General features: G+C 59.3%; 56 protein-coding genes and 1 tRNA gene. 37 read left to right on the top strand and 20 right to left on the bottom strand.

Going from position 1 to position 56,658, the window contains the following annotated elements; genetic code table 11:
• The first annotated feature begins 293 nt into the window (after positions 1-293).
• On the top strand, positions 294-485 hold the full coding sequence (locus tag EOE18_RS04175; protein WP_127706501.1) for a hypothetical protein: 192 nt from the start codon (positions 294-296) through the stop codon (positions 483-485).
• Between the two features lie 185 nt (positions 486-670).
• Here EOE18_RS04175 and EOE18_RS04170 read toward each other — a convergent pair whose 3' ends face one another.
• Together EOE18_RS04170 and EOE18_RS04165 are read right to left on the bottom strand one after the other, a co-directional pair.
• The gene (locus tag EOE18_RS04170) at positions 671-1,240 is read right to left on the bottom strand and encodes a hypothetical protein (RefSeq protein ID WP_127706499.1); all 570 of its coding nucleotides are present in this window, start codon (positions 1,238-1,240) and stop codon (positions 671-673) included.
• 638 nt (positions 1,241-1,878) lie between these two features.
• Positions 1,879-2,997 carry a helix-turn-helix domain-containing protein gene (locus EOE18_RS04165; RefSeq protein WP_127706497.1) on the bottom strand — a complete coding sequence of 373 codons (1,119 nt, stop codon included), beginning with the start codon at positions 2,995-2,997 and terminating at the stop codon, positions 1,879-1,881.
• A gap of 233 nt (positions 2,998-3,230) precedes the next feature.
• Here EOE18_RS04165 and EOE18_RS18915 point away from each other — a divergent pair, with 233 nt between their 5' ends.
• The 5 genes from EOE18_RS18915 (at position 3,231) to EOE18_RS04125 (ending at position 12,441) form a co-directional block, all read left to right on the top strand.
• A complete protein-coding gene (locus tag EOE18_RS18915; protein WP_281278037.1) occupies positions 3,231-5,918 on the top strand; it encodes a calcium-binding protein in 2,688 nt (895 codons plus the stop codon).
• Positions 5,919-6,352: 434 nt separating this feature from the next.
• Positions 6,353-7,360, top strand: coding sequence for a hypothetical protein (locus EOE18_RS04155; RefSeq protein ID WP_127706495.1), 1,008 nt, complete (start codon positions 6,353-6,355; stop codon positions 7,358-7,360).
• Between the two features lie 93 nt (positions 7,361-7,453).
• Positions 7,454-9,991: a cadherin domain-containing protein gene (locus EOE18_RS18650; RefSeq protein WP_220445964.1), complete on the top strand. Its 2,538-nt coding sequence runs from the start codon at positions 7,454-7,456 to the stop codon at positions 9,989-9,991.
• A gap of 238 nt (positions 9,992-10,229) precedes the next feature.
• On the top strand, positions 10,230-10,592 hold the full coding sequence (locus EOE18_RS04130) for an adenosine deaminase (RefSeq protein WP_127706493.1): 363 nt from the start codon (positions 10,230-10,232) through the stop codon (positions 10,590-10,592).
• Positions 10,593-10,599: 7 nt separating this feature from the next.
• Entirely contained in the window at positions 10,600-12,441 is a 1,842-nt protein-coding gene (locus EOE18_RS04125) for a lipoprotein N-acyltransferase Lnb domain-containing protein (RefSeq protein WP_164852655.1), read from the top strand.
• A 132-nt stretch (positions 12,442-12,573) separates the two neighbouring features.
• Here the strand turns inward: EOE18_RS04125 and EOE18_RS04120 are convergent, their stop codons facing one another.
• Together EOE18_RS04120 and EOE18_RS04115 are read right to left on the bottom strand one after the other, a co-directional pair.
• A complete protein-coding gene (locus EOE18_RS04120) occupies positions 12,574-12,870 on the bottom strand; it encodes a HigA family addiction module antitoxin (RefSeq protein ID WP_127706489.1) in 297 nt (98 codons plus the stop codon).
• On the bottom strand, positions 12,860-13,150 hold the full coding sequence (locus EOE18_RS04115; RefSeq protein WP_127706487.1) for a type II toxin-antitoxin system RelE/ParE family toxin: 291 nt from the start codon (positions 13,148-13,150) through the stop codon (positions 12,860-12,862). The genes EOE18_RS04120 and EOE18_RS04115 overlap by 11 nt, the downstream gene beginning before the upstream one ends.
• Before the next feature lie 147 nt (positions 13,151-13,297).
• On the opposite strand from EOE18_RS04115, the gene EOE18_RS04110 reads away from it, so the two are divergent.
• The 4 genes from EOE18_RS04110 to EOE18_RS04095 are packed head-to-tail and all read left to right on the top strand — an operon-like array spanning position 13,298 to position 17,911.
• On the top strand, positions 13,298-15,118 hold the full coding sequence (locus tag EOE18_RS04110; protein ID WP_127706485.1) for a type I restriction-modification system subunit M: 1,821 nt from the start codon (positions 13,298-13,300) through the stop codon (positions 15,116-15,118).
• Positions 15,115-16,452 carry a restriction endonuclease subunit S gene (locus tag EOE18_RS04105; protein ID WP_127706483.1) on the top strand — a complete coding sequence of 446 codons (1,338 nt, stop codon included), beginning with the start codon at positions 15,115-15,117 and terminating at the stop codon, positions 16,450-16,452. Before EOE18_RS04110 ends, EOE18_RS04105 begins: the two co-directional genes overlap by 4 nt.
• Positions 16,449-16,997 carry a hypothetical protein gene (locus tag EOE18_RS04100; RefSeq protein WP_127706481.1) on the top strand — a complete coding sequence of 183 codons (549 nt, stop codon included), beginning with the start codon at positions 16,449-16,451 and terminating at the stop codon, positions 16,995-16,997. The genes EOE18_RS04105 and EOE18_RS04100 overlap by 4 nt, the downstream gene beginning before the upstream one ends.
• A complete protein-coding gene (locus EOE18_RS04095) occupies positions 16,994-17,911 on the top strand; it encodes a GIY-YIG nuclease family protein (protein ID WP_127706479.1) in 918 nt (305 codons plus the stop codon). Before EOE18_RS04100 ends, EOE18_RS04095 begins: the two co-directional genes overlap by 4 nt.
• Positions 17,912-17,973: 62 nt before the next feature.
• Here the strand turns inward: EOE18_RS04095 and EOE18_RS04090 are convergent, their stop codons facing one another.
• A complete protein-coding gene (locus tag EOE18_RS04090) occupies positions 17,974-19,008 on the bottom strand; it encodes a hypothetical protein (protein WP_127706477.1) in 1,035 nt (344 codons plus the stop codon).
• Positions 19,009-19,108: 100 nt separating this feature from the next.
• Between EOE18_RS04090 and EOE18_RS04085 the strand changes: the two genes are divergently transcribed.
• Positions 19,109-22,192, top strand: a complete 3,084-nt coding sequence (locus EOE18_RS04085; protein ID WP_127706475.1) for a type I restriction endonuclease subunit R — start codon at positions 19,109-19,111, stop codon at positions 22,190-22,192.
• Positions 22,193-22,389: 197 nt separating this feature from the next.
• Positions 22,390-22,465: transfer RNA gene (locus EOE18_RS04080), tRNA-Val, on the top strand.
• A 34-nt stretch (positions 22,466-22,499) separates the two neighbouring features.
• Here the strand turns inward: EOE18_RS04080 and EOE18_RS18745 are convergent.
• A complete protein-coding gene (locus EOE18_RS18745) occupies positions 22,500-22,685 on the bottom strand; it encodes a Flp family type IVb pilin (protein WP_246027246.1) in 186 nt (61 codons plus the stop codon).
• Between the two features lie 94 nt (positions 22,686-22,779).
• Positions 22,780-23,271: a TlpA family protein disulfide reductase gene (locus tag EOE18_RS04070; RefSeq protein ID WP_246027245.1), complete on the bottom strand. Its 492-nt coding sequence runs from the start codon at positions 23,269-23,271 to the stop codon at positions 22,780-22,782.
• Positions 23,272-23,401: 130 nt separating this feature from the next.
• Between EOE18_RS04070 and argH the strand changes: the two genes are divergently transcribed.
• From argH to EOE18_RS04050, 4 genes are read left to right on the top strand one after another with little or no spacing between them, the layout of a single operon-like run.
• The gene (gene argH / locus EOE18_RS04065; protein WP_127706469.1) at positions 23,402-24,778 is read left to right on the top strand and encodes an argininosuccinate lyase; all 1,377 of its coding nucleotides are present in this window, start codon (positions 23,402-23,404) and stop codon (positions 24,776-24,778) included.
• Positions 24,779-24,783: 5 nt separating this feature from the next.
• Positions 24,784-25,035 (top strand): hypothetical protein, encoded by a 252-nt coding sequence (locus tag EOE18_RS04060; protein ID WP_127706467.1) that lies wholly within the window; start codon positions 24,784-24,786, stop codon positions 25,033-25,035.
• 43 nt (positions 25,036-25,078) lie between these two features.
• A complete protein-coding gene (lysA, locus tag EOE18_RS04055; RefSeq protein ID WP_127706465.1) occupies positions 25,079-26,338 on the top strand; it encodes a diaminopimelate decarboxylase in 1,260 nt (419 codons plus the stop codon).
• Positions 26,339-26,394: 56 nt separating this feature from the next.
• Positions 26,395-27,171 (top strand): precorrin-2 dehydrogenase/sirohydrochlorin ferrochelatase family protein, encoded by a 777-nt coding sequence (locus EOE18_RS04050; RefSeq protein ID WP_181953004.1) that lies wholly within the window; start codon positions 26,395-26,397, stop codon positions 27,169-27,171.
• Positions 27,172-27,325: 154 nt separating this feature from the next.
• On the opposite strand, the gene ruvX is transcribed toward EOE18_RS04050, so the two are convergent.
• From ruvX to pyrE, 7 genes are read right to left on the bottom strand one after another with little or no spacing between them, the layout of a single operon-like run.
• Entirely contained in the window at positions 27,326-27,817 is a 492-nt protein-coding gene (gene ruvX / locus EOE18_RS04045; protein WP_181953003.1) for a Holliday junction resolvase RuvX, read from the bottom strand.
• Positions 27,796-29,010 (bottom strand): DUF3089 domain-containing protein, encoded by a 1,215-nt coding sequence (locus EOE18_RS04040; protein ID WP_342772632.1) that lies wholly within the window; start codon positions 29,008-29,010, stop codon positions 27,796-27,798. The genes ruvX and EOE18_RS04040 overlap by 22 nt, the downstream gene beginning before the upstream one ends.
• Before the next feature lie 24 nt (positions 29,011-29,034).
• Positions 29,035-30,171 carry an AI-2E family transporter gene (locus tag EOE18_RS04035; RefSeq protein WP_127706459.1) on the bottom strand — a complete coding sequence of 379 codons (1,137 nt, stop codon included), beginning with the start codon at positions 30,169-30,171 and terminating at the stop codon, positions 29,035-29,037.
• A 3-nt stretch (positions 30,172-30,174) separates the two neighbouring features.
• Positions 30,175-31,059: a signal peptidase I gene (lepB, locus tag EOE18_RS04030; protein ID WP_425464282.1), complete on the bottom strand. Its 885-nt coding sequence runs from the start codon at positions 31,057-31,059 to the stop codon at positions 30,175-30,177.
• A 2-nt stretch (positions 31,060-31,061) separates the two neighbouring features.
• The gene (gene acpS, locus EOE18_RS04025) at positions 31,062-31,466 is read right to left on the bottom strand and encodes a holo-ACP synthase (protein ID WP_127706457.1); all 405 of its coding nucleotides are present in this window, start codon (positions 31,464-31,466) and stop codon (positions 31,062-31,064) included.
• Positions 31,467-31,480: 14 nt separating this feature from the next.
• Positions 31,481-32,227, bottom strand: coding sequence for a pyridoxine 5'-phosphate synthase (locus EOE18_RS04020; RefSeq protein ID WP_127706455.1), 747 nt, complete (start codon positions 32,225-32,227; stop codon positions 31,481-31,483).
• An 8-nt stretch (positions 32,228-32,235) separates the two neighbouring features.
• The gene (gene pyrE, locus EOE18_RS04015) at positions 32,236-32,820 is read right to left on the bottom strand and encodes an orotate phosphoribosyltransferase (RefSeq protein ID WP_127706453.1); all 585 of its coding nucleotides are present in this window, start codon (positions 32,818-32,820) and stop codon (positions 32,236-32,238) included.
• A 242-nt stretch (positions 32,821-33,062) separates the two neighbouring features.
• Here pyrE and coxB point away from each other — a divergent pair, with 242 nt between their 5' ends.
• The 15 genes from coxB (at position 33,063) to EOE18_RS03945 (ending at position 44,322) form a co-directional block, all read left to right on the top strand.
• On the top strand, positions 33,063-34,055 hold the full coding sequence (coxB, locus tag EOE18_RS04010) for a cytochrome c oxidase subunit II (protein ID WP_127706451.1): 993 nt from the start codon (positions 33,063-33,065) through the stop codon (positions 34,053-34,055).
• Positions 34,056-34,082: 27 nt separating this feature from the next.
• Positions 34,083-35,768, top strand: a complete 1,686-nt coding sequence (ctaD, locus tag EOE18_RS04005) for a cytochrome c oxidase subunit I (RefSeq protein WP_127706449.1) — start codon at positions 34,083-34,085, stop codon at positions 35,766-35,768.
• Between the two features lie 124 nt (positions 35,769-35,892).
• Positions 35,893-36,837 carry a heme o synthase gene (locus EOE18_RS04000; protein ID WP_127706447.1) on the top strand — a complete coding sequence of 315 codons (945 nt, stop codon included), beginning with the start codon at positions 35,893-35,895 and terminating at the stop codon, positions 36,835-36,837.
• Positions 36,834-36,965 carry a hypothetical protein gene (locus EOE18_RS18910; protein ID WP_281278036.1) on the top strand — a complete coding sequence of 44 codons (132 nt, stop codon included), beginning with the start codon at positions 36,834-36,836 and terminating at the stop codon, positions 36,963-36,965. Before EOE18_RS04000 ends, EOE18_RS18910 begins: the two co-directional genes overlap by 4 nt.
• Before the next feature lie 3 nt (positions 36,966-36,968).
• Entirely contained in the window at positions 36,969-37,526 is a 558-nt protein-coding gene (locus EOE18_RS03995) for a cytochrome c oxidase assembly protein (protein ID WP_127706445.1), read from the top strand.
• A gap of 117 nt (positions 37,527-37,643) precedes the next feature.
• Positions 37,644-38,477: a cytochrome c oxidase subunit 3 gene (locus EOE18_RS03990; protein WP_127706443.1), complete on the top strand. Its 834-nt coding sequence runs from the start codon at positions 37,644-37,646 to the stop codon at positions 38,475-38,477.
• Between the two features lie 10 nt (positions 38,478-38,487).
• Complete coding sequence (locus EOE18_RS03985; RefSeq protein WP_127706441.1) at positions 38,488-38,871, top strand: DUF983 domain-containing protein; 384 nt, start codon at positions 38,488-38,490, stop codon at positions 38,869-38,871.
• Positions 38,868-39,494, top strand: a complete 627-nt coding sequence (locus EOE18_RS03980) for an SURF1 family cytochrome oxidase biogenesis protein (protein ID WP_127706439.1) — start codon at positions 38,868-38,870, stop codon at positions 39,492-39,494. Before EOE18_RS03985 ends, EOE18_RS03980 begins: the two co-directional genes overlap by 4 nt.
• Before the next feature lie 94 nt (positions 39,495-39,588).
• Positions 39,589-41,001, top strand: coding sequence for a threonine synthase (thrC, locus tag EOE18_RS03975; protein WP_127706437.1), 1,413 nt, complete (start codon positions 39,589-39,591; stop codon positions 40,999-41,001).
• Positions 41,002-41,931, top strand: coding sequence for an RsmD family RNA methyltransferase (locus EOE18_RS03970; RefSeq protein WP_127706435.1), 930 nt, complete (start codon positions 41,002-41,004; stop codon positions 41,929-41,931). It abuts the gene before it with no gap.
• Positions 41,931-42,305 (top strand): dihydroneopterin aldolase, encoded by a 375-nt coding sequence (locus EOE18_RS03965; protein ID WP_127706653.1) that lies wholly within the window; start codon positions 41,931-41,933, stop codon positions 42,303-42,305. The genes EOE18_RS03970 and EOE18_RS03965 overlap by 1 nt, the downstream gene beginning before the upstream one ends.
• Positions 42,302-42,634, top strand: a complete 333-nt coding sequence (locus tag EOE18_RS03960; protein ID WP_127706433.1) for a Rossmann fold domain-containing protein — start codon at positions 42,302-42,304, stop codon at positions 42,632-42,634. Before EOE18_RS03965 ends, EOE18_RS03960 begins: the two co-directional genes overlap by 4 nt.
• Positions 42,631-43,629 carry a GTP 3',8-cyclase MoaA gene (gene moaA / locus EOE18_RS03955; RefSeq protein WP_127706431.1) on the top strand — a complete coding sequence of 333 codons (999 nt, stop codon included), beginning with the start codon at positions 42,631-42,633 and terminating at the stop codon, positions 43,627-43,629. Before EOE18_RS03960 ends, moaA begins: the two co-directional genes overlap by 4 nt.
• A 1-nt stretch (position 43,630) precedes the next feature.
• Positions 43,631-43,873, top strand: a complete 243-nt coding sequence (locus tag EOE18_RS03950; protein ID WP_127706429.1) for a MoaD/ThiS family protein — start codon at positions 43,631-43,633, stop codon at positions 43,871-43,873.
• Between the two features lie 2 nt (positions 43,874-43,875).
• Entirely contained in the window at positions 43,876-44,322 is a 447-nt protein-coding gene (locus tag EOE18_RS03945; protein WP_127706427.1) for a molybdenum cofactor biosynthesis protein MoaE, read from the top strand.
• A gap of 7 nt (positions 44,323-44,329) precedes the next feature.
• Here EOE18_RS03945 and EOE18_RS03940 read toward each other — a convergent pair whose 3' ends face one another.
• On the bottom strand, positions 44,330-44,821 hold the full coding sequence (locus EOE18_RS03940; protein WP_127706425.1) for a hypothetical protein: 492 nt from the start codon (positions 44,819-44,821) through the stop codon (positions 44,330-44,332).
• 357 nt (positions 44,822-45,178) lie between these two features.
• Here EOE18_RS03940 and rplU point away from each other — a divergent pair, with 357 nt between their 5' ends.
• The 3 genes from rplU (at position 45,179) to EOE18_RS03925 (ending at position 46,644) form a co-directional block, all read left to right on the top strand.
• Positions 45,179-45,481, top strand: coding sequence for a 50S ribosomal protein L21 (gene rplU, locus EOE18_RS03935; protein ID WP_127706423.1), 303 nt, complete (start codon positions 45,179-45,181; stop codon positions 45,479-45,481).
• An 18-nt stretch (positions 45,482-45,499) separates the two neighbouring features.
• A complete protein-coding gene (gene rpmA, locus EOE18_RS03930; RefSeq protein WP_127706421.1) occupies positions 45,500-45,769 on the top strand; it encodes a 50S ribosomal protein L27 in 270 nt (89 codons plus the stop codon).
• 284 nt (positions 45,770-46,053) lie between these two features.
• On the top strand, positions 46,054-46,644 hold the full coding sequence (locus EOE18_RS03925; protein WP_127706419.1) for a GNAT family N-acetyltransferase: 591 nt from the start codon (positions 46,054-46,056) through the stop codon (positions 46,642-46,644).
• Positions 46,645-46,653: 9 nt separating this feature from the next.
• Here the strand turns inward: EOE18_RS03925 and EOE18_RS03920 are convergent, their stop codons facing one another.
• The gene (locus tag EOE18_RS03920) at positions 46,654-47,502 is read right to left on the bottom strand and encodes a metal-dependent hydrolase (RefSeq protein ID WP_164852654.1); all 849 of its coding nucleotides are present in this window, start codon (positions 47,500-47,502) and stop codon (positions 46,654-46,656) included.
• Between the two features lie 80 nt (positions 47,503-47,582).
• Here EOE18_RS03920 and EOE18_RS03915 point away from each other — a divergent pair, with 80 nt between their 5' ends.
• A complete protein-coding gene (locus tag EOE18_RS03915; protein ID WP_127706415.1) occupies positions 47,583-48,188 on the top strand; it encodes a TetR/AcrR family transcriptional regulator in 606 nt (201 codons plus the stop codon).
• 4 nt (positions 48,189-48,192) lie between these two features.
• On the opposite strand, the gene ygfZ is transcribed toward EOE18_RS03915, so the two are convergent.
• Positions 48,193-48,900 carry a CAF17-like 4Fe-4S cluster assembly/insertion protein YgfZ gene (ygfZ, locus tag EOE18_RS03910; RefSeq protein WP_181953002.1) on the bottom strand — a complete coding sequence of 236 codons (708 nt, stop codon included), beginning with the start codon at positions 48,898-48,900 and terminating at the stop codon, positions 48,193-48,195.
• A gap of 65 nt (positions 48,901-48,965) precedes the next feature.
• Between ygfZ and EOE18_RS03905 the strand changes: the two genes are divergently transcribed.
• Positions 48,966-50,288: a dihydroorotase gene (locus tag EOE18_RS03905; RefSeq protein WP_127706413.1), complete on the top strand. Its 1,323-nt coding sequence runs from the start codon at positions 48,966-48,968 to the stop codon at positions 50,286-50,288.
• Positions 50,289-50,353: 65 nt separating this feature from the next.
• On the opposite strand, the gene EOE18_RS03900 is transcribed toward EOE18_RS03905, so the two are convergent.
• On the bottom strand, positions 50,354-51,313 hold the full coding sequence (locus EOE18_RS03900; RefSeq protein ID WP_127706411.1) for a cation diffusion facilitator family transporter: 960 nt from the start codon (positions 51,311-51,313) through the stop codon (positions 50,354-50,356).
• A 331-nt stretch (positions 51,314-51,644) separates the two neighbouring features.
• Here EOE18_RS03900 and EOE18_RS03895 point away from each other — a divergent pair, with 331 nt between their 5' ends.
• Positions 51,645-54,230 carry a TonB-dependent receptor gene (locus EOE18_RS03895; RefSeq protein WP_127706409.1) on the top strand — a complete coding sequence of 862 codons (2,586 nt, stop codon included), beginning with the start codon at positions 51,645-51,647 and terminating at the stop codon, positions 54,228-54,230.
• An 82-nt stretch (positions 54,231-54,312) separates the two neighbouring features.
• On the opposite strand, the gene mtgA is transcribed toward EOE18_RS03895, so the two are convergent.
• Complete coding sequence (gene mtgA / locus EOE18_RS03890) at positions 54,313-55,038, bottom strand: monofunctional biosynthetic peptidoglycan transglycosylase (protein ID WP_127706407.1); 726 nt, start codon at positions 55,036-55,038, stop codon at positions 54,313-54,315.
• A gap of 28 nt (positions 55,039-55,066) precedes the next feature.
• Positions 55,067-56,335 carry a hypothetical protein gene (locus tag EOE18_RS03885; protein ID WP_127706405.1) on the bottom strand — a complete coding sequence of 423 codons (1,269 nt, stop codon included), beginning with the start codon at positions 56,333-56,335 and terminating at the stop codon, positions 55,067-55,069.
• Positions 56,336-56,658 lie beyond the last annotated feature (323 nt).

The following is a 56,658-nucleotide window of genomic DNA, read 5'->3' as shown; positions in this document are numbered from 1 at the left end:
AGATCAGGAGTTGCAGAAGTTGCGGGGCCTGCCGTTGGACGACGCGGCATCACCGGTAGGGAAGACTCTAGAGCGGTGCCATTTCCAAGCGCTGGTCGATCAGGCCCAACACCATCAGGCATCATGAAGGCGGCAAAGCCGGCCGTGCTTCAAGAACTCGGGCGGCGTGATGTTCAGCGGGCCATCGATGCGTTGGGTGCAGATGCCTGTGTGGAAACCGCTCTGGCCTCCATTGATGCATCAAATCACACCTAGACCGACCTTTCTTGGTTTCCAACCAGGGGAACGCCCCGGTGGTTCAGGAACTTGGCATTGCTAAATTGCGGTTGCGGCGCATCAAAGGTTTTCCTTGGCTGATCATCGATACCAAAGGTGCTGAGGTGGTCGGCGTGTGGCGTATATTGCACGCGAAACAGGATAGGCCGGCGTTGCTGGGCGAAGATGGGGCAGGTGCGGTGGCTGTAGGTAAGGTTCCGCTGCGATAGCCGGAAAGTGCGAAAATTCGCACGCAGCGTCTGCATTCGCAACAAAATCACTTTAACCAATCCAAAAAGTCCACCCAAAAATCACCATACCCACGCGCAAAACCGTCAAGTTACCGGCGTTCGGATTGAAGGCGGGGCCGCTTATGCTCAAACCCCGCCACAGCCATTTTTAGGCCCCTACAGCGTCAAACCCGCTCTGGCGGACATATGCGCCAGTCACCCTCGTCATCTTGCTCTGCGATGCCTTTGCGGCCCTCATCCATGTCTTCGAGCAGCATGCTTTTCTCCATCGGGATCTTGTGAGGCAGCAGCGGCGTGATTTTGTCCCATTCTGCAGGGCAGCCCCATGTGTCGCGGTGCCAGATGTCATAGATGGCGTGTGCCTCCGCCACATCTTCTGCAAAGACCCAGAGAGCGCTTTCCTTACCATGGTGGAAGGCAAAGGCCTTGATCCTGACGGGGCGCTCCAGCGGGCCTTTGGCCGGCATATGCGGGGGTGCAATGGTCCATACTTCAGGCTCTTCCAGCCAGTAGCACACGCCGGTATACCCAGCTTCCATCAGATCGCGCATTTCGGGCTGGGCATAGACATGTCTGTCGGTGAAGACCCGAAAGTCCATGAACTGGCTGATGATATGCCCGCGGTGGTTGCGCAGCCATTCGGCAAAGATGAGGCTGGCATGTTCCATGTCATGGGCGATGATGGTGACGGCGGTATCATCGCCGCGACAGCGGGCTTGAAAAGCAAAGCTCATAGATTGACCTCGTTGTTGGTGACGAGATCTTTCTGACAGCTTCTGCGCTGGAATGCGGGTGGGAAATGGTCCGAGAATGCGGGAATTTGTGCCTACTGAATGACGGCAGCGGCGCCATGAATGGACGGGTCGGCGCGCGGTAAATTAGCTCTACAACCCGTCCATTTGATAATCTATTTAGCCGGGCGAACGAAAGCGTCGACTGCTCCCTGCTGGCCGTGCATCATAGAACCATTCTCCAGTAGCTTTGAAACTGCTCCAACTCCACGTCTGCCCAGGACGTACGCCCCAATTAACACCGCAGTTCCAACCCGTATCCCGCTCAAGGCAGAATCGGATATCGACGGCATGATTGCAGTTGTTTCGTACGTATGCCGCCGTGTTTCCCGCAAAGTTAACATTATAGCGTACATCTGGTCGGCTGATGCAGCCAGTTGAATCCTGATCATCATCATAAGCTGCGTGTGCTGTTGGGGGCAGCACCGGCAAACCGCTCACGAAGATGCCCAAGGCCACAAAAAGGGTAATTCCACATCTAAAGCTTTGCATCGTCGCACTCCTTTTGTGTGACGATCAACAGCACGAAACGCTTTTGGGCTCATCCCCTGCCTTGGGTATGGGCGAAAAAATTCCGCTCGTCAGAGCATATCGCGCAGGAAGGCGATCAGTTCGCCAGCATTGTGCATGCCGGTCTTTCGGTAGATATGTTTCATCTGCGTATGGACCGTCTCAGGGGATACCTGCCGAGAACTCGCTATTCCCTCGCGGTCCATGCCCTTCGCCAATTGCAATGCCACTTCAGCCTCGCTGGGCGAGAAGCCGATGGCCTCACGCAGCACGGCGACGTGGCGCTCGTCAAATTGAGCCGGTTGCTTGAGGTTGATCAGCAAATGGGGCCTTTCGCCAAGGCTCCAATCCTGACGCGGCAGGCCAAATATTTCGCAGATAACCCCTGCAGCCAAGTCATCCGTTGCAGTTTCCAGCCAAACCAGCTGCGGTGTGGGAAAATCTCCCCGTTCAACAGCTTTATGTACCCGCGCAATAGCTGCCTGCAGCTTACGGTCGGATCGGGGGGATGTGGCAAATATCTTGCCGTTGGCGCTGCGTAAATGTGACTGGCTGGAAAGGGCGGCCTGAGCACAACGGGTATGCCCCATCATTCGACCATATCGATTGAGCAGGATGACCGATGCATCCATGGCTTCCAGCGCACCGGCCAGAAGCAGGGAACCTTGATGGGCCAGATTCCTTTGTAAGCGCACGGCCGTTTGCGCCGCTGTCAAAATTCCGCCGAATATAGCCCGATCATCTTCGCTGCTGGGGCCATCCTCGCGTGTACGAAGCGTGGCCAGACCAAAGAAGCTGCCGCGCTCCTGCTGCAACACAGCCTGCATGCCAAAGCTCATGTCTGCGTCATGTGCAAAATCATCATAGAGGTCAAAGCGCTGCCTCTTGTGCGCCTCGTCGTAATGATGTTCGTAAATCAATTCCAACGGTTCACCGGAACAATGTACTCGCCAATTTACGTTGGGATTTCCGCCATTTATTTCGACAAACTTCCGCTGGAAGTCATTACCATCCAAATTGGTAATGATATCAAGGGTAAAAATCGGCCCGCCGTCAAAGGCAATCAGTTGTCCCCGCGCAGAATTGGTTAGGCGAGCCATGTCGCGCAGAGCCAACTCCCAGCCGCCTTGGGTCAAGGGTGCTGCGAGAAACGTCTCGCGCAAATCCTGAACGGTTGTGGCTCGTCCCATTGCCCCCTCATCAATTCCAAGCGCGAGCCATCAATCGTCGCACTGCAGCATTCAATCGGGATTGACCGGAAATATCAACAATCCTGAGGGGCATGTTTCAAAATTGGTCGGCATACCCTGATCTGGGGATGCCTAGGGAATGTTCCTGCTGCAAACTGGTACTATCGGCGACAGGAGCATTTTCATGTCCCTGCGCCAATCTAGATGATCTAAATTCAAAATGCAGGTGCGACATGACCGTTTATAACAATACAGCCTCGTATACCGTTAACCTTAATGCTGATAGGCAGCAAACCTCACCATACATTACTCCAATCAGCAATGGCCGACTATTGTATACTTGGTCGGAGAGGTTGTCTCCAGAATTTGGCGTTTTCAAAGGGAATATTGATGTAAAAGGGCGAATTTTTTCTTACAGTGGAGAAACTCTTGGAGGCGACTTTACCATTAATGATGGGAAACAGGATCGACAGTTCAATGGCCAAGCCATCTCGCTGTCGAATGGGGGCTTCATGGCCTTATGGGAGGATAAAAATGAATACGGAGATGGTTATTTGTATGCTCGAATTTTTAATTCTTCAGGGATTCCCGCATCTAATCCATTTCTGATAAGCAATTTTCCATCTTACACCTCACCTTCGTCGATCTCGCTTACTACGTTAAGTGATGGAAGGATTGTGGCGACTTGGGAGCAAAACCATCAGGCGCCTGGGGCTGGCGCTGGTGGCATTGTTGGGCAGATTTTTACATCAGATGGTCAGATTTCTGGCGAAAATTTCCGCATCAATCAATTTTTCGGTGACGGTTATTCTCAAGGGGCTGCTGAAGTTACCGCTCTGAGCAATGGCAATTTTGTTGTTGCGTGGGAAACTATCGGCACCAATAGCGATGGCGACCATTATGCAGTCCTCGCAAAAATCTTCAATGTGAACGGCCAGGCAATTTCAGGGGAATTCTTTGCCAATACCACCACGCAGGGGATGCAGCGATTCCCCGAAATCACATCAACCAGCAATGGCGGCTTCCTTGTAACATGGACTGGAACTGCTCCTGACGGCTATACAGTTAACTATCAGTTGTTTGATGGATCTGGTAATAAGGTTGGCACAGAAAAGTTTCTCAGCCTTGGATGGTATAGCAATGCCGCAAGCCTGACGAATGGCGACTTTGTTATCACATACACGCATGGCACTGTCCTTTATTATCAAATTATCGATAGCAATGGAAATTTGAACGGAGTTCCTACGAAGATTTCTGAATATTACTTTAGTGGGCAAGGCGGTCATACTGTTACGCCGATTGTCGGTGGAGGTTTCGTTGTAACATATGAAATCGCGGCAGAGGTCTACAGCAAGACATTTACGCCAGAAGGTGGGCCAATTCTCGATGGCGCTGTCATTATTGGTACCGACGGGGCTGACACCATAAGCCAAACCAAATCAACTGCAGGATTGCCACTAGCAACCTCCAAATCTGACATGCTCAGCACTGGTGCGGGCAATGACAGGTTGGATGGCGGTCAAGGCGCGGATTTCATGCAAGGCGGCTCTGGCAATGACACATACATCGTGGACAATGCCGGTGACATCGCCATGGAAAAGATCGGTGAAGGTACAGATCTTGTGATGTCATCGGTAAATTTCTCGCTTGGTGCCAACGTCGAAAACCTTACCTTGACGGGAACATCTTCTATCAACGGAAGTGGCAATAGCCTCGACAACGTTATCACCGGAAATTCAGCAAACAATGTCCTTTCCGGCGGCGATGGCAATGACAGCCTCAACGGCGGTGCGGGCAATGACACGCTGATTGGTGGCGCAGGCAATGATAGGTTGGTAGGCGGACTGGGCGCGGACACCATGTCGGGCGGTCTGGGTGATGACAGCTACACCGTGGATGATGTTGGCGATGTGGTCACCGAAAATGCCGACGAAGGCACCGACACCGTGTCTGCCTCAATCAGCTATACTCTGGGCGCCAATCTGGAGAAACTGACGCTGACCGGCGCCAACGATCTTACCGGAACCGGTAATAATCTGGCCAACACCATCACCGGCAATACGGGAAACAACCAACTCTACGGTTTGGGTGGCAACGACGTCCTGACCGGCGCTGAAGGCAATGACACGCTCGACGGTGGCGATGGCAATGACACCCTCAACGGCGACAATGGGCAAGACACGCTGATCGGCGGGGCGGGCAATGACAAACTCGTCGGCGGCCTGGGTGCGGACAGCATGTCAGGCGGTTTGGGGGATGACGGCTATACCGTCGATGACATCGGCGATGTAGTGATCGAGAATGCCAATGAAGGCACCGACACGGTGTCAGCTTCGGTCGGCTATACTCTGGGCGCCAATCTGGAAAAGCTGACGCTGACCGGTACGGATAACCTCACCGGAACGGGCAATGATTTGGCCAACACCATCACCGGCAATGCAGGCAGCAACCAACTCTACGGTCTGGGCGGGAATGACGTGCTGACCGGTGGGGATGGTAATGACTTCCTTTATGGCGGCACTGGAAATGACACGCTCTCTGCAGGTAATGGCGTGGATTGGCTGTCGGGTGGCCTGGGGGCGGACACCCTGAGCGGGGGCACTGGTGCAGACACTTTTTCGTTCGATCTGTTCGATCCGACAACAAAAGACACGATCAAAGACTTCGAACACGGCATTGACCACATTGCGCTGGATCGAACCGCCTTCTCTGCCTTTTCGGGCAGCGCTGCGGGGACTTTGAATGCGTCCAACTTTGTACTGGGCACTAAGGCCAATACGGCAGATCAACGCCTGATCTACAACCAAGCCACCGGCGCGTTGTATTATGATGCCGATGGATCAGGCAGCGGTGTAGCTATCCAGATCGCAACGCTGACTACCAAGCCAACCTTGGATGCGGGTGATTTTGTTCTGATTTAATCGAGAGTTATAACGGGAACACGCAGGGCAAAGGCCATTTTTTCCTGCCCTGCGTGTTCAATTTTCTGCCACGGCTGGGTTTGCATATAGCACATTGCTTCACCTCCAAGGGTACAAGCCTAGAAAAACACCGAAGTCCTAGAAATTGCCGCGCCTGTTGACTGGGGTGCTGCCTATCAGGCGGTGTGGAAATCGCGCTGATCCTACCAAAATCTCCGACTGAAAGCTCATAGATTGACCTCTTTGTTGGTGGCGAGATCTTTCTGGCAGCTTTTGCCCTGGAATGCGGGTGGGGAATGGACCGAGAATGTGGGAGTTTGTTCCGATAAAATAAAAATATCTGAAATGTGCACAGGATGTTTGTGCTCAAATCTTGCGGATGAATGCCGCCCTTGCAACATTGGGGTTAATTTAGTGCGACATGGAGTTATTTTGTGGCAGCTGCAGACAATACCCCCGGCACCTTGCTTGGGTTGACCATCCCATCCACAATCAACGTGAGCAATGGAACCTACGCTAACTTCACGGCAAGCGCTAGCGATGCGGGTTTGGGCATAGACTATGTGTATGTCAGCCTAGATAAGAGTTTTCAGAATTCGTACGGTCGCCAAAGTGCTCTTTATTTTTACAATTCCACTGACAGTTTTTCGGATTTGTCATCGACACTTAATCAGTATTTTTCATCAGCCACTTCTTCTGGTGCTTATAACATTGAGTATGTCTATGTGTGGGATAAGGCTGGGAATTACAATTATTACAGCTCATCCCAATTGAAATCAATGGGAATTAACACAAGCTTCACTGTAAGCGGTGGAGCGGCCACAGACAATACCCCCGGCACCTTGCTTGGGTTGACCATCCCATCCACAATCAACGTGAGCAATGGGACCTACGTCAACTTCACGGCAAGCGCTAGCGATGCGGGTTCGGGCATAGACTATGTGTATGTCAGCCTAGATAAGAGTTTTCAGAATTCGTACGGTCGCCAAAGTGCTCTTTATTTTTACAATTCCACTGACAGTTTTTCGGATTTGTCATCGACACTTAATCAGTATTTTTCATCAGCCACTTCTTCTGGTGCTTATAACATTGAGTATGTCTATGTGTGGGATAAAGCTGGGAATTACAATTATTACAGCTCATCCCAATTGAAATCAATGGGAATTAACACAAGCTTCACTGTAAGCGGTGGAGCGGCCACAGACAATACCCCCGGCACCTTGCTTGGGTTGACCATCCCATCCACAATCAACGTGAGCAATGGGACCTACGTCAACTTCACGGCAAGCGCTAGCGATGCGGGTTCGGGCATAGACTATGTGTATGTCAGCCTAGATAAGAGTTTTCAGAATTCGTACGGTCGCCAAAGTGCTCTTTATTTTTACAATTCCACTGACAGTTTTTCGGATTTGTCATCGACACTTAATCAGTATTTTTCATAAGCCACTTCTTCTGGTGCTTATAACATTGAGTATGTCTATGTGTGGGATAAAGCTGGGAATTACAATTATTACAGCTCATCCCAATTGAAATCAATGGGAATTAACACAATCTTCACTGTGTACGATAATCTCACTCAAAACGCCCCGATAATCACTTCTAGCGGTGGCCTAGCGACTGCAGCAGTCAGCATTGCGGAAAACACCACCACTGTTACCACTGTTGCGGCGACGGACGCTGATGCGGGCTCAACACTTGCTTATTCCATTACTGGCGGCGCCGACTCGTGGCTGTTCCAAATTAACTCTGTCACCGGCGCACTGACCTTCAAGAATGCCCCGAATTTTGAGGCTCCTTCAGACGCGGGCGGCAATAATGTGTATGACGTGACGGTGACGGTCAGCGATGGAAACCTCACGGATAGTCAGGCCATTGCCGTCTCGGTTACCAATACCAATGAAGCGCCGACAATTACGTCAAGCGGAGGCGCTGCAACTGCGTCCGTCAGTATCCAAGAAAACGCCAAGGCTGTGACCACAATTACAGCGACCGACGCCGACGCCTCGACAACGATCACCTACGCCATCACGGGCGGCGCTGACGCTGGCAAGTTCCAGATCGACGCCAGCACGGGCGCGCTCAGCTTTAAGGCTGCGCCCAACTTTGAGGCGCCGACGGATGTAGGGGGTAACAACATATATGATGTAACTGTCACGGCCAGCGATCGCGCACTGAGTGACAGTCAGGACATCGCGGTGAGCGTCACCAATGTGAACGAAGCACCCATTTTTACATCCAGTTTCCGCATTGCCGAAAACGGCAATGTCGTCACAACATTGGCGGCAGAAGATGCAGACGCAAATAGCTCCATCACCTACGCCATTACCGGCGGGCCAGACGCCGCACTGTTCCAAATTGACCCGGCCAGTGGTGCATTGAGCTTCATCACTGCGCCTGATTATGAAATGCCCCTCGATGGCGGCAGCAACAACACCTATGACATCATTGTTACCGCCAGCGATGGGTTGATGTCAGGAAGCCAACGCGTGCTGGTGTCTGTCTCGAACGTCAACGAGGCCCCCATTATCACCACGCCCGGCGCCACGGTCAGCGCTGCGGAAAATGGCTTGTCGGTTGCCACTGTTGCTGCTTCCGACGTCGATGCGGGGAGCGTGATTACCTACTCAATCACTGGAGGCGCAGATGCGTCGTTGTTCCAGATTGATTCTGCGACCGGCGCGCTTAGCTTCAAATCTGCTCCAGACTTCGAGGCCGCTGGCGACGTGGGCGCTGACAATGTCTATGATGTAATCGTCACTGCCAGCGACGGTAGCCTGGATGATACGCGGGCGTTTGCAGTAAATGTCACCAATGTGAACGAAGCGCCTGACATTACGTCTAACGGCGCAGGCGCAGCAGCGGCGATCAATGTGCTAGAAAATACTTCAGCAGTAACCACGGTTTCTGCACGCGATTTGGATGGGGCCTCGGTGATCACCTATTCGATCACCGGGGGTGCCGATGCAGATCGTTTCCAGATCGATGCCTCGACTGGCGCTCTAAGCTTCAAGGCAGCCCCCAATTACGAAGTGCCTACCGATGCTGGCAGCGACAACGTGTATGACGTGATCGTAACCGCCAGCGATGGCTCATTAAGTGATAGCCAGAGCCTCGCGGTCACCGTTGGCAACGTCGCGGAGGCCATCACGCGCGTTGGCACTGCCGCTGCCGAAACCATGAACGGCAGCGATGAAGCCGACAAGCTGAACGGCATGGCCGGAAACGACACGTTGAATGGCGATCTGGGCAATGACACGCTTTATGGTGGTGATGGTCTGGACACTTTGAACGGCGGCGCAGGTGACGACCTGATCTATGGCCAGAATGACGCCGACACGCTCAACGGCGGTTCAGGCAACGACTATCTGGACGGCGGTGCCGGTGCGGATACGATGAAGGGTGGCGAAGGTGATGACACGTACATTGTCGATGCCAGCGGCGATCGTGTCACAGAACTTGCAGGCGAAGGCATAGACTGGGTGAAAGCCTCGATCAGCTACACTCTTGGCGCCAATGTCGAGAAATTGTCATTGAGTGGCACTGGCGCCCTGTCTGGAACTGGCAACGGGCTAGATAATGCCATTACGGGCAATGCCGGCATCAATATTCTTCGCGGGTTGGATGGCAATGATGCTCTGCGCGGCGAAGGCGGCAATGATGTGCTTTATGGCGGCAGTGGGGCAGACGCACTTTACGGCGGTGATGGGGCGGACCGACTGATTGGCGGTGCTGGCGCGGATACGCTAACCGGCGATACTGGGCCTGACACCTATGTGCTGAATGTTTTGGACGGCACATCGGACCGCATTTACGGGTTTGAGACTGGCGTTGATACGCTGGCATTTGATCTGGATGTGTTTACCAGCCTAGCTTTGGGTGATGATGGTAAGATCGCTGCCTCGCAAATTACCTTTGGCGCTACGTCGACCAATGCGGAGCAATATCTGATCTACAATCAGACCACCGGTAGCCTTTTCTATGACGCCGACGCCAATGGGGCGGGGGCGGCAGTTCTGCTCGCAACCTTCAACACCAAGCCGACCTTGAGCGTGGGCGATTTTGTAATGATGTAATCGCGTCGCGATTTGCAAGCCCCGCCATCAGTGCAAGTTGGTGGCGGGGTTTCCATTGGGTGCGGCTGGGTTCGCATGTAGTTTAATGGCCCAAGCCCGCAGGCATAAACGCTCGATGTCGCAAATTGCCCAAACTTTGCAGGAATGCTTCATAAAAATCTAATTTATGACTTGCGCCAGGCACTTTATCCGCTAGTTGCGGAAAAGTTACGGGGCTTATTAACATAACGGGGAAAACATGCGCTTTCGTGTTGCCATCATTTTGTCTTCTGCAGTTGCATTGTCGGGCTGCGCCACGATCCTTAACAAGCCGACCCAGCAGGTCAATGTGTCCACTTCGAATGGGCAACAGGTAAAGGGCACTGTAAATGGCGCCGCCTTCGCCGCTCCTGGTGTGGTGCAAGTGAAGCGTGAAAATAAGAACAAGACGTTTACCACTGAGGACGGCAACTGCACCAAAGAAACAGTTGCAGCCAAGCAAGTTGACTCTGTTTTCTTTATCAACATCCTTTCGGGCGGCCTCTTGGGGTCCAGCACCGACTTCGGCAGCGAGAAGATGTGGAAGTACAACGATAACGTTGTGATCAATTGCAAAGGCTAACGCAACAGTGACGGATTTTTTCCGACTGTGGGGAAAAGCGGCGCTTGCGCCGCTTTTTTTTGCGGCAGGCCTTATCTCATGCCCATCTGCTTGTGCAGGCGCCCCTACTTCGCCAGATCTTGAGCAACTCCAATCCTCAGCTCAAGCCCATCACCTTGAAGATGATCAGGTTTGGCTGAGTTTGCTGCACGTTGAACATGGTAAGCGACACATTGTCGACAATGCCTTCTTCCTCAGTGATGGCAAATTTTCTGTTCGCGAAGAACTGCGCGCAACAATCGCAGCCCTGTGGGGTAAGCATAGCCAGGAGGCACTCTGCCGTTTCCCGGCACGCGCCCTTTGGCTTCAAGAGAAACTTCGGGCCCCTGCATTGCCAATTGAACAATGCCCTGATGTAAATGAATTTCTTCAGAATGCTTCAGATGATCACATTGACTTGGTGTTTGCGGCGGACAGCCTTTCTAGCCCATCCAGCTTTTTGGGCCATTCTTTTCTAAAATTCAGCGGCACAAATCTCAAGGGCGATGAAACAAGTCACGCCGTCTCGTTTTATACTGACACCAGAACAAAAAATTACCCGAAATTAATCGTCGAAAGCTTTGTCACTGGGCGAAAGGGCTATTTCGCTCTTACGCCTTACAACTCGAATCTGGAGTTGTATCTCCGTGGCGAGCAGCGCAAAGTTTGGGAATACCACCTGAAACTCGATGCGTTCCAGCGCCGCTTGATGGTGCTCCACACCCTAGAATTGAAGAATGTCCAGCAAACCTATCTGTATGTCGGCTATAACTGCGCGACAGTTGTTCGCTTTCTGATCCAATTATCAGGAATCAAAGGGCAATCACCACCTTTGTGGACAACGCCCAAAGATGTCCTACGCACAGCAGAACGGGCAGGTCTGATTGATAAAGTTCAAGTCCATTATCCCGATCGCGCTCTCGTAAGGGCGTTATCAGAGGGAATGTCAAAGCGAAATCAAACGCTTGTATTGAATTCTGTGTTAACCGGCAATGTGGAGATGCTGGGCGATGACCCGCGGTTACTGCAATCGGCGCTGGCAGAAAACAGTTACGTGCAAGAATCAAAAAGACTCGACCCGCTGCGAGCACAGCAAAACTTGGAACGGCTGAATGCGCGGCTTAACGCCACAGGAAGCGACAGTTCCCTCTCGCTTAACCCCGCGATTGACCCACGAAAAGGCGATGGCGAGCGGCAGATATCCTTACAAGCAGGTATAGATGGCGGACTGCCCGCATTGCGATTGGCGTGGCTTCCGGCCTCTCACCTGATTACCGACAACAACGGAAGTTCATCCCACGAAACCGAGTTGAAGTTGCTGTCGGGCGTCATTGAGAAAAGAGGGTCAGGCCGCCCTGCATTGCGACAATTAACCATCTTTGGAATGACAACACTCTTGCCACAGAACGCCCTTACCGGTGGTCTGTCTGGCCGCTTCAGCTTTGGCATGGACACTCAAATGGATGCCGCTATGCATCGGCGTCACCCTTTTGTCGTTGATGGCGGTGTTGGCCTGACAAAAAGAATTATGCCTGACATCGACATCTACTCAATGATCGGTGGTGGCGGAGGCTTGCTGAATTTTAAGCCTTACGTGCATGCCAACGTCCAAATCGGCGCCGTAATTCGTGAAATTTGGGGTATGAAGACAGTAGCCCTGTGGACTTCGAGCTTGAGTACGATGGCGTCAGGCGTGCGCAGCAACTCGTTCGAAATCGTTCAATCAAAACGGATAGGGAAAAATATTTCGATGGAGTTGAACTATAAAAACACGTTCAATGCCAATGCAAAAAATGAATGCGCATTCCTATCTGTCAAGCGTCGCTTTTGATTTTTTGAATTCCGATTGCATAATGAAAAGCGCCGAAGTCCTAGAAATTGCTGCGCCTATTGACCGGGTTGCTGCCAATCAGGCGGTGTGGAAATCGCCCTGATCCTACCAAAATTCAAAAAAAGGCCAAAGTCAGGCAGCCAGGGGCGCAACCTTAATGTCGTCCGCCCGCGCTCTTGCCTGCGCTAGGTCATAGCGAGCCTGCATCCGCATCAGCGTATCAGCCTGTACCCCAAAGCTCTTTTCAAACCGAATGGCCATATCGGCGGTCAGGCTCGATTTGCCATTCAGCAACATGCTCAGTGCCTGCCGCGAAACGCCCATATGCTCGGCCAGTGCCTTCACCGTAATGCCATGCGGATGCACAATTTCGGTGCGCAGCCAATCACCGGCATGAACGGCTAACGAGGCGTGCATCTTAATCGCCATGATAATCCTCCAGATCCAAATCGATCAGCGCGCCATCCTCATTCACGGCAAAAGTAAGCCGCCAATTCCGGGTTACCGTCATGGCCCAAGTCCCGTCTCGATCGCCCGTCAGGCGATGCAAGCCATAATTGGGCGGGATAGAAAGTTCATCCAAACTCGCCGCAGCATCGATGAAAGCCAGCATCTTGCGCAAACGACTGACGTCACCGACCAGTCCCTTGGCATTTCCGCTTTCAAAGAATCGCCGCAAGGCTTTGTCCCGGATGCTTTCCACGTCCATGTGTCAAGTGATACGCGACACGCGCCCCAGCGTCAAGTGACGCTTGACGCGGCGCCCCTATGCAAAATAATCACGCCCTTTACTTACCCTCCCCGTTGCCGCCCATTCCCTGATGAGGCAAAAGCCTCCTCAACGGAGGCCAATACCTTGAACCATCAATCGCTTTCCAATTTCATCTGGTCCGTGGCGGACCTCCTGCGCGGTGACTACAAGCAGTCGGAATATGGCCGCGTCATCCTGCCCTTTACGGTTCTGCGCCGCCTCGATTGCGTTCTGGCGCCCACCAAGGACGCTGTGCTGAAAGAAGCCGAGGCAGGCCGCCCCGATCCCTTCTTGATCCGCGCCGCTGGCATGCAGTTCTTCAACCGCAGCCCGCTGGACCTCGCCAAACTCATCGGCGATCAGGACAATATCGGCACCAACCTCCTGTCCTATATCCAAGGCTTCTCTGCCGAGGTGCGCGACATCTTCGAGCAGTTCGAGTTCGCCGCCCAGATCGACCGCCTTGCCAAGAACGGCCTGCTCTATCAGGTCACCGAACGCTTTGCCCGCATCGACCTCCACCCCAACCGCGTCGACAATGCCCAGATGGGCCTCGCCTTCGAAGAACTGATCCGCAAATTCGCCGAAATCAGCAACGAAACGGCCGGTGAACACTTCACCCCGCGCGAGGTGATCCGCCTCATGGTCAACCTGCTCTTCGTCGAGGATGACGAGGTGCTGACCAAGCCCAGCGTCGTGCGCTCCATCTACGACCCCACGGCGGGCACCGGCGGCATGCTCTCCATCGCCGAGGAATACCTGCGCGAGCACAACCCCACCGCCCAACTCACCATGTGGGGACAGGAACTCAACCCCGAGTCCTACGCCATCTGCAAGGCCGACATGCTGATCAAAGGGCAGGACATCACCAAGATCGTGCAGGGCAACACCCTGTCCGACGACGGCCACCCCGCCGCCCGCTTTGACTATATGCTCTCCAACCCGCCCTTTGGCGTGGAATGGAAGAAGGTGCAGAAAGAGGTGCAGGATGAGCACCAGCGCCAAGGCCATGCCGGTCGCTTTGGCCCCGGCCTGCCGCGCGTGTCGGATGGCTCGCTTCTGTTCCTCATGCACCTGCTGTCCAAGATGCGCCCTTGGACCGAGGGCGGTTGCCGCTTTGGCATCGTCCTCAACGGCTCGCCCCTCTTCACCGGCGGCGCGGGCAGCGGCGAGAGCGAGATCCGTCGCTATGTGCTGGAAAACGATCTGGTCGAGGCGATCATCGCCCTGCCCACCGACATGTTCTACAACACCGGCATCGCCACCTATGTCTGGATCCTGTCGAACAAGAAGCCGCAGGCCCGCACCGGCAAGGTGCAACTGATCGACGCCAGCAGCTTCTGGCAGAAGATGCGCAAGTCCCTCGGCTCCAAGCGCAAGGAGATGGGCGAGGCCCATATCGAGGACGTGACGCGCCTGTTCGGCAGCTTTGTCGAGGCGCAATTGGCCACTTTGATCGACGCCAGCGGCAAGGAAGTCTCGCGCCAGATCGTCATCGCGGGCGAGGCTGCTCCGCAAGCGCCTGAGGGTGGCAAGGTGAAGCTCGCGCCCCTCTCGCGCATCTTCCCTACGCAAGCCTTTGGCTATCGCACTATCACTGTTGAGCGCCCCTTGCGCGACGAGGCGGGCAAGGTGGTGCTGGGCCTGAAGGGCAAGGCCAAGGGCAAGATGCAGCCCGACAGCGCCCTGCGCGATACCGAGAATGTGCCTTTGTCCGAGGACGTCGAGGCCTATTTTGCGCGCGAGGTAAAGCCCCATGCCCCCGATGCGTGGATCGACGAGACCAAGACCAAGGTCGGCTATGAGATCCCCTTCAACCGCCATTTCTATGTCTTTGAGCCGCCCCGTCCGCTCTCCGAGATCGACGCTGAGCTGGCGGGCGTGACCGCGCGCATTCAGGCCATGCTGGAGGAGTTGGCCGCGTGAGCTTCCCCCCTTATGCTCAATACAAGGACAGCGGCGTGGCGTGGCTGGGCGCGGTGCCGGGGCATTGGGAAGTGACGCGTTTACGCTTCGTCACTCAATGTTGTGATGGGCAACGGATTCCCTTAAACGGTGAACAGCGTGCCGATAGGATTGGTGACGTGCCGTACTGGGGCGCGAATGCCATCATGGACTATATCGATCAGGCACTTTTTGACGAAGATCTCGTTCTGCTTGGAGAAGATGGCGCTCCATTTTTCGACCGTAGCAAGCCGGTTGCATTTTTTTCACAGGGGCCAGTTTGGCCCAACAATCACATCCACGTTTTGCGTCACAGCAAGAGCATCAACCCTAAATTTCTGACTTATTGCCTCAACGTCACCGACTACGCTGATTTCATCGATGGTTCGACACGCGACAAACTGACGCAAGGACGGATGAACAACATTCCGTTGCCATTTCCAGCAATTGCCGAGCAGGAGGCGATTGCGGGGTTTCTGGATCGGGAGGTGGGCAAGATTGATGGCTTGGTGGCAGAGCAGGAGCGCTTGATCGCGCTGCTGAAGGAAAAGCGCCAAGCAGTCATCTCCCACGCCGTCACCAAAGGCCTCAACGCATCCGCCCCCCTCAAAGACAGCGGCATCGAATGGCTCGGCCAAATCCCAGAGCATTGGGAGGTGAAGCCTTTGAAGTATGGCATCAGCTTCATCGAGTCAGGTGTCAGTGTAAACGCTATCGACGTGCCAGCCTCCGACGACGAGATAGGCGTCCTCAAAACGAGCGCGGTTTACACGGGCCGATTTCGCCCAGAGGAAAACAAAGCCGTCATCGCTGAAGAACGAGATCGAGCGAGTTGCCCGGTCAAGGCGGGCTGCTTGATCGTCAGTCGCATGAACACGTCTGATCTTGTTGGGGCGACGGGCTTGGTCATCGAGGACGCACCGAACCTCTTTTTGCCTGATCGCCTGTGGCAGGTGCATTTTTCCGAGCTGGAGCCTGCTTTCACGCACCTTTGGACGCAAAGCCCGTTTTACCGCTCGCAAGTGCAGGTTGCTTGCGCTGGAACCAGTTCCAGTATGCAGAACCTGTCGCTCGACGAGTTCAAGAGCTTCCTGTGTCCGTTTCCGCCAACCGATGAGCAGGCGCAGATTGCAGTTCGGGTTGTTGAAGTCATGTCGGGCTATGAGAAATTGATGACCGAAGCCCAATCCGCCATCACCCTGCTGCAAGAACGCCGCGCCGCGCTGATCTCGGCCGCCGTCACCGGCAAGATCGACGTCCGCGCCGCCGCCGCATCGGCCACCTCTGGCACCACCGCCGAAATGGAAACCGCATGAGCATCGACAAACTCATCGCCAAGATCCCCGCCATGTCGCCCGACGAGCGCAAGAAGCTACGCGCCAATGCCGAGGCGAAAGCCGTCACCGGCGATGCCAACGCCGCCAAGGTCATCGACGCGCTGGACGCGCAAGACGCCGAGGAAAACCGCCTGACCCAGCAAGCCCGCGCCGAAAAGGTGGCCGAGCTGGATAGAGCCACGCCAGCCCTGCGTATCAAGCTGGCCTTTGAACTGGAGCCTTTGACCGAGACAGAGGAGAAGATCCTTCGCGCGCTGCTCGATCATCCCGACAGCACTTGCGCCGAACTGTCGGGTAAAATCGGCTGGGATCCGCGTGCGTGGGACATGGGCTTTGGGCACATCTGCTCCAAGCGACTGGAGTATCTCTGGCCGCTGGAACCCATCGTGCGGGAGGAAAAGGAGGGCTTCATCCGCCTGTTGACCACGCACCGCCGCGATGAAGCTGGCACCATCCGCTATCGGTTGAAGCCAGAGGCGATTGAGGCCTTCAAGCTGCTGGGCTTTCGGGTGAAGCCCGCATGACCCGCGCCATCGGCCGCAGCCTTGAACTGTATTACATCGATGGCCGCCCCGATGGGATGCTGACCGCAGAGATGTTCAACTGGACGGGGCATGTGCTGATGACCCCGCGCACCCAGATCGCCACCGCGCTGGCTCGGCCAGAGGCAAGCTATGCGGGCATCTACCTCTTGCTGGGCGAGCAGGACGGCGAACCGCTGGCCTATATCGGCGAAGGCGAGGACATCTCGGCCCGCATCCGCAGCCATGATGTAAAGAAGGACTGGTGGACCAGCGCCATCCTGATCACGGCTGCGGCAAACAAGCTGAACAAGGCCCATGTCCGCTATCTGGAAGCGCGCCTCATCGCGGAGGCCAAGAGCATTGGCCGCATGAAGCTGGAAAACAGCGTGGCCCCCAGCCTGCCAGGGTTGAGCGAGGCCGATCAGGGCAAGATGGAAGCCTTCCTTGAAAACCTGCTAGTGGTGTTGCCCGCCGTGCGGGTCGACATGTTTATCCAGCGGGCACGATCGGCGCCTAAACCCGCCACGGCCATGCCGGTGGCGACAGCGGAGGAGCCAGAGGCGCGGTTCGTCATCGAAAACCGCAAACACGGCCTGACCGCGCATGCTTCGCTTGAGCAGGGCGAGTTTGTGGTGGAACAGGGATCGCAAGCGCGCCTGAATTGGGCCAGCAGCCGCGAGGATGGCTATGGCAAGCTGCATGCTGAACTGAAGCATGCCGGTGTGTTGGTCGAGCAAGATCAGCATTGCGTGTTTGCGCAGAGCTATGCCTTCCAGAGCCCCAGCGCAGCGGCGGCGGTGGTGCACGGCAGGCCAGCCAATGGCACCACAGAATGGGTCAATACCGCCACGCGGCAGACCTATAAGGAATGGGAAGCTAGCCGCATTGAGGCGGCGCAGGCATCAGAGATCTGAAGATATTCCACTAACCAAGTTGGCGCGGTTCAGGCGTCTTACCGAACCGCGCCGAGGCAGACTTATTTCACCTCCTTGATCAGTAAGCGCAGGCTGCGATTATGGCGCTCCAGCGCAATAAACAGATAAAGGAACATGATGCCCAGGAAGCCGAGAAAAATTTCAGCAGCCAACTGAATCCTCTCCTTACCCATCTCTTTGCGCAAACCGTTTTCGCTGGTTTTATTTTGCGCCTGAATTTTGGCATCATCGCTTTTATGCTTGGCAGTCTCCGCATAAGTTGCGACGGCAATCGCATATTGCTCAACTGGAGAAAGCAGCCCTTCAGGGAACTTCATTTCGCAGACCTTCTCGGTCACCGGCTCTTCAACCAAGCGAGTCCCTGCGCAACCGACAGGTGACTTATACCAGTCTTCACAGTTAGTCGCTGTGCTATCCCAACCGGGCACCAAGCGCGAATGAATGGTAAAGTGATCGGTACAAACATTCTGTTTCTGAGCGGTGCGATAGGCGGTCAACTTTTTCTGAAATTCAGGATTTTGGGCTGCAGTATCAACCGCAGTCAGTGCATCCCCCATAATTGCGGCAGCGGTGGTAAGGTCTTTCCCCCCTGCGTCTGTAAGGCCTGCCGTCGCAAGGTCTGCATAGCTCGAAAGCATGCTGTCGGTCCAAATGAAATCAACAACCTGATCATCGGTCAATTTATCATCTGGCCGCTGCGACGGCTTAAACCGGCTGCGAAATATTTCTAGAGTTTTAGCCTTGGTCGCTTTGTCCAAACTGGGTTTGATCGGCTGTATATCAGCGGACGGGAGGCTCTTTGCCGATTGAGCTGGAATGAGTTCGTTGGCCTGTACCGCCACTTTACCAGGCTTAACTTCAGTTTCTCCCAACTGATTGACCATGCCAATGGCAAGAAACCCTAGCGAACCAACCAAAGCCATCACTGCAACCAAAAGCGCGACGTAGCGGAGCAAGGCGAGAAGGTTTTTCTCCAATGCGGCTGCTTTTGTTGAGATCCGCATCAAAATCTGTGAGCCAGATTTTTCTGATGCTGGCAAGGAAGGTAAGACCTCTAGTGAATTATCGTTAGACACCTAAATTACCCCCTGTATGAATAGGTTCGCAAACTCCGTGCGTTCTTTTTATGTTCGAAATCAATCATTGTCGAACTGTAATTCCGAGTAGATGTTGATCATGAGCCTGCACAAAGAAATCAGCTTCGAGGACGAGATCTGCGCCGATCTGGCTGCTGCTGGCTGGCTCTATGAGGCGGGTGCGGCCTCGCGGTATGATCGCGCTCGTGCGCTCTTTGCCGAAGATTTGCAAAGCTGGTTGCAGGCCACGCAGCCGCAAGTGTGGGAGGCGCTGAGCAAATCCCACGGCGGCGCGGCGCCGGATGTGCTGGCAGACCGCGTCCGCAAATCGCTGGATGATCGCGGGACGCTGGATGTGTTGCGCTATGGGATTGATCTGATCGGTGTGCGTGGCACCGTCAGCCTCGCGCAATTTGCGCCGGCATCGGGCATGAACCCCGATATTGTTGCCCGTTATCAGGCCAACCGCCTTCGGGTGGTGCGACAGGTTCGATATTCCAGAGCCAACGAGAATTGTATCGACCTTGTGCTGTTTCTCAATGGCCTGCCAATGGCCACCGTGGAACTGAAAACCGATTTCACGCAAAGCATCGCCGACGCGATCGACCAATATAAATTCGACCGTGCGCCAAAGGGCGAGCCGCTGCTGACCTTTGCCACCGGGGCGTTGGTCCATTTCGCGGTCAGCAACCGTGAAGTGATGATGGCCACCAAACTGGAAGGCGGGGCTACGCGGTTCCTTCCTTTCAACCGCGGCAACAATGGCGGGGCAGGCAACGCCGCCGATGGCACCGGCCACCCCACGGCCTATCTGTGGCAGGAGATCTGGCAACGCGATAGCTGGCTGGAGATCCTTGGCCGCTATATGATCGCCAAGCGCGACAAGAAGAAGCAGATCAGCGGGGTCATCTTTCCGCGCTACCACCAGCTGGATGCCACCCGTAAATTACGCTCTCAAATCCGCTCGGAAGGCGCTGGAGGGCGTTTCCTGATCCAGCATAGCGCAGGGTCGGGCAAAACCAATTCCATCGCCTGGGCGGCGCATTTCCTTGCCGACTTGCATGACGCAGCGGACGCCAAGATCTTTTCCAGCGTGATTGTCGTATCCGACCGCAATGTGATCGATGCCCAGTTGCAGGAGGCCCTGTTCGAGTTCGAGCGCACCAAGGGCGTGGTGGCCACCGTGACCAGCGACAGTGGCGCCAAAAGCGCGGCTTTGGCCGAGGCTCTGGATGCGGGGAAGAAGATCATCGTCTGCACCATGCAGACCTTCCCCTTCGCTCTGGAGGCCGTGCGAGAACGTGCCGCCACCGATGGCAAGAAGTTCGCCGTGATCGCCGACGAAGCCCATAGCAGTCAGGCTGGGCAAACCGCGGCCAAACTGAAAGCTGTGCTTACGCCCGAAGAGATCGACGAAATCACCGATGGCGGTGAGATCAGCAGCGAAGACCTGCTGGCTGCCCAGATGGCAGCCCGCGCGGCCAAGGATGGCGTGACCTATGTGGCCTTTACCGCCACGCCCAAGACCAAGACGATGGAATTGTTCGGCCGCCGCCCCAATCCCGATATGCCGGCCAGCGAGACCAACAAGCCCGCGCCTTTCCATGTCTATTCCATGCGGCAGGCGATTGAAGAAGGCTTCATCCTCGACGTTCTGAAAAATTACACGCCCTATAAAATGGCCTTCAAACTGGCCAATAATGGCGAGGAATGGGACGAGCGCGAGGTTGAGAAGAGCGCGGCCATGAAGGGCATCATGCGCTGGGTGCGCCTGCATCCTTACAACATCGCGCAAAAGGTGCAGATCGTCGTCGAGCATTTCCGCGAAAACGTCGGTCCGCTGCTGAACGGCAAGGCCAAAGCCATGGTGGTGCTGGGCAGCCGCATCGAGGCGGTCCGCTGGCAACAGGCGATTGATCGCTACATCAAGTCGCAGGGCTATCGCATGGCGACCATGGTGGCCTTCTCGGGTGAGGTGAACGACCCCGAAGGCGATGGCGAACCTTTGACCGAGACCAGCGCCAAGCTGAACCCGACGCTGAAAGGGCGCGACATTCGTGAGGCCTTCACGGACGAGGACGCCAAGATCTTGCTGGTGGCCAACAAGTTCCAGACGGGCTTTGACCAGCCCCTGCTGTGCGGCATGTATGTCGACCGGCGGCTGGCGGGCATTCAGGCGGTGCAAACCCTCTCGCGCCTGAACCGAGCCCACCCCGGAAAAGATACGACCTATATCCTCGACTTCGTGAACAGTTCCGAGGAGGTGCTGGAGGCATTCCGCACCTATTACGACACCGCCCAGATCGCGGCTGCGACCGATCCCAATCTCATCTTCGACTTGCGCGCCAAGTTGGACGCTTCTGGCCACTACGACAACCACGAGGTCGAGCGGTTGGTCAGGGTGGAGTTGGATCCTGCCGCCACGCAAGGGCAACTGGCCGGGGCGATGGAGCCCGTCGCCCAGCGCTTGCTGGTTCAGTACAAGGATGCCTTCGCCCGCCGAACAGCCGCTGACGCGAATGGCAACCAGAAGGCTGCAGACGAGGCGAAGGACGAACTCAATGCCTTGCTTTTGTTCAGAGGCGACATGCAAAGCTTTATCAGCCTCTACACCTTCCTGTCCCAGATCTTTGACTATGGCAGCACCGAGATCGAAAAGCGCTTCATGTTCTACAAGCGCCTGCTCCCCCTGCTGGGGTTTGGCAGGGAGCGAGACGGTGTAGACCTGTCGGGCTTGCGGCTGACCCACCATTCACTGAAGGACCTGGGCAAGCGCAACATCAGCGTTGCCGGTGGTGAGCAGCCCAGCCTTCCACCTATCTCCAGCGTGGGCACCGGTGCGGTGCAGGATAAGGAAAAAGCGCTGCTGGCCGAAATCATCGCCAAGGTGAATGACCTCTTCGATGGGGACCTGACAGACGGTGATGCCTTGAATTATGTCGGGGCGCTGCGGACCAAATTGCTCGAATCAGAGTCTCTTCGCTTGCAGGCTGCCAACAATTCCAAATCCCAGTTCGAAGCCTCTCCGACGCTGGACGGCGAGCAACTGAATGCCATCATGGATACCCATGACGCCTTCGAGAAAATGAGCCTGCAGGCGCTGAACAACCCTGTGCTACGTCAGCGATTGAAAGAGCTCCTGCTGGGCCCTGGGCAGCTTTATGAGGCTTTGAGAGGTTTGTGATGCCCATGGCGACGGATCGCTCATGGGCACGTTAGGGTATCTGAAGTGCCCTGATTTTGTTGCCAGATTCGTTGACGTGACTTCGGGACTATTTCGGGACTCTCTCGTCATCTGGAAGGATTTGCCTGCCACACGAATCTAGAAAATCGGACTTGACGCCGCGCTAAAACCCAGTAATAGCGCGGCTTCCCGTGAAGGGGCGATTAGCTCAGTTGGTAGAGCATCTCGTTTACACCGAGAGGGTCGGCGGTTCGAGCCCGTCATCGCCCACCACCTTCCCCGAACATTTCAGGTCAAGTGCCTTGTGTCAGGCGGCAGTATTGGCCGTGTTGATCGCGGTGGATGCGGTTTGCATCGTGGTTTGCACCGATTTACCCATGCCTTCGACCAGCGTGAAAATGCCCATGGCAATCAGGGCCAGCACCAGCCCATATTCGATAGCCGTTGCGGCGGTTTCATCGCGCAGCAGGCGTGACAGGGGCAAGAGGCGCAAGCGATAGTCTCCTTGGAAGGGAGCCAAAGCTTTACGGTGGTTTGGCAAAATTTTTGCTAAACGCGCCCTGTAGTTATCCCTAGGCGCGGGCCGATTACTGCTCGGCCAGCAATTGCGTGGCTTGCGCGCCGGTCCAGTCCATGCCGCCATTCATGCGCCAGATCTCGCGCCCATTGGCATCGTAATAGATCGAGGCGGGCAGGGTGGACACCTGCCATTGCCCCGCCGCCGTGCCTTCGGGATCAAGCCATGGCTCCAAATTCTTGACAGAGCGCGCTTTTAAAAATGCCGCGACCTTTTCGGCAGCGCCGCTGTCCTGCGAAATGGTCACCACACGTATCGCGCCCTTGGCTGCCAAGGCGTCCAGCTTGGGCATTTCGGCCACGCATGGGCCGCACCATGTCGCCCATAGGTTGATCAGCACCGGCTTGCCTTTCAACTCGGCGGTTCGCAGCACTTTGCCGCTTCCGTCGTGAAAGGTCAGATCGGGCAGCAGGCTGCCCTTGTGGCTGCGGTCAGGGCTGCCCGCGGTTTCGCCCGTGGATGCCGATTCGCCCGCATTGGCCGCCGAAGAGGGCGCAGCCACCGGTTGCTTATCCGCGCCGCTTTGCCTATCGCATCCGCCAAGCAAGGGTGACAGCACCAAAGATGCAAGGACGATACGCGTGAGTGACGGGCAAGGAAACGGCGAAAGCACGGGGGCAGGCTCCAACCAGATGTGGGGCGGACGCTTTGCTGAGGGGCCAAGCTCCATCATGCGGGAGATAAACGCTTCCATTCCTTTCGACAAGGCTCTGTGGCGTCAGGACATCCGCGCCAGCAAGGCCCATGTCGCCATGTTGGGCGCGCAAGGCATTGTTGCGCCGGAAGACGCGGCGACGATTTCGGCAGGGCTTGATCAAGTCGCTGCGGAATATGCCCAGAATGGCGTGCCCGAAAACTGGGATCTGGAAGACATCCACATGACCACCGAAAGCCGTCTGGCTGAACTGGTCGGTCCGGTGGCGGGGCGTTTGCATACTGCGCGCAGCCGCAATGACCAGGTGGCCACCGATTTCCGCCTGTGGGTGCGTGATGCGGTGGATGAGGCTTTGGCAGGGCTCAACGCTTTGCAAAAGGCGCTGGTCCAGCGCGCGGGCGAGCATGTGAACACCATCCTGCCCGGTTTTACTCATTTGCAGACAGCGCAGCCGGTGGTGCTGGGTCATCATTTGCTGGCCTATTACGAAATGGCCGCGCGCGATGTTTCGCGCTTTGCCGATGCCCGCGCCCGTATGAACCAATGCCCGCTGGGTAGCGCGGCGCTGGCTGGCACGGGTTTCCCGATCGACCGTTTCGCCACGGCTTCGGCGCTGGATTTTGACCGGCCCACGGACAATAGCCTCGATTCGGTATCCGACCGCGATTTCGCGCTGGATTACCTGATGGCGGCCGCGCAGTGCGCCTTGCATCTGTCGCGTCTGGCCGAGGAATTCATCATCTGGGCCAGCCAGCCCTTTGGCTTTGTCACGCTGCCCGATAGTCTTTCGACCGGCAGCAGCATCATGCCGCAGAAGAAAAACCCCGATGCCGCCGAATTGGTGCGCGGCCATGCGGGGCGGATCATCGGCGCGCTCACCAGCCTGATGATCACCATGAAGGGCCTGCCTTTGGCCTATTCCAAGGACATGCAGGACGACAAGCCGCCGGTGTTCGAAGCCGCTGGCTTGCTGACCCTGTGCCTTGCCGCGATGACCGGCATGGTCGAAGGCGCATATTTCCGTCAGGATCGTATGCGCGCTGCCGCTGAACTGGGCTATGCCACGGCGACCGATCTGGCCGACTGGCTGGTGCGTCAGGCGAACATCCCCTTCCGCGAGGCCCATCACATCACCGGCGCTGCGGTCAAGCTGGCCGAACGCAAGGGCGTGGCGCTGGACCAGCTTTCGCTCGAGGAATTGCAGGCGATTGACTCGCGCATCGACGAGCGTGTGTTCCCCGCGCTCAGCGTCGAGGCGTCGGTGGCAAGCCGCGCCAGCCATGGCGGCACCGCGCCGGTGCAGGTGGCGCAGCGCGTGGCGCAGGCCCGCGCCGCTTTGGGTCTGGTGGGCTGATCGGCATGCGGCGGCTCCTCTCCGGTCTGGCTTTGGGCGCGGCGCTGTTGGCCTTGTCGGCTTGCGGCACGGAAAACGAGCTGAAACCCAAACCGGGCAAGAGCCTGCCGGTGGCGCCCTATGGCCGTCTGGACCGGCCCGGATCGGGGGAATTGTTGAGCCAGTCCTCGCAAAGCCGCCCCAGCCGCAATGTGGAATTGCACACAAGGTCCGAGCCGCGCAACGATGATCCATTCGACCTGCCGCCCGAAGACTGACACCTAGACCGCCCAGATAGATCGCCCAATCGAAGAGACATCCATGGACCATTTTGCCTATCAGAACGGCGTGTTGCATGCCGAAAACATCCCTGTTGCCACCATCGCTGGCCAAGTGGGGACGCCGGTCTATATCTATTCCGAGGCCACTTTGCGCCGCCATGCGCGTGTCTTTGCCGAGGGCTTGGCCGCCTTGCCTAAAAAGCACATTGCCTTTGCGGTGAAGTCCAACCCCAATCTGGCGGTGCTGCGGGTACTGGCATCGGAAGGCTATGGCGCGGATGTGGTGTCGCAGGGCGAGATGGAGCGGGCGTTGGCGGCGGGCATGCCGGCGGCCGATATTGTGTTTTCGGGCGTGGGCAAGACGCGCGCCGAATTGAGCGCGGCCTTGCGGGCGGGGATTGGCCAGTTCAATCTGGAATCCGAGGAAGAGGGCGTGGAACTGGCGCAAATCGCGGCGCAAATGGGCCTGCGTGCGCCTGCCGTGCTCCGCGTCAATCCTGATGTCGATGCCAAGACGCATGAGAAAATCTCGACCGGCAAGGCCGAGAACAAATTCGGCGTAGCCTTGGATCAGACGCCCGCTATGTATGCCCGACTGGCAAGTCTGGAAGGGTTGGATCTGCGCGGTATCGCCTGCCATATCGGCAGCCAGATCACCGATCTTGAACCCTCGCGTCAGGCCTTTATCCGCATGGGCGAGCTGCTGGCCACGCTGCGCGCGGCGGGCCATGCGGTCACCCATGTCGATCTGGGCGGCGGGCTGGGCGTGCCCTATCGCATGGGCGAGACTCTGCCCGGTCCGGCTGATTATGGCGCGATGGTCGCGGCGGTGACGGCCGATTGGGACGTGACGCTGATGTTCGAACCGGGCCGTGTCATCACCGGCAATTCGGGCATTCTGGTCACCGAAGTGGTGCGGGTAAAGGCTGCCGAGCCCTATCCCTTTGTGGTGGTGGACGCGGCGATGAACGATCTGGTGCGTCCGGCCATGTATGATGCATGGCATGATTTCGTGGCTGTGGCGCCCACGGGCGAAACCATGACCGCCACGGTGGTTGGCCCGATTTGTGAAAGCAGCGATACTTTCGCCAAAAGGCGCGAGATTGACGTGGTCAAACAGGGCGATCTGGCCGCTTTCCGCACGGCGGGGGCCTATGGCGCGACCATGGCCAACACCTATAACAGCCGCGCTCTGGTGCCCGAAGTGATGGTGAATGGCGACCAATGGGCGATTGTCGCCAACCGCATCGAGCCTGCCACCATTCTGGCGGCGGAGCAGGTGCCCGACTGGTTGAAGTAAGCGGCCTGTCCCAAGGGGGGCGTTTCGTTTCACAGGCTTTACGCCTATAGGGCATCATGCTCGAAACGCTCCCCCTGTTCCACCGGTTGCAAGGCCAGCCTGTCATCATCCTTGGCCAAGGCGAGGCGGCGGAGGCCAAGCGGCGCTTGGTCGAGCGGGCAGGGGCTGTGGTGTTTGACGATATGCAGGCGGGGATCGACCGCTGCGCACGTCTGGCCTTTATCGCCTATGAGGATCGCGGCGCGGCGGAAGCCGATGCCCTGCGGCTGCGCGGCGCGGGCCTGCTGGTCAATGTGGTGGACCAGCCTGACCTATGCGATTTTACCACGCCTTCCATTCTGGACCGATCGCCGGTGTTGATCGCGGTGGGAACGGGAGGCGTTTCGGCGGGGCTGGCCAAGCAATTGCGCTTGCGACTGGAGGCCTTGTTGCCCGAGAGCCTTGGCGCCTTGGCGCGTGGTCTGGGGGATGCACGGAGCGCGTTGCGGGCGCGGTTCCCCGACATGAAGGAGCGCCGCCGCGCCTTGGATGCGGCCCTTGCGCAAGGCTGCGTTCTGGACCCGTTGGAGGCGGGCAGCGCGGGGCGGATTGAGGGCTGGCTGGCTGGTGCTGACGCGCCGCAGGGGGGCGTGGTCGAGATAATTCTGCGTTCCGATGATCCCGATGACCTGACCCTGCGCGAGGCGCGCTTGTTGGGCAGCGCGGATGGCATTGTGCACGATGCCCATGTGCCGCCCGCCATTCTGGCGCGGGCGCGGGCGGATGCGGTGCGGATCGTGGGCGATGCGGTGCCCGATGAGGCGGGGCTTTGGCTTAGGCTGCGTGGGGTTTAACCGCTTCGCGCTATCAGCCAAATGGCCATGGCGCCGACGGACAGCAGCGAAAGGGTTATCATCGCGCGGCGGCGCGTCTTGAACAGGGTGATAGCTGTGTCGATCTGGTCGAGCACGCCGCAAAGCCCCTCGACCAGATCGACCAGCCCGCCTATCACAGCCTGAACCCACCTCCAGCCAGCGCATCACAGGCCGCCTGCAGGATCACAGCTGCCGCCGCGCTGTCGATGCGCTCCTTGCGCTTGGCGCGGCTCATATCCTGATCGATCAGGCCTCTTTCGGCGCTGGTGGTGGACCAGCGTTCATCCCATAGCAGGATCGGCAGGCCCAGTGCGGCCAGATTCTGCGCATAGGCGCGGGTCGATTGCACGCGCGGACCTGAGCTGCCATCCATATTGAGCGGCAGGCCCATCACCAGCCCCTTGATATTCCGCTCGGCAATCAGGCCTGCGATCAACACTTTGTCGACGCTGAACTTGCCGCGCTTGATGGTCTTGCCCGGGCTGGCGATGCTCCAATGCGGATCGCAAAAGGCGGTGCCGATGGTCTGTGTGCCCAGATCCAGCCCCAGCAATGCGCCGCCTTCGGGCAGGGCATCGCGCATTTCCAGCGCGCCGGTGGTGATCAGGACCACAGGTGCCACCATGACTTGGGCTTTTCGGGCTGGGCGGCCGTGGGCGCCACCTTGGCGGCGCTGGCCTGTGTGGAGGAGGGCGAAGGCTTGTTCATCCGCGTCCCATGCCAATGGTTCACGCGCCGCGCAACATCGGCCCGCACATTGCTCCAGAACAGCGGATAGTCATAGACGTGGTAATTGTTGCCCGGCAGCACGAAAGGCCCCATTTGCGGCGCGGGGCCGATTAACAGGAAACCTTCCGGAGAGCAGCGCGCAGGGACCAGGCCGGGCATCAACACCCCGCCGCTCAAAGCCGCATCGGGAACCAGCGTGCCCTGATTGCTGAAGTTGGTGGCCACATCGCTCTCGCCGCCGGTCAAGGGATTGGTGCAGAGGAATGGCGGGGTGCCGCGCTTGGCTCCATCCAGTCCGGGGAAATGGGCATAGGCATCCAGCATCTGCACCGTATCGGCCGGTTCGGCATAGCTTTGCCACGAGAGGATGCAGCCGCTTTGATCGGCTTTGGTGCAGGCGGGCAAGCCCATCGCGGGCAGGTCATGCTCGATACTGACTGGCCAGCCCACCACATAGGCCGCCGCGATCCGTCGGGCCAAGGGCTTGCCCGCCACCCTTTCCTGCATCAGGCGCTTGAGGTGGAACGAGCCTTGGCTGTGGCCTGCCAGCACGATGGGCAGGCGCGGATCGGCATGGGCCAGAAAATGGTCAAAGGCGGCCAGCACATCGGCATAGGCGGCATCCAGCGCCAGCTTGCCTTCGGGCCTCTCGGTCAAAAATGCGCCCAAAGTGGCCTGACGATAGCGCGGCACCCAGAGTTCGGCCGCTGCGTTAAAGGGTGTGGCCAGCCCGCGCACGAACAGGTCGGCGGTTTTGTTGGCGGTGGCATCGTCCAGCGAGGCGTTCCACTGCATCCGGTCATAATGGCTGGTGGGATGCACAAAGAACACCGCTGCCGGCACGGTGGCTTCCTGCATGGGCGCTCCGGTTGGCCGCCAGCGCGCGCCATCCTGCGGAGAGCCAGTCCCTTGGCTGAACCACAGCGCCGGATCGGCATAGGCATCACCGGCCAAGGGCGCCGCCGGTTGAAACGACAGGGCGGGGACAAAGGTGAATTGCGTCAATTCCCGCGCCCAATAGCGCATGGCGCCCAAGCCGCCGATCACGAGAACAACCGATAGGCCAAGAGCATAGAGGGACTTTCGCACCAAAGGGGACAACCGGACCGCAGCTTACGCTTCAACCGATGACAATTCACTGTCAACGGCCTCCGCATCTCCGGCATGGGCATCATCGGCCAAGCCGCCGCGCTCCGCCAGCTTTTCCAGCAAGACCTTGAGCATGGCCAGCATCGGGTCCGCGAGCGCCAGCCCGATAATGCCGAAAAGCGCGCCCATCACCAACTGCATGGCCAGCACCAGCGCGGGGGCCAGATCGGCGGTTTTCTTGGCCACCATCGGCACGATGATGTTGCCGTCTATACCCTGCACCACCACGTAAACGCCGATGCAATAGAGCCCCATATTGGTGCCGCCCGAAAAACCGACCAGCACCATCAAAAGGCCCGAAATAGGCGCGCCAATATTGGGTAGGAACGCCAATCCTCCCGCGATCAACCCCAACAATGTCGCCAAAGGCACATCATAGGCCGACAGGGCAAGGCCAATGGTTACCCCTTCGATGACCATGCCCACGATGCGGCCAAACAGCAGGCGACGCATCGTGTGGCCCATGGCGGTGAACATGTCGTCAAAGAAGGGGCGGCTTTCGCGCGGCAGCATCCATGCCAGCCCGCGCTGATAGGGCTGGGGGTCGATCGCGAAATAGATGCCCAGCACCAGAATGAGGAAGATGGTGGTCGCCCCGCCGATCAAGCCGCCCACCACGCCGGTCAACTGGCCGACACCAGCAATGGCCTGCTCGGTCAGATTCTGGATCATGCGGGTGTTGATGGTGATCAGCCGGTGCCTTTCAGCCCAATGCAGCGCCTTCATCGCCTGCGCCAACAGGGTTTCGGGCAAAGCGGCGGCCTGTAGCGCGATTTGCGAACCGGCATAGGTGAGGAACCAGAGCGAGAAGCCCACCGCCGCCAGCAGCACAATCGCCACCCGCCACACGCGCCCGATCGGCAGCACCTTGCGCAACAGCCGCGCCCCGCCATCCAGCAGAGCGCCAAACACCATGCCGCCAAACACCACCATCAGCGGATCGGACAAAACCACCACCAAGGCGATCATGCCCGCCACGCCAAACCAGATCAGCGCCTTTTTGGCCTCTTGGCGCACCAGAGGGTCATGAATGTCGGTCGGACCAGCGCGCTTGCGGTGGGGCAGGGGGGATTTGGCCGGTTTGGCGTTGCGCGCGGCCATCGATCAATGCGCGCCCTTGGGCCGCAGGCTGGTGCCCGAACGGCCAGAGCGCAAGGCGGTGAACCATGTCAAAGGGTTCCAACCCGCCGCCGCGGTGAAGGAATGGGTGATCAATTCGGCCCGTCCGCCAATATCACTCAAAGGCACCGGCCCGCCAAGGCCACGCTCGTCCAGACTGACGCGGCTGTCGGCGGAATGGTCGCGATTGTCGCCCATGACAAACACATGGCCTTCGGGCACTTTGACCTCGACCATCTCGTCATAGGGCTGCTCGGTATGGTCCACCACCGTATAGGTCGCGCCATTGGGCATGGTTTCGCGATAGGCGGGCATGTCGCATACCAATTGTCCCGAAGGCAGGCGCTGCTTCAACCCTTCAAAGCCGAAACCCTCGCAAGGATAGGGGTCTTCATCCGAACCCAGCGCGTCGAGCGGCACTTGGATTCGCGGCAACATCTCCTGCGGCACCGGCTTGCCATTCAGGATGATCTGGCCATGGCGCAGGGCGATGCGGTCGCCGGGCAGGGCGACCACGCGCTTGATATAATCCTCGTTCGGGCGACCGCGCGGCACGATGATCACGACATCGCCATAGGCGGGCGTCTTGCCCAGAATGCGCCATTCGCCATGGGGCAGGATATGGAAACTGGCCGAGGCCCAATTCCAGCCATAGGGATATTTCGAGACCACCAAATGATCGCCCACCCATAGATTGGGCGCCATGGACGAACTGGGGATGTAAAAAGGCTTGGCCACCAGACTATGAAAAGCGATCACCGCCATGAACATGCCCAGCAGGCCGCGCGCCTCGGCCCACCAGTTAATGGGTTCTTCGGCGGGCGTCGCGGCATTGGCGGGGGGCTGCAGGGAGTCGGGCTCTGTCATCATGTTTAGACTTTAACCCGCCCCTCAACAATTACTGTAGCTTGCGCCCATGGCAATTCGTCGCTGAGCGAAAGATGAACAAAGCCTTCATGCCCTTCCGGCGTGATGGCCGCAAGCCTTTCCGCCGCCCCGCCATGCAGGATCAGCGAGGGCGCGCCCAGATCATTCAGCACCACCTCTATATCGGTCATGCCAAAGCCGCGCCCGATCCCCGTGCCCAACGCCTTGGCGCAGGCCTCCTTGGCGGCCCAGCGCTTGGCTAGAGTGGCGGCGCGCAGGGCTGGGCGCGATTGGGCCAGCGCGATTTCGCCTGGCGTGAAGCAGCGCGCGATGAAGCGGTCGGACTGACGGGCCAGCGCGGCTTCTATCCGCTCCACGCTGCACAGATCCGTGCCAAGGCCCAAGATCACGCCCGATCCATCCTTTACCCGCGCGCAGCGTCCATCAGGTCGCGCATACGCTGCACCGCTTGTTCCAGACCGACAAACACTGCCTCACCAATCAGGTAATGGCCGATGTTGAGTTCGGCGATCTGGGGAATGGCGGCAATGGGCTGCACATTGTCATAGGTCAGACCGTGTCCGGCATGGGGTTCGATCCCGTTGCGCGCGGCCAGCGCGGCCATATCGGCCAGGCGCTTCAATTCGACCGCACGGGCCTCACCCTCGGCATGGGCATATTCGCCGGTGTGGAATTCGACCACGGGGGCGCCAAGGCGGATGGCGGCGTCCAACTGGCGCATTTCGGGCGCGATGAACAGGCTGACGCGGATGCCCGCATCTTTCAAACGCGCGATGATCGGGGCCAGACGGTTATGCTGGCCAGCGGCATCCAGACCGCCCTCGGTGGTGCGTTCCTCGCGGCGTTCGGGCACGATGCATGCGGCATGCGGCTTGTGACGCAGCGCGATTTCCAGCATTTCCTCGGTGGCGGCCATTTCCAGATTGAGCGGAAGATTGGTGGCCGCCTGAATTCGCGCCAGATCCTCGTCGCGGATATGGCGGCGGTCTTCGCGCAAATGGGCGGTGATGCCATCGCCGCCCACAGAAGCTACGATTTGCGCCGCGCGCACAGGATCAGGATGCTCCCCCCCGCGTGCATTGCGGATGGTGGCGACATGGTCGATGTTCACGCCAAGCCGCAAACGGGCGGGGTTCAGCACGCTGGTCATCGCGCCATTCATGCCTTGGCCCGGCTGCCGGGCTTGATAGCGGGAATGGCGGCCAGCGATTCGGGCACTTCTTCGGGCGCATAGGTGGGGAAGTTGAGCGCGATCAGCGGATAGAAGGGCACGCCCAGATCCACCGCGCCCGCGCTGCGGTCGATCAGCGAGGCTGCGGCAATGACCTGTCCGCCAGCTTCCTCGATGGCGCGAATCGCTTCACGGCTCGAAAGGCCGGTGGTGACCACGTCTTCGACCATCAACACCTTGTCGCCCGGTTCCAGTGAGAAACCGCGGCGCAGTTCGAATGTGCCGGTGGGGCGTTCCACAAACATCGCGTCCACGCCCAGCGCGCGGCCCATTTCATGGCCGATGATCAGGCCGCCCATTGCGGGGCTGACCACCTTGTTGATTTCCTTTTTCACATCGCGCGGGATGCGTTGCGCAATGGCCAGAGCCAGACGGCTTGCGCGCATCGGATTCATCAAAACGCGGGCACATTGCAGATAATGCGCGCTGTGGCGGCCGGAGGAGAGCAGGAAATGGCCTTCCAGCAGGGCCTGGCTCGCACGGAATTCGCCCAGCACTTCATCTTCGGTCATCGGTCAATCAGCCTTAGTCAATCTCTTGCCATACGCCGTTTCGGGCGCCTGTACCGTGCCCCATAGAGCCACGCCAAGCAGGATGCCACAATTTCGGTGTCAAATTTACCCCTAGAGGCGCTTGTGGGCTGGGGCAAGCGCTGGTAGACCTAAGCCTCAAGGGGCAAAAGCCCCAGAGCCTGTGGATGCTGATGCGAGGGGGGCAAGTCTCTCGTATGGTGAAATAAGAAAGAACCTAGGCCATGACATTGGGAGAAAGACTGGGCGCTTTGCGGCGCCGGTTGGGGCTTTTGACGAAAGCGGCAAGCGCGGTGGCGCTGGGCTGCGTTGTTACTTCTTTATTCGCGGCCAATGCTGTTGCGGCGGACGCCAACCATCTGGCGGTGGCGCCCGGTGGCTATACGCCTATGGCGCCCACGCCCGGCAAGGGGATGCCGGTGGATGGCGGTACCACGTTCCAGACACAATATTCGGCCACCGGCCTAGAAGCCTTGTGGATGCACGATAATATCGTGATGGTCGTGTTGATCGCGGTCAGCATTTTTGTGGCCGCGCTGCTGATCTGGGTGATGGTGCGTTATAATGCCCGTGCGAATCCGGTGCCCAGCAAAACCAGCCATAACACGCTGCTGGAAGTAATCTGGACCGGTATTCCGGTGCTGATCCTGCTGGTGGTGTTTGTGCCTTCGATGAAGTTGTTGGCGCATCAGTATAAAACGCCGCCCAAGGATGCGGTGACCATCAAGGCGATCGGCAACCAGTGGTACTGGACCTATGCCTATCCCGACAATGGCGGGTTTGAAGTCACCAGCAACATGCTGAGCAAAGAGGAAGCCAAAAAGCGCGGCGAGCCCGAGCAGTTGGCGGCCGATTACCGCATGGTGGTGCCGGCGGGCGAACCGATTCGCCTGCAGACCTTTGGTGCGGATGTGATCCATTCCTTCGCGGTGCCTTCGCTGTGGTTCAAGCTGGACGCGGTGCCCGGGCGCATCAATGAAAAGCTGCTGACGGTGAAAGAGCCGGGCGTTTATTATGGCCAGTGCAGCGAGCTTTGCGGTGCGCGCCATGGCTATATGCCGATTGTGGTGGAGGCGCTGCCTCGCCCGCAATATAACGCCTGGGTGTTGACCCATGCGGGCGGCAAGATCGACGGCGCGCCCGAAAGCGCTGCTGCCCCCGCAGCCGAAGCAGCAGCCAGCGAGGCGCCCGCTGTTGCGGCCGCTTCGGGCGAATGATCCCTTTTGGCGAAGGTTGAAAGAACAATGGCTACCATCGCTTCTGAATTTCAGGCCCATGATGACGGGCATGTGCATGACGACCATGATCACAAGCCGGGATTTTTCTCGCGTTGGTTCATGTCGACCAACCACAAGGACATTGGCACGCTCTATTTGATCTTCGCCATTACGGCGGGGGTGATCGGCGGGGCGATTTCGGGCCTGATGCGCGCCGAACTGGCCAAGCCGGGCATTCAATATCTGGCCACGATTGCCGCCGCTCTGGGTGTTTCCAACCCCAGTTTTGACCAGCAATTGCACCTGTGGAACGTGTTGATCACGGCGCATGGCCTGATCATGGTGTTTTTCATGGTGATGCCCGCCATCATCGGCGGTTTCGGCAATTGGTTTGTGCCCATCATGATTGGTGCGCCGGACATGGCGTTTCCGCGCATGAACAACATCTCCTTCTGGCTGACGGTGGCGGGTTTTGTCTCGCTGATGTGCTCGGCCTTTGTGCCCGGCGGCACGGGGCAGGGGGCCGGTATTGGCTGGACCGCCTATGCGCCGCTCTCGACCACGGGGTCCAGCGGGCCTGCGGTGGACTTTGCCATTTTCTCGCTGCACCTTTCAGGCGCAGGTTCGATCATGGGGGCGATCAATTTCATTACCACCATTTTCAACATGCGCGCGCCGGGCATGACGCTGCACAAGATGCCTTTGTTCGTGTGGTCGGTGCTGGTGACTGCTTTCCTGCTGCTGCTGGCGCTGCCGGTGCTGGCCGCTGCCATCACCATGCTGCTGACCGATCGCAATTTTGGCACGACTTTCTTTGATGCGGCCGGTGGTGGCGATCCGGTGCTGTTCCAGCATCTGTTCTGGTTCTTTGGCCATCCCGAAGTTTACATCATGATCCTGCCCGGTTTCGGCATTATCAGCCAGATCGTGTCGACCTTCAGCCGCAAGCCCGTCTTCGGCTATTTGGGCATGGCCTATGCCATGGTGGCGATTGGCGTTGTGGGCTTTGTGGTCTGGGCGCACCATATGTACACCACGGGCCTGTCCGAAGATGTGAAGATGTATTTCACCACGGCGACGATGGTGATCGCGGTGCCCACCGGCATCAAGATCTTCAGCTGGATCGCGACCATGTGGGGTGGTTCGATTCGTTTCACCAGCCCCATGGTGTGGGCCATCGGTTTCATCTTCCTGTTCACCGTCGGCGGTGTGACGGGTGTGGAACTGGCCAATGGTGGTTTGGACGACAATCTGCAGGACACCTATTATGTGGTGGCGCATTTCCACTATGTGCTGTCGCTGGGTGCGGTGACCTCGCTGTTCGCCGGTTTCTACTACTGGTTCCCCAAGATGAGCGGGCGCTGGCATTCGGAACTGCTGTCCTATCTGCACTTTGCGGTGTTCTTTGTGGGCGTGAACATGCTGTTCTTCCCCATGCACTTCCTAGGTATGCAGGGTATGCCGCGCCGCTATCCCGACTTCACCCCCGCCTATGCCTATTGGAACCATTTCGCCACGGTGGGTTACATGGTGATGGCGGCTTCGATGGTGATCTTCTTTGTCAACATCGCCTATGCCCTGATTGCCGGTCGCAAGGCCGAGGGCAATTATTGGGGCGAGGGTGCAACGACGCTGGAATGGACCCTGTCCAGCCCGCCGCCGTTCCACCAGTTCGAAACCTTGCCCACGATCAAGGACGAGGACCACCACTAAGACCTTTGGCGGTGCGCCGGACAGGCCGGAGCACCGCCAACAGGGCTTGGCAACCAGCTTGGGACAGGCGATGGACACCTTGCGCCCTTTACATCCGCTGGCTTTGCGGCAAGGGGCTTGGCCTATGAGCCAGACCTCCTCGCCCCCGAAATGCCAGCCTGCGATTCAGCGTCAGCCCGCCCATTGGCGCGATTTCTTCGCGCTGACCAAGCCGCGTGTGATGACCTTGGTCATTTTTACCGGACTTTGCGGCTTGCTGGCCGCGCCCGGCCATATTCACCCCGTTATCGGTTTTGCGACGATCCTGTGCATCGCGGTGGGTGCCGGTGGCGCAGCGGCGCTTAACCAGTGGTGGGAAGCCGATATTGACGCGGGGATGAAGCGCACCGCGAACCGCCCGCTGCCCGCTGGTCGCATGGACCGCGACAGTGCGCGCGATTTCGGCATGGCGCTGTCGGGCTTTGCGGTGCTGACCATGGGGCTGGCCGCTGGCTGGCTTTGCGGGCTGATCCTGCTCGTCTCGATTATCTATTACTCCTTTGTCTATACCGTCTGGCTCAAGCCGCGCACGCCTCAGAACATCGTGATCGGTGGTGGGGCGGGGGCTTTTCCGCCGATGATCGGTTGGGTGGCGGTGACGGGGGATATTACCCTGATGCCGGTGCTGTTGTTCGCGATCATCTTCATGTGGACGCCGCCGCATTTTTGGGCCTTGGCGCTGTTTGTGAAGACCGATTATGCCAAGGTAGGCATTCCCATGCTGCCCGTTGTGGCGGGGGAAAAGGTCACGCGGCGCCAGATCCTGATCTATTCGGTGCTGCTCTTGCCGCTCACCTTGCTGCCCTGGTGGCTGGGGCATACGGGCGCGGTTTATGGATGGTCGGCCGCCGTGCTTTCCAGCCTGTTTCTTGGCTTTGCCCTTCGTGTCGGCTTGCGCGAGCGGCAGGGTGAGGATGATAAAATGAAGCCGGAAAAGCAGTTGTTTGCCTATTCGGTACTTTATCTTTTTGTCTTGTTTGGCGCTTTGGTCGCCGACCGTTGGGTCCAAGTTCTGGGAGGCAGTGTATGAGCCAAATGCCTATCGATCCACAGGCGCGCAAGGCGATCATCGCTTCGCGGAACAAGGCTTTGGCTCTGGTTCTGGTTGCGTTTGTCGTGCTGTTTTTCGCCATCACCATTGTGAAGATGAAGATCTAGCCCATGGCCAGCCAGCCCGCTCCCTCAAGTCCAGCCATGCGGCGCACCGGTCTGCTGGCGGGTGGTTTGGCGCTGGCTATGCTGGCTTTGGGCTTTGCGGCGGTTCCGCTCTATCGCATGTTTTGTCAGGCCACAGGCTTTGGCGGAACGCCGGCGCGCGCCGCCAGTGACCTGGGTGTCAGGGCGCAAGTCGGGCGGCAGATGTCGGTGCGTTTTGATGCCAATGTCGATCCGGGCATGCCTTGGCGCTTTCATCCACGCCAGCGTTTGCAGCAGGTGACGATTGGCCAGCGCAATCTGGCAATATATGAAGCGACCAACACATCGGGCAAAGTGATCACCGGTGCCGCCAGTTTCAACGTCGCGCCGGACGAGGCGGCCCGCTATTTCACCAAGATCGCCTGTTTTTGCTTTACGCAACAGGTGCTTCAACCGGGGCAGAGCGTGTCGATGCCCGTCAGTTACTACATCGACCCCAAGATCCTTGATGACAAGGATCTGAAAGGTCTGGAACAGATTACGCTGAGTTACACTTTCCATCCCGTTCCGACGGAAAAGTGAATTGGCAAACAGGTGATTTAACGCGCTGGACCAAGGGCAAGGCGCGGGTTAGACTGACACTATAAACAGACCGGATGACGGCAAAAGCCGCTTGGCCGGCGAAGAGGGGATGAAACGATGGCTGCTGGCAAGCAACATGACTACCATATCCTGCCGCCCGATATCGTGCCTTTGGCGACGACGCTGGGCGCTTTGATGTTCACCACCGGCATGGTGTTCAAAATGCACCCTGACACTTTCGGCCCTGCGATGGGGCAGGTGGTGCCATGGGCGGGGCTGGCCTTGCTGATCGCCAGCATGTTCATCTGGTTTGGCAAGATCGTGAACGAAGCCCATGCGGGCGATCATACGCCGGTGGTGCAGCTGCATCAGCGCTATGGCATGATCCTGTTCATCGCTTCGGAAGTGATGTTTTTCGTTGGCTGGTTCTGGGCTTTCTTTGACTTCTCGCTGTTCCCTTCGACCATCGCCAAAGTGGTCGATGGCCAATGGCCGCCCAAGGAAATGGAAGCAGTGCTCGACGCATTCGACCTGCCCTTGCTCAACACGATGATCCTGCTGCTTTCAGGCACTACGGTCACCTGGGCGCATCACAGCCTGATCCATGGCGACCGTTCGGGGCTGAAGAAGGGTCTGTGGCTGACCATCGGGCTTGGCGTTTTGTTTAGCGCACTGCAGGCGTTTGAATATGCCCATGCACCCTTCCCCTTTGGCAAGAACACCTATGGCTCGGCCTTTTATATGGCGACCGGTTTCCATGGTTTCCATGTGATCATCGGCACCTTGTTCCTCGCCGTGTGCCAATATCGCGCTTACAAAGGCCACTTCACCCCGCGCCAGCATTTCGGTTTCGAAGCCGCCGCTTGGTATTGGCACTTTGTCGACGTGGTATGGCTGTTCCTGTTCGTGTGCATTTACATCTGGGGCAATTGGGGTTTCCCGGTTGACTGATTTGCACAAAATGCCAGCAGCGCCGCCGGCTTTGGCCCGTGTGGCGCTGCTGGGCCTATGTCCGCGATGCGGGGCGAAGGGGCTGTTCGCCGGATTGGCGCATTTCGCCCCCGCTTGCAAAAGCTGTGGCATGGATTTTGCCAGTTTCAATGTGGGGGATGGCCCCGCTGCTTTTCTGACCTTTGCGGTGGGCGGCCTGGCTGCGGTCGTGGCGGCTTGGCTGGCGCTGAGTGTCGATCCGCCGGTTTGGGTCTATCCAGTAGTGCTGGTGCCTTTAGTGTTCGGGCCGACACTCTATGGGTTGCGCGTGGGTAAGGCGGCGCTTTTGGCGGCGGAATACCAACGCCGCGCGGGTGAACATCGCGCCGATCCTTCCCGACAGGATGCTTCATGAACTGGCGCGCCTTGCCTCTGATCCCTACCGTCCTCGTGCTGCTCGCCAGCCTGTATATGGTGCATCTGGGCCTGTGGCAGCTTGACCGCTTGGCGCAGAAACAGGCCAAGAGTGCCCAGTTTCATGCTGCGCAAATGGATGATCGCCCCGTTTCCATGGGGCAGGTGTGGCGCTATCGCCAATCGGATGCATGGGATTACCGCCAGACGCATTTCTGGTGCCAGCAGGTGATGCAAATGTCCTCGGTATCGGGGCGCAATGCCAAGGGGGAAAGCGGTTGGGCCCATGTTGCCCGCTGCCTGACCGCGCCGGAGGATACGCAAGGTTTCCGCCCCACAGAGCCGCCGCAGGGCGTTCTGGCCGATGTGGTGCTGGGCTGGAGCCAGCGTCCCGATCCGGTGCAATGGGCGGGCGGTCATGTGCGCGGGACCATCGCGCCGGGCGGTGAATTTGCCCATCACGTGGTGGCCGATCCGCCGCTGGCGGGCCTTGCCGCCAATGCCGCGCCCGATCCCAAGGATGTGCCGAACAATCACCTGTCCTATGCTGTGCAATGGTTCCTGTTTGCCGCCACGGCGCTGGTCATCTATGGGCTGGCGGTGCGCAAAAGGTTGCGCGCCTAGCTTTCTGTGCGGCTTCTGGCGCCGCTGATACCCAAAATCCTTGCCCCAAGGCTCAAGCCCCGCTAGTCGCGCGCCCAACAGCTAAGGGATTCCCATGGACTATATCAGCACCCGCGGTCAGGCTCCGGTTCTCGATTTTGAAGGCGCCACGCTGGCTGGCCTTGCCAGCGATGGCGGGCTTTATGTGCCGCGCGAATGGCCGCGCTTCACCAAGGAAGAGATCGCCGCGCTGGCTGGCCTGCCCTATGCGGAGCTGGCGGCCAAGGTGATGGCGCCTTTCGTGGGCGACAGCCTGAGCTATGATCGCCTGCTGGAATTGACCACGCAGGCCTATGGCCGTTTCAGCCATGCGGCCGTCACCCCGCTCAAGCAGCTGGACCATCAGCAGTGGTTGCTCGAACTGTTCCACGGCCCCACGCTGGCGTTCAAGGATGTGGCGCTGCAAATGCTGGGCCTGCTGTTTGAAGAATTCCTTGGCCGCAGCACGCAGAACCTGACCATCGTGGGCGCGACCAGCGGCGACACCGGTTCGGCGGCGATTGACGCAGTGGCGGGCCGTTCCAAGGTGGACATCTTCATGCTCCACCCCAAGGGTCGCGTGTCGGACGTGCAGCGCCGCCAGATGACCACGGTGCTGGCGCCCAATGTGCATAATATCGCCATCGACGGCAGCTTTGACGATGCGCAGGCGATGGTGAAGCGCATGTTCAATGACAAGGCGATGACCGATCGCTTCAGCATTGGCGCGGTGAACTCGATCAACTGGGCGCGTCTGATGGCGCAGGTGGTCTATTATTTCGCCGCCGCTTTGCAACTGGGCGCCCCGCATCGCGCGGTGGCCTTCAGCGTGCCCACCGGCAATTTTGGCGACGTTTTTGCAGGCTATGTGGCCGCGCAAATGGGCCTGCCGATTGCCAAGCTGATCGTGGCCACCAATGTGAATGACATTCTGCACCGCGCTTTGTCCACCGGCGATTATTCGGCAGGTACGGTTACGCCCACGGCGGCCCCCAGCATGGACATTCAGGTCTCTTCCAATTTCGAGCGCCTGCTGTTCGATCTGGCTGGCCGCGATGGCGCTGCGATCAACGCGCAAATGGCCCAGTTTGAAGCAGAAAAGGCCATGAGCCTGACCAATGCCCAGCGCGAGGGCGCTGCTGCCCTGTTCGTATCGGCCCGCGCCGATGCCGATGAAATGGCGCAGGCGATTCGCTGGGGCTGGGAATCGGCGGGCGAATTGCTCGATCCGCACACCGCTATCGGCATTCACGCCGCCCGCGCCTTTGCCGCCAGCGGCGATGTGGCTGCCGATGTGCCGGTGGTAACGCTGGCCACCGCCCATCCGGCCAAGTTCCCCGAGGCGGTGGAGCGCAGCACCGGCCATCGTCCGGGCCTGCCCGACCGCGTGGGCGACCTGTTCGAGCGTGAAGAGCGCTGCGTCGATCTGGCGGGTGATTATGACACTGTGGCCGCCTATGTGGCCGGCCTTGCTGCGCCGAAGGTCTAAATGGCGCAGTTGATCCGTCAACCGCAACTGCTGTGCGGGCAGGGCTGGGCCGATTACGGGCTGGTGGATAGCGGGAATGGCCGCAAGCTGGAGCGCTATGGCGATTTCCTCTTCATCCGCCCCGAACCGCAAGCCCTGTGGCAGCCGCGCGAGGCCGATTGGGATGCGCCCCATCTGGCCCCGCATGGCGAATTCGTGCCCGGCGCGGATGAGGATGGCGGCGGACGCTGGAATTACACCCGCCCCGTGCCGCGTGATGGCTGGCCGCTCAGCTGGCCCAATGGTGGGGCCAATGGCGGGGAAAGCGTCCGCTTCACCGCGCAATGCACGCCTTTCCGCCACCTCGGCTTCTTTCCCGATATGGCGCCGGTGTGGGGCTGGATGGGCGAGCAGTTGCAGGGCATGCAGGCCGCGCAAACGCTCAACCTGTTCGGCTATACCGGCGTGGGTTCGCTGGCGCTCAGCCGGTTCGGTTCAGTGACGCATGTGGATGCCAGCAAGAAATCCGTGGCGCAGGCGCGCGAGAATGCGGCTTTGTCGGGGATGAGCGATCGCCCGATTCGCTGGATCATTGATGATGCGGCCAAGTTCACCGCGCGCGAGGTTCGCCGTGGCAAGCGTTATGACGGCATCATCATGGACCCGCCCAAATTCGGGCGCGGCCCCGATGGCGAAGTGTGGCGCTTGGAAGAGCATCTGCCCGGCCTGATCCATGATGCGCGCCGCTTGCTGGATGGTCAGTCGCGTTTCCTGTTCCTCACCGTCTATGCGGTGCGCATGTCTTCGCTGGCGATAGCGGGCCTGCTGGAAGAAGCCTTTGCCGATCTGCCCGGCGTGATCGAGCATGGCGATCTGGCGGTGCAGGATGACGTGGGCGGGCGTTTGCTGCCCACCGCGATCTTTGCCCGCTGGCGTCAGGGAGAGGCATGATGGCCGATAGTCTGATTCTGGAAGTGGCCGATTTCGAGGTGGACGTGCTGACTGGCGTCTATTCGGAGGAAACCGGCAAGCCCCAGCCTTTGCGCATTTCCATCGCGGTGCGCCTGACGCCTGCGGAGCGCTATCTGCCCGACACGCCGCTCAGCGCGTCCAAGAATTACATGGACCTGAAAGCCGCCGCCAGCGAAGCTCTGCCGGAAGGCCTGCATTTCACGCTGATCGAGGCTTTGGGCGACCATATTTGCGAGACCTTGTTCCTGCAGGATGAGCGCGTCGAGGCGGTGACGGTCAAGATTGTGAAGCTGGCCATTGCCGAGCATAATGAGAAGATCGGCATGACCCTGACTCGCGAGCGCCGTAGGTGATCGTGTTGCATGTGGCCCCCTTGCCGGAGGACGCGCTGGGGGCTGCGGCCAGTTTTCATGCGGAATTTTTGGCGCAGGCTATGGCGGCGCAGGAGGATCTGCTGCTGGTTTTTTCTTCGGCGGACCATACTCACCGCGCATGGCGTCTGGCTGCGGTCGAAGGTCTGGCGCGGGCCAAGGCGCCCTTGCGGGTCAATGCTGTGGCGGGCGATGGCGAGGCTTCTGTCGCGGCCGCCGCAGCCTATCTGGCGCAGGCGCAGGGCGTTACCGGCCAATTGCTGCCTTTGGATAGCCAAGGCGCGGGCGAGGTGCTAACTTCCTTGCCATGAACAAACCGCTGGTCGATCCTTTTCAACGCCGGATAACCTATCTTCGCCTGTCGGTGATCGACCGCTGCGATTTGCGCTGCACCTATTGCATGCCCGAAAGGCAGCAATTCCTGCCCAAGAGCGAGGTGCTCACCCTTGAGGAATTGCACGCGCTGGCGCTGGGTTTCATCGCGCGCGGGGTGCGCAAGATTCGCCTGACCGGCGGCGAGCCTCTGGTGCGGCGGGATATGTTGCAACTGGTACAGGCGCTGGGGCGGCAGGTGGGCACGGGGCTGGACGAGCTGACCATGACCACCAATGGCACGCAATTGGCCAATTGCGCCGATGACTTGCGCGCGGCGGGGGTGGAGCGGATCAATGTCTCGCTCGACACGCTGGACCGCCAGACCTTTGCCCGACTGGCGCGGCGGGATATGTTGCCGCAGGTGCTGGAAGGGCTGGCGGCGGCCAAGGCGGCGGGGCTGAAGGTCAAGCTCAACACCGTGGCGCTCAAAGGCGTGAACGAGCCGGAAATGGCCGATCTGATCGCTTGGGCCCATGGTCAGGGTTTCGAGATCACGCTGATCGAGGTGATGCCACTGGGCGAGGTGGAGGAAGACCGCGTCGACCATTATCTGCCGCTGACGCAGGTGCGCGGCGCTTTGGAGCAGCGCTGGACGCTGGAGGAAGACGCCCATCGCAGCGGCGGACCTGCCCGCTATGTGCGCGTGGCGGAAACCGGCGGCAGGCTGGGCTTTATCACGCCGCTGACCAACAATTTCTGCGATGGTTGCAACCGCGTGCGGGTGACGGCAACCGGCCAATTGTTCGCCTGCCTTGGCGGGCGGGAGCAAGTGGACCTGCGAGCAGCTTTGCGCTCCGACTCGCCGGAGGAGGCTTTGCAGGCCGCTTTGGACGAGGCGATGCGGATCAAGCCTGCGCGCCATCATTTCGCGATTGACCGGCGCGGGGCCGAACCGGCGCTGGCGCGGCATATGTCGATGACGGGCGGTTGAGATGGCAAGGCGGGTAAAGCTGGTGCTTCTGGGCCGTCTGGCCGATGCGGCGGGCGGGGAACTGGCGGTGGAGGCTGGGCCTTGGGGCGAGGTGCTGGCTAGCCTGCCGCTGGCTTTGCAACAGGCTTTGGCTGGCACGCGCTGGCGGATGGCCTGCAATGGCGGGTTGGTGGGTGATCCGTCGACATTGGTGTTGCAGGCTGGCGATGAGCTGGCGCTGCTGCCTCCGGTTTCGGGCGGCTAGGCGTGGCGGTCGATGTGCGCCTGTTGGGTGAGGCTTTCGATCCCGCCGAGGCTGTGCGTGCCTTTGCTGCGGCCCATCTGCAATCGGGCGGGGTGGTCAGCTTTATTGGCCAAGTGCGCGGTGGTGATGATGTGGAGGCATTGGAGCTTCAGCATTACGCGCCTTTGACCCTGCCCGCGATGCAGGCTTTGGGGGCGGATATCGCGGCGCGCTGGCCGCTGGATGGTGTGCTGGTTGTGCATCGCTATGGCGTGATGCTGCCGGGGGAACCGATTGTGCTGGTCGCGGCGGCCTCGCGCCATCGCCGCGATGCTTTCGCCGCGGCCGATTACGCCATGGACCATTTGAAGGCAGAGAGCTGGTTCTGGAAGCGCGAGAAGCGCGGTGGGCAATGGGCCTGGGTCCAACCCCGCGAGCAAGATTATAGCGATCTTGCCCGCTGGGGCTGAGGTGTTCCTACCGTAGTTTGGCGCGTAGTTCGGCCAGTTGTCGGTCTTGATTTGCGGCCATGCGCAGAATTTCGGCGCGGGTTTTGGCCCAGTCTGCTTCAACAGGCGCCGATACGGACTGCTCGATCCTGTCCTTGGCATAGGCCTGCTCCATATCGGCCACCACATCGCCCAAGGCTGTGCGCTGCCGTTCAAGTTCAGCCAGCGCCAGATTGGCTTGTGACCAAGCCTCGCCGCCACGCGCGCCCGATCGGGCGAGCAGCACCTGTGTATTCGGCAGGGCCTGCGTGAAATTATCCTGCGCCTTGTGCGCTGCGTCCAGCCACTGCGTCAGACGAGCCTGCGGGTTCGGGGCAGTTTGCGTCACCGAGGCTTTGGCTGTTTCCGTCTGCGGCCCTTCGGCGGCGCGGCGGGCCAGCGAGGGGTAGGAGGCCGTGCTGCAGGCGGACAGGCCCAGGGCCACGCCGCAGGCCAGCGCGAATCGGGTGGCGCTTCTCATCGAGCCGATTCGCGGCAAGGGCGGGCGAGCACCAGCGAATCGAGGGTCTTGAGCCAAAGGCGCGACGGGATTAAGAGGTGGCTTAAGCATGGATTTGCCATAGCACGGCCAGCACCATGCGCCAGACCCGCTGTTTTCTCTGGCTTTGCCCGCTTTGGTCGCCGCGCATTTTGCCTGCGGCGGATTGACAGGGCAGGGCGCATGGATTAACGGCGCAGCTTCTTTCCGGACCCCGCCTTGTCGGGCGGGTGGTCGGCGCGTCGCTCGCGGCTCCTTTGGTGGCGGTTCATCGCAAGGTGGATTGGCAACAAGGTCGCGGCCGGGGCGATCTCGCAATTGATGAATTGGATGGGTATCATGTTCGCTATCGTGCGTACGGGCGGCAAGCAGTATCGGGTCGCCGCCGGAGACAAAATCGCGGTCGAAAAGCTGGCTGGTGAAGCTGGCGAAACGATCACGCTGGGTGATGTTCTGCTGGCCGGTGAAGAAGGCGCTATCGCCGATGCTTCGAAGGTGGTGGTTTCGGCCGAAATCATCGCGCAAGCCAAGTCGGAAAAGGTGATCGTTTTCAAGAAGCGTCGCCGTCATAACTATCGTCGCAAGAACGGCCACCGCCAGCAGTTGACCCTGCTGCGCATCGTGTCGGTCGCGGCTGCCTGATTTCGAGGAGTTTGAGACATGGCACATAAGAAAGCAGGCGGTTCGTCGCGTAACGGTCGCGACTCGCAGTCCAAGCGCCTTGGCGTGAAGAAGTTCGGTAGCCAGCTGGTGATTGGTGGCAACATCATCATCCGTCAGCGCGGCACCCGCGTATACCCCGGCGCAAACGTTGGTATGGGCAAGGACCACACGCTGTTTTCGCTGATCGAAGGTCGCGTTCGTTTCCACGAAGGCAAGCTCGGTCGCAAATACGTGTCGGTGGACGCTCTGGCTGAAGCCGCCGAATAAGCGGATGGTCACCATTGGGGCCATCCTGACGGGATGGCCCTGTCGGTTGCCGCAAGGCGCCGACTGATCGAGGGAGAGGGGCCCCGTCCCGTCTCCCTCTTTTCGTATGTCTCCTTCATCCGTCGATTTTCCGCAGGCCTTGCAGCTTTTGCGGAGGATCAAGGCCGATGATGCGCGAATCGATCATGCGCCCGTGCAAACGGGGGTGAATCGCGGCGCATCGTCACCGCAATGTCACCGGCTTGCGCTAGGCGCGCATCGGGGCAGGATCAGGAGCGAGTTTTATGTTTTTCCGCAGCGAAAGGCTTTTCCTGCGGCCCGCGTGGCCCGAAGATTGGCAGGCTTTGCACGCCGCCATCGATGACGAATCGGTCGTGCGTCAATTGGCGATGGTGCCTTGGCCCTATACGGACGAGGATGCCAAGGCCTATGCCAGCCTGAACCACGATCCCCATTTGCCGCAATTTTTGATCACCCGTCCCCATGGTGTGCTGGGCTCGCAAGTGTTGGGCAGCGTCGGGCTGCATGCCGAAGGTGGCGAGGTTGAGTTGGGCTATTGGCTGGGGCGTCAGCATTGGGGGCATGGTTACGCCACCGAAGCGGTGCGGGCGATGCTGTCCATGGCGCGGGCGATTGGCCATCGGCGCCTGTATGCCGCGCATTTCCTTGATAATGTGGCCTCGGGCAAAGTGTTGCAAAGGGTGGGTTTCCGTCCCCAGGGCGAATTGGCGCCGCGCATGAGTGTGGCGCGGGGCGAATTTGTCCCCGCCCGGCGCTATGCGCTCGATCTGGCCGAACCCGATGACAAGGGCAATGATGAAGGCCCGATGGGAGGCCCCATGCGTAACGTGCTGCCGCGTCTGGCCGCTGCCTGAGGGTGGAGGTTAGGCGGCTGCCTGCTGCCTGTCTTGTTCCAGCGCGGATTGGATCAAGGCGCGGTCGTCGCGTTGCCATGGGTGAAAGCCGGGGCGGAACCATTGCACCCATGCCCCGACAATCCGCCGCAACGCGCCGTCTTTGCCCCAGAGATAGGCGCGCAGGGCTTTGCGAGCTTCCCTTTCGCCAAAGCCCTGCTGCATCAGCAATTCGCGCGCATCCTGTGTGCGGAATATCAGAAAAGCCGCGCTGACCTTGGCCATGATCTTGCATCGGATTTTCCACCGCCGCCATGGCGAGAGATGGGCCGCCATATGCAGCCAGACGTCATAGGCCACGCCCTTATGCTCGATTTCCTCGACCGCGTGCCAGTGCCATAGGGCCTGTGCTTCCGCCGGCGCGCCCGCCAATTGGTCGGGGCGAGCCAGCACATCATGCGCGATAATCGCGGTGAAATGCTCAAGGCAGGCGGTCACCAATTGGTTGACGAAGCCATTGGCCTGGCTGGTGCGGGTGATGAAGTCTGCAAGGCGGGCGTCGATGGCGGTCGTGTCATAACCGGCCTGCGCGGCGAGTCGGTTGAAATAGCCATGTTCGCGGGCGTGGATCGCCTCCTGCGCGATAAAGGCATCGACATCATTAGCCAATTTTTTGGGCAGGCCTTCGCGATTCGCGCGAATTGTCTCGATAAAGAACGCCTCGCCGCGTGGAAAACTCAAAGAGAGCGCGGTGAACCATGCGCTTCCCGTCGCATCCTGGGCGATCCATTGCTGATTTAGCGAGGAATTGCGGCAATGGCGCGGGTTGCGAATGATTATGTCTGAGTTGAAGCGGTTCGCCGCATTGATCTTGCTCAAATTGGGGACTGCCTCTAAGGGCAATTCTGGAATGTGACAGCCGTCGACCATGACGGTGCGTATCAGATTGGCAGGAGGCCATGTCAACCAAAAGGCGCCTATCCCCTGAGGCAAGCCGTTCCGCCGCTCTGGACGCGGCGCGCGACCTGTTGATCGAACAAGGCCCGCAGGGCGTGACCTTGAAGGCCGTGGCGGGGCGCGTCGGGCGCACGCATGCCAATATCCTGCATCATTTCGGTTCGGCGGCTGAACTGCAAAAGGCGCTGGCCGATTATATGGCGGTGTCGATCTGCACAGAAATCGCCCGCGCCGTGATTGCGCAGCGCGACTCGCATGGGTCGGCGCGCGATCTGGTGAACCTGACGTTCGATGCTTTCGAAGTGCAGGGCGGGGCGCAACTGGTCAGTTGGATGCGTTTGGTCGGCAATGTCGATGCGTTGGATACGATCGTCAATGCGATCCACGCTATTGTCGATGAAGTGCATGGCGCGGGCGGGTTGATGGCGCGGCGGATCACGCAGACCTTGGTGCTATTGGCCTTGGGCGATTCGCTGATTGGCAAGCCTTTGTCGCAATCGCTGAAAATGCCGCGCAGCGCTGCGCGTGATATGGCCTTACGCTTGATCCAGCAGGATCAGGAAGATTTGCGCGCCAAGAACGACCAAGTCACACCCGATCTGGGTTGAGGTTTTATTCCGCCGCGCCCAGCCATTCGGGCATGAACTCGGCGGGAATATCCTCCACGCGCAGATGGTCGACGGCATGGGTGGCATAGGCCACCTTCTGCCGGTCGGCGCGTGATTGGTCCAGCGGCACCACGATCAGGCGACGGTTGACCTTTTGCCGCCAATTCATGCGCGCGGTGTTTTCCTGTCCTACATAGCAGCCCTTGGTGAAGGACACGCCGTTCAATTCCACCGCATTGCATTCCAGCCATAGCGTGTCGACCAGATCGGTCCCTTCGGCCACGCCGCAGGACAAGCGGTGTGCCAGCCAAGCCTCGTCCACGCTGACGGCATCGGCAGGGGCCAGCCAGCGGTAGCCTAAAGCGGGCAGGCGTGGGTCCGGATTAGCGCCTTTCATCGGTTCCGCGCTCCAATGCACGGCCAGCGCCTCATCGCGGGCAATGCTGATCGCGCGGCGCAGGCGATACATGGACAGGCGCTTGACCACCCCATCGGCCAGCTGTGCCGCGACATCCAGCAGCAGATCACTGCCATCATCCCAGATCAGGAAATCGGCCAGAACCTTGCCCTGCGGGGTCAGCAACGCGCCATAGGCGGGCAGCTTGCCCAGCACCACATCCTGCGTCACCAGCCCTTGCAGAAAGCTGCGCACATTCTCGTCGGGAGATTTGGGGGACAGACGGATCAAGGCGCGGGAGGCAAGCTGGGTCATGGGGCACAAGATGGGCAGCGTGATGCGATTGCGCAAGCCCGCCTGTTTGTGGCAAGGCACATGCCATGACCCAAGCTCCCGATCTCGTGCTGTCCAACGGCACTGTCCACACGCCTGCGGGCCCCGCCAACATCGATGTCGCCGTGCGCGATGGCAAGATTATCGGGCTGGGCAGCTATCCCGATGCCGCCCGCCGCATCGACTGCACCGGCCTTGATATTCTGCCCGGCGTGATCGACAGCCAAGTGCATTTCCGCGAACCGGGGCTGGAGCATAAGGAAGATCTGGAAAGCGGCAGCCGTGCGGCGGTGATGGGCGGGATTACCGCCGTGTTCGAAATGCCCAACACCAATCCCAACACCGATTCGCTGATGCGCGTGCATGACAAGCTGACCCGCGCCCATCATCGCATGTGGTGCGACCATGCCTTTTATGTCGGCGCCACCGCCGCCAATGCCCCCGATCTGGCCGAACTGGAGCGCATTCCCGGCACGGCGGGGGTGAAGATCTTCATGGGCGCCTCCACCGGCAGCCTGTTGGTGGCCGAGGATGCCGAACTGGCCCGCGTCTTGGCCAGCGGCACCCGCCGCGTGGCGATCCATGCCGAGGACGAGGCGCGGATGAATGCCCGCAAGGATTTCCGTGTGGAAGGCGACCCCAGCAGCCACCCCGTATGGCGCGATGATGAAAGCGCGATGCTGGCCACGCGCCGTATCCTGAAGCTTGCGCGGGAAGCGCGTCGCCCGATCCATATCCTGCACGTCACCACGCCCGCCGAGCTGGAAGAAATCGCCAAGCACCGCGATGTGGCCACTTGCGAGGTGACGCCCCAGCATCTGACTCTGGCCGCCGAAGACGCCTATCCGCGCCTTGGCACCTATGCCCAGATGAACCCCCCGATCCGCAGCCGCGCCCATGTGGAGGGCCTATGGCATTGGGTGGGCCAAGGCATTGGCGATGTGATCGGTTCGGACCATGCGCCGCATACGATGGAGGAAAAGGCCAAGCCCTATCCCGCCTCGCCCTCGGGCATGCCGGGTGTGCAGACTTTGTTGCCGCTGATGCTGGACCATGTGCTGAACGGGCGCATGACGCTGGCGCGCCTGATCGACATGACCAGCGCGGGCGTGCAGCGTATCTTTGGCCTGCAGGCCAAGGGGCGCATTGCCATGGGTTATGATGCCGACTTCACCGTGGTCGATCTCAAGAGCCGCTTCACCATCACCGATGACTGGCTTCAGAGCCGTTGCGGTTGGTCGCCCTATACCGGCATGGAGCTGAAAGGCCGCGTGGTCGGCACGATCGTCCGCGGCCATCAGGCGATGTGGGAAGCCGAATTGGGCGAACGCGCCGTGGGTGAGCCTTTGCGCTTTGCGGGGGCCTTGTAAGTTAGGGTTGAAGTGGGCCTCCGGCGGGCAAAGGGCCCCCGCCCTTTGCCCGCCGGAGGCATAACCTAGACGACTGAATCCGAATGCAATGCGCAGGCATGGCCCGCCTCGGTTTCCACTTGGAACGTGGCGTGGCCAATGCCGAAATCATGCTCCATCTCATGCGCCAGATGGTGCAGGAAAGCATCGCCGGGATGGCCTGCGGGCATCAGTAGGTGGGCGGTCATGGCGGTTTCGGTGGTGCTGATCGGCCAGATATGGAGGTCGTGCAGGGCGGTAATGCCGTCCTGATCCAGCAGAGAGGCGCGCACCTGCGCCTCGTCAATGCTGGCGGGCACGGCTTGCAGGCCCATCTGCACCGATTCGCGCAGCAGAGACCAGCTTCCCGCGCCGATCACCGCCAGAATGGCAAGGCTGGTGACAGGGTCGACCCAGTTCCAGCCTGTCCACAGCACCAAAGCGCCTGCCACGACCACGCCCGCCGACACCACCGCATCGGCCAACAAATGCTGGAACGCCCCGCGCAGGTTGATGTCATCCTTGGCGCCGCTGGCAAACATCAGCGCGGAGGCGCCATTCACCACAATGCCCGCAGCCGCCATGCCCATCACCAACTTGGCATCCACGGCGGTCGCACTGGTCAGATTGCGCAAGCTTTCCACCGCAATCGCACCCAAGGCGGCCCATAGCAGCGCGGCATTGGCCAAAGCAGCCAGAATCGTGCCGCTTTTCATCCCATAGGTAAAACGGGCCGAGGGCGGGCGATGGCTGAGCCGGTTGGCCCACCACGCCACCACCAGCGCCAGCACATCGGACAGATTATGCCCCGCATCGGCCAATAAAGCCGCAGAATGACCCCATAGGCCCGCCGCAGTTTCACCCAAAACAAACAGCAGGTTGAGCGAGATCGACAGGGTGAAGGCCAGCCCATGCGTCGGCCCATGGTGATGATGGTGCCCATGGCTGTGCCCATGATGGTGGTCGTGCCCATGATGGCTGTGCCCGTGGCTATGATTGTGGCCCATTTCGCGCTCGACCCTCGTTCTGTTGCGTTGCACAAATGTCGCAGTTGCGGGCAATTCGCAATGGGAGATTTGTTCATATTCCGCTCGGCCGAGGGCAGAAAACGGCCTTTTCGTTATAAACTGCCATTGATGTAAGTAAGCTGGGCAAGATTGTTACAGGAATGGGCCTAACTGCCCCATAGCCTGCCCTACCTTGTCAAAATTACGTCACAATGCGCTGTTTAGAAGGCTGCGAAACATCGCTAGATGTTTGTCATCCGTGCCCCTTCCCCCCTGTCGGGAGGAGGGTGATCGGCGTTTTGTTACAATTGTCATGCAGGGGCCTTCAACCATGCGCAAATCTCCTATTCAGGCTGTAGCCGCCAGCACGCTGGCTTTGGCTGTTGCCGCCGTCGCCACGCCCGCTTTCGCCCAGTCGACCGGCGCGGTGGACTTTGAAAACACCATCGTGGTGACCGGCACCAAGGCCAAGGGTATCAATGGCGTCGAAATTCCCGCCACCCCCAAGGCCAAGCAGGTTCTGGATCAGGCCTTCATTTCCAAGAGCAGCCCCGGCCAGTCGATCAACGAAGTGATCAACATGGTGCCCGGCGTGGCTTTCTTCAACGCCGATCCTTTCGGTTCGTCGGGCGGCACGATGTATATCCGCGGTTTCGACAGCAGCCGTATCGCCCAGACCTTTGACGGTATGCCGCTGAACGACACCGGCAACTATGCGCTCTATTCGAACCAGCAGCTTGACCCCGAATTGATCGATCAGGTCAACGTCAACCTGGGTTCGACCGACGTGGACAGCCCTACGGCTGCCGCCACCGGTTCGACGGTGAACTATCGCTCGCGCGACCCCTATGATCACATGGAAGCCCGCGTGATTGCCGGCGCCGGTGATCTCAACTTCCGCCGCCTGTTCGGCGTGATCGATACCGGCCGTCTGACCAAGTCGGGCCTGTCGGCCTATCTGTCGGCCAGCACGTCCTACAACAATTTCATCCCCAACACCGGCGGCCATGTTTTCAAGCAGCAGGTGAACTTCAAGGTGAAGCAGCCGATCGGCGACAATGGCGACTTTGTGTCGGTGGCCGGTCACTTCAACACCAACCGCAACAATTTCGCGCCTTCCATGTCGCTCTACACCGAAAATTCGGCGAGCCGTGCGGTCAACAGCTCCAGTTCGGGCCGCGCGCCTTACAGCTTTGAAGAAGCAAAATATTCGATCAACTGCGCCAATCTGAGCAGCACCACCGTGGGCTATGGCGCGTTTGAATGCCGCTTCAACCCCTCGCGCACGGCCAACATTCGCCTGAACTCGCGCTTCACGCTGGCCGAAGGTCTGACGCTGACGGTTGACCCCAGCTTCCAGTATACCAAGGCTAATGGCGGCGGCGTGACCTTGCTGAGCGAAAGCACCCCCACCAGCGGCGCTACCGCGGGCATGGTCGGCTTTGTAGGCGGTAGCTATTATGCCGGTTATGACGTGAACGGCAACGGCGTTGTCGACACCGCCATCAAGGTGGGCAATGCCAGCGAAACCGAAACCAACCGTATCGGCTTGCTGGCCTCGCTGCGTTGGAAGATCAACCCCACCAACACCCTGCGCGTGGGCTATTCCTATGACCGTGGCCGCCACAAGCAGACCGGTGAACTGACCTATGTTGACACCACCACGGGTCTCTACACCGCCTACTTCCCGATCGATAACGCCATCTATGACAAGTATGGCAATGCGATCCAGAAGCGTAACCGCATGTCCTATGCCCTGCTCAACCAGATCTCGGGCGAGTATAATGGCAAGTTCTTTGACGGTAAGCTGGATGTGCTGGCAGGCGTGCGTGCCCCCTTCTTCAAGCGCAACCTGACCAACTTCTGCTTCACCACCGATGCCTCTGGCACGGTGACCTGCCCCAGCCCGCAGAATCAGGCCGCTATGGCCGCTGCCAACCCCTATAGCTATACGGTGAGCGCCTCGGGTGTGCCTACGCCAGCAGGCTATTCGGTGCCGCAGCACCGCGATTACACCTATAACCGCGTGCTGCCCAATGTTGGCTTCACCTATGCGGTGGCTCCTGGCTATTCGGTGTTCGCCAACTATTCGAAGGGTATTCAGGTTCCTGGTACGGACTCGCTGTATAACGCCTTCTATTATCCCGCATCGACCAACTATGGTAACCCGAAGCCCGAAACCTCGGATAACTTCGACTTCGGCGTGCGCGCCCGTTCGGGTCGTGTAAGCGCTTCTTTCGGCGCCTGGTACACGATGTTCTATGACAAGATCTCGCAGGTCTATGACCAGATCACCGAAAAGTCGGTTTACACCAACCTCGGCAAGGTCGAGAAGTATGGTATCGATGGTACGTTGACCTGGAAGGCTGATGACCACTTCTCGGTCTATGCCTTCGGTTCGTGGAACAAGTCGCGCATCCTGAATGACATTCAGGCGGGTAAGGGTGCGACCCCCACCTATGCTGCGGATGGCACGATGCTGACGCGCTCGGATGGCACCTACACATATTACACCACCACCGGTAAGCGTGAATCGGGCGTGCCCGTTTACACCGCCGGTGCCCGTTTCGAAGCCAACTTCGATCCGCTGGACGTGACGGTTTCGGTGAAGAACACCGGCAAGCGTTACATCAACTCGATGAACACGCCGGTCTATGCGACCGTGAACGGCGTGGCCAACACCCGCGTGAATGGTGCTACGGTTGGTGCCTTCACCACGGTGGACCTGTCGGCCCGTCTGAAGCTGGCAATTGCCGGTCTTCGTTCGGAACGCAGCTTCTTCCAGCTGAACGTGACCAACATCTTCAACACCTACTACTATGGCGGTTTCACCGGTCAGGTCGGTGCGACTTCGGTCCCCACCGTCTATCTGGCTACTCCGCGCACGGTCGTGGGTTCGCTCAGCATTGCGTTCTAAGCTTTAACGCCTGATCGCAGATATAAAGAAGGGCGCCTTCCGCAAGGAGGGCGCCCTTTTTGTATCGGCATCGGCGGGATGATTAATCGTAAACGCATTCGTCCAGTTCGGCGCGGCGCACCACGCCTGAACGTTTGGCGATGGAATTGCCATGGCGGCGGGTGGAGCCGGTGGCGCCCACCACCGCGCGCTTTTTGGGGCTGGGCAGGGCGGCGGCGATGCGGGCGGCCTCGATCTGCGACAGATGGGCAGCGGAATGGTTGAAATAGCGCTGCGCGCCAGCCTCCACGCCATAGGTGCCGATGCCCGTTTCGGCGACGTTGAGATAGACTTCCATGATCCGCCTTTTGGGCCACAGTGTTTCGATCAGCAGCGTGAACCATGTCTCCAGCCCCTTGCGGGCGTAGCGGGTCCAACCTGATCCCTGCCAGAGGAAGGCGTTTTTGGCGGTCTGCTGGCTGATCGTGCTACCCCCGCGCAGCTTGCTGCCATCGCCGGTCAGGTTGCGTTTCAACGCATAAGTGATGCCCGCCTCGTCAAAGCCGTGATGCTCGCAAAAGCGCGAATCCTCGCCCGCGATCACCGCATCCACCATGCGGCGGTCGATCTGGGTCAGCGGGGTCCAAGTCTTGGTGAAACCATGCGGGTCCATCAACATGGTCAGCGTGACCGGCGGCGGCACAAAACGATAAGTGAGAGTGAGTGCCACCGAAGCGCCGACAAAGCACAGGCTGCCCATGGCGGCGACCCAGCCCAATTTGTAGCGCAAGGATCGGTCGGCGGCGGGGCGGGAAAAGAAACTGGCCATGGCGCCAGTTTAGCGACGCCGCCCGCTTTTAGGCAATGGCTGGTTTTGGGGCCGGTTTCGCGGTCTTGGGTGCCTGTGGCAAAGGCTGTGCGCCCAATTCCGCCAGCGCCGCCGCAGCCAGCACGATGATCAGCGGCATAATCGGATCGCGGTCATGCGCGGTAATATAGCCCAAGGCATGGGCCAGCCACAAAGCCCCTAGGCTGCCCAGCATTAGTGCCCGCCCGCGCCATGCCATGCCGCCGGGCATCATCAGACCGGCGGCGGCCATGCCCAGCAGGAACAGATATTGCCCGACCTCGATCATCCGCACCATGCCCAGCGCGCGCGAGGCGGCAAGGTCCTGTGCGTCGGGCAGGTTGGGGCTCCAGAACAGGGCCAGTTTATGCGCGAACAGGCGGGCCGCTTCGCGAGGATGTTCCGATACCCATTGCAGGGCGTGGCTGGCCAGCGCATCGGTGGCACCCAATTCGCCCTGCTGCGCCCGCATTGCCTGCCATTGCGGCGCCATGGGCGTTTGCGCGATGGAGAGATAGCCGCCCGTGGCCGAGGGATTGTTCCCGATATAGAGATTGAAGCCGGTCTGGCTGGACAGCACCGGCGCGCCCAGCATCGACTGCGTGGCCCAGCCCCAAGGCGCCAGGATCAGTGCGCCGCCCAGCCCCAAGGTCAGAGCAGGTTTGAACCAGCGCCCTTCCCAAGCCAGCAGCAGGCCCAGCATGGGCGCGACGATCAGCGCGGCCAGACTGGCGCCGGTCAGCATGGCCCCGCCCCACGCCATACCCGCCAGCAGGGCGATGCCGATACGCGGCCCGTAAAGCAGTTTCAGCGCGCACCATACCAGCAGCAGCAGCAAAGGCGTGGCCAGATTGTCGGAGGAGAGCAGCGAACCGCTCCAGATCCCCGGCAGCCATAACGCATAACCCATCAGCGCCAGTTTGCGCGCGCCCGCGCCCAGACCTGCCGCCCGCGCGATGCCCACCACCAGCAAGGCCGACACCAAGGCCAGCCCCAGATTGACGCCCAGCGCCACGCTTTGATCCGCGCCAAACAGGGCGAAGAAAGGCGCCAGCAGCGCCGGATAGGCGATACCATGAAACGCATGCAGCCCCATCGCGTCCACCGGCCATTGGCCCTGCGCCATATGCAGGGCCAGCGTGTAATTGGCCTGCGAATAGGCTACGCCGCCATCGCCCAGCCCCTGTCCCAGCGCGAGATTGGCCGCCATGCGGATCGCCAGCATCAACAGCATCAGCGAATGCAGGCTGAGCGCGGGTTCATGGGTGTCGCGGATCATCGGTGGCCTTGTTGCGAGTCTGGCGGGTTTTATACGGGTTCGGACTGAACCTTTTTCGCACATGCGGAAAGTGGCGGTAACCATGGCAAAAGGCCCTCGTCCCGTTTTGGCACGGATCGCAGGGGGGCGGAGCATGCCTCGCGCCATGATGAAATCGCAATTTCTAATGTCCCGTTTGCGCTCCCGATAGCGGGTGGCGGGCTTGTTTTGATGTCGATCAATGAGGGTGGGCAGGTTGTAAGCAAAGCTGACAAACATCAGCCGTGACCCCAACAATGACGAGCGCCGCGCTGCGGCCCAACATCATCATGTGCCAAGGAGAG

The sequence above is a fragment of the Novosphingobium umbonatum genome, from assembly GCF_004005905.1.
In the GTDB taxonomy this organism is placed as follows: Bacteria; Pseudomonadota; Alphaproteobacteria; order Sphingomonadales; family Sphingomonadaceae; genus Novosphingobium; species Novosphingobium umbonatum.
Note: the sequence above shows the minus strand (reverse complement) of the source record. Positions and strands in the feature narration are given on the sequence as shown.

Bases quoted from the DNA above. Each gene is read 5' to 3' on its own strand.
- EOE18_RS04170 (WP_127706499.1), bottom strand. From the start codon at position 1,240: ATGAGCTTTGCTTTTCAAGCCCGCTGTCGCGGCGATGATACCGCCGTC.
- EOE18_RS04165 (WP_127706497.1), bottom strand. From the start codon at position 2,997: ATGGGACGAGCCACAACCGTTCAGGATTTGCGCGAGACGTTTCTCGCA.
- EOE18_RS18915 (WP_281278037.1), top strand. From the start codon at position 3,231: ATGACCGTTTATAACAATACAGCCTCGTATACCGTTAACCTTAATGCT.
- EOE18_RS18650 (WP_220445964.1), top strand. From the start codon at position 7,454: ATGGGAATTAACACAATCTTCACTGTGTACGATAATCTCACTCAAAAC.
- EOE18_RS04130 (WP_127706493.1), top strand. From the start codon at position 10,230: ATGCGCTTTCGTGTTGCCATCATTTTGTCTTCTGCAGTTGCATTGTCG.
- EOE18_RS04120 (WP_127706489.1), bottom strand. From the start codon at position 12,870: ATGGCGATTAAGATGCACGCCTCGTTAGCCGTTCATGCCGGTGATTGG.
- EOE18_RS04115 (WP_127706487.1), bottom strand. From the start codon at position 13,150: ATGGACGTGGAAAGCATCCGGGACAAAGCCTTGCGGCGATTCTTTGAA.
- EOE18_RS04100 (WP_127706481.1), top strand. From the start codon at position 16,449: ATGAGCATCGACAAACTCATCGCCAAGATCCCCGCCATGTCGCCCGAC.
- EOE18_RS04095 (WP_127706479.1), top strand. From the start codon at position 16,994: ATGACCCGCGCCATCGGCCGCAGCCTTGAACTGTATTACATCGATGGC.
- EOE18_RS04085 (WP_127706475.1), top strand. From the start codon at position 19,109: ATGAGCCTGCACAAAGAAATCAGCTTCGAGGACGAGATCTGCGCCGAT.
- argH (WP_127706469.1), top strand. From the start codon at position 23,402: ATGTGGGGCGGACGCTTTGCTGAGGGGCCAAGCTCCATCATGCGGGAG.
- EOE18_RS04060 (WP_127706467.1), top strand. From the start codon at position 24,784: ATGCGGCGGCTCCTCTCCGGTCTGGCTTTGGGCGCGGCGCTGTTGGCC.
- lysA (WP_127706465.1), top strand. From the start codon at position 25,079: ATGGACCATTTTGCCTATCAGAACGGCGTGTTGCATGCCGAAAACATC.
- EOE18_RS04050 (WP_181953004.1), top strand. From the start codon at position 26,395: ATGCTCGAAACGCTCCCCCTGTTCCACCGGTTGCAAGGCCAGCCTGTC.
- ruvX (WP_181953003.1), bottom strand. From the start codon at position 27,817: ATGGTGGCACCTGTGGTCCTGATCACCACCGGCGCGCTGGAAATGCGC.
- EOE18_RS04035 (WP_127706459.1), bottom strand. From the start codon at position 30,171: ATGGCCGCGCGCAACGCCAAACCGGCCAAATCCCCCCTGCCCCACCGC.
- lepB (WP_425464282.1), bottom strand. From the start codon at position 31,059: ATGATGACAGAGCCCGACTCCCTGCAGCCCCCCGCCAATGCCGCGACG.
- EOE18_RS04020 (WP_127706455.1), bottom strand. From the start codon at position 32,227: ATGACCAGCGTGCTGAACCCCGCCCGTTTGCGGCTTGGCGTGAACATC.
- pyrE (WP_127706453.1), bottom strand. From the start codon at position 32,820: ATGACCGAAGATGAAGTGCTGGGCGAATTCCGTGCGAGCCAGGCCCTG.
- coxB (WP_127706451.1), top strand. From the start codon at position 33,063: ATGACATTGGGAGAAAGACTGGGCGCTTTGCGGCGCCGGTTGGGGCTT.
- ctaD (WP_127706449.1), top strand. From the start codon at position 34,083: ATGGCTACCATCGCTTCTGAATTTCAGGCCCATGATGACGGGCATGTG.
- EOE18_RS04000 (WP_127706447.1), top strand. From the start codon at position 35,893: ATGAGCCAGACCTCCTCGCCCCCGAAATGCCAGCCTGCGATTCAGCGT.
- EOE18_RS18910 (WP_281278036.1), top strand. From the start codon at position 36,834: ATGAGCCAAATGCCTATCGATCCACAGGCGCGCAAGGCGATCATCGCT.
- EOE18_RS03995 (WP_127706445.1), top strand. From the start codon at position 36,969: ATGGCCAGCCAGCCCGCTCCCTCAAGTCCAGCCATGCGGCGCACCGGT.
- EOE18_RS03990 (WP_127706443.1), top strand. From the start codon at position 37,644: ATGGCTGCTGGCAAGCAACATGACTACCATATCCTGCCGCCCGATATC.
- EOE18_RS03985 (WP_127706441.1), top strand. From the start codon at position 38,488: ATGCCAGCAGCGCCGCCGGCTTTGGCCCGTGTGGCGCTGCTGGGCCTA.
- EOE18_RS03980 (WP_127706439.1), top strand. From the start codon at position 38,868: ATGAACTGGCGCGCCTTGCCTCTGATCCCTACCGTCCTCGTGCTGCTC.
- thrC (WP_127706437.1), top strand. From the start codon at position 39,589: ATGGACTATATCAGCACCCGCGGTCAGGCTCCGGTTCTCGATTTTGAA.
- EOE18_RS03970 (WP_127706435.1), top strand. From the start codon at position 41,002: ATGGCGCAGTTGATCCGTCAACCGCAACTGCTGTGCGGGCAGGGCTGG.
- EOE18_RS03965 (WP_127706653.1), top strand. From the start codon at position 41,931: ATGGCCGATAGTCTGATTCTGGAAGTGGCCGATTTCGAGGTGGACGTG.
- moaA (WP_127706431.1), top strand. From the start codon at position 42,631: ATGAACAAACCGCTGGTCGATCCTTTTCAACGCCGGATAACCTATCTT.
- EOE18_RS03950 (WP_127706429.1), top strand. From the start codon at position 43,631: ATGGCAAGGCGGGTAAAGCTGGTGCTTCTGGGCCGTCTGGCCGATGCG.
- EOE18_RS03940 (WP_127706425.1), bottom strand. From the start codon at position 44,821: ATGAGAAGCGCCACCCGATTCGCGCTGGCCTGCGGCGTGGCCCTGGGC.
- rplU (WP_127706423.1), top strand. From the start codon at position 45,179: ATGTTCGCTATCGTGCGTACGGGCGGCAAGCAGTATCGGGTCGCCGCC.
- rpmA (WP_127706421.1), top strand. From the start codon at position 45,500: ATGGCACATAAGAAAGCAGGCGGTTCGTCGCGTAACGGTCGCGACTCG.
- EOE18_RS03925 (WP_127706419.1), top strand. From the start codon at position 46,054: ATGTTTTTCCGCAGCGAAAGGCTTTTCCTGCGGCCCGCGTGGCCCGAA.
- EOE18_RS03915 (WP_127706415.1), top strand. From the start codon at position 47,583: ATGTCAACCAAAAGGCGCCTATCCCCTGAGGCAAGCCGTTCCGCCGCT.
- ygfZ (WP_181953002.1), bottom strand. From the start codon at position 48,900: ATGACCCAGCTTGCCTCCCGCGCCTTGATCCGTCTGTCCCCCAAATCT.
- EOE18_RS03905 (WP_127706413.1), top strand. From the start codon at position 48,966: ATGACCCAAGCTCCCGATCTCGTGCTGTCCAACGGCACTGTCCACACG.
- EOE18_RS03900 (WP_127706411.1), bottom strand. From the start codon at position 51,313: ATGGGCCACAATCATAGCCACGGGCACAGCCATCATGGGCACGACCAC.
- EOE18_RS03895 (WP_127706409.1), top strand. From the start codon at position 51,645: ATGCGCAAATCTCCTATTCAGGCTGTAGCCGCCAGCACGCTGGCTTTG.
- mtgA (WP_127706407.1), bottom strand. From the start codon at position 55,038: ATGGCCAGTTTCTTTTCCCGCCCCGCCGCCGACCGATCCTTGCGCTAC.
- EOE18_RS03885 (WP_127706405.1), bottom strand. From the start codon at position 56,335: ATGATCCGCGACACCCATGAACCCGCGCTCAGCCTGCATTCGCTGATG.